The sequence below is a fragment of the Lujinxingia vulgaris genome (assembly GCF_007997005.1).
GTDB lineage: Bacteria > Myxococcota_A > Bradymonadia > Bradymonadales > Bradymonadaceae > Lujinxingia.
In genome coordinates, this window is record NZ_VOSL01000053.1 from 57,672 (window position 1) to 115,342 (window position 57,671).

The following is a 57,671-nucleotide window of genomic DNA, read 5'->3' on the forward strand; positions in this document are numbered from 1 at the left end:
GGTGCAGCTGCCCTCGACACACGAAGGGTTGAGCGCGTCGCAGCCGGCGTCAATGCCCCCGACGACGGTGTCAGCGCAGACCGCGCAGCTGCCCTGGCCGTCGCAGAAGCCCTCCTCCATCTCCGTCTCCCCGTAGAGACAGGCGATGCCCGCGTTTAAGGGCTCCTCCTCGCAGCCGCTCGTGGTGCAGATCGAGGTGACGCAGGGCCCGGAGGGCTCGCATTGCTCCTGGTTAAGCGACTCGGTGATGGCGCCGGTGGCCGGGTCACAGCTGCGCTCGACGCAGGTGATGGGCTCCAGGTCATCGAGTTTGGAGGGGCCGGGCACGCAGCCGTCAGCGTCGGCCTGCGCGTCGCGCGGAGAGCAGGATGGCGCGCGGGTGGCGCAGGCGTCGCCCCTGCCGCAGACGCTGGGCAGGGGGTAGTAGAGGCAACTTCCCTCAAAGCAGCCCTCGACGGTGCAGCTCGCCCCATCATCGCATTGTTCGCTGGTGGTGCAGCCGGTGCAGACCCCGGCATCACAGATCAGGCCCATGGGGCAGTCGGCGCTGTCTTCGCATTGCGCGCAGGCCCCATCCACACAGAAGGGCTCCCCGCCGGAGCAGCCCGAGTCGGCCGAACCCTCGGCGTCATCGATGCAGGGGATGCAGTCGCCCCCCTGGCAGACCATCGTGTCGTCCATGCAGAGGGTGCCGTCTTCGGCAGGCTCCGTGACGCAGCCCTCGACCGGGTCGCAGATGCTCACGGCGCAGGGCTCGTCGCTCTCGCAGCGTGCATCGTCACCCTGGTGCACGATCTGGTCGTTCTCCTCATCGCAGACGTCCAGGGTGCAGCTGACCCCGTCGGCCAGCACCGGAGGCTCCCCGGCCACACAGCCGCTCTCGGCGGCCTGCGGGTCTTCGGGGGCGCACATCTCGTAGCCGTTGCAGAAGAGCCCGTCGTCGCAGCGGGTGTGCGCGGTGCTCACGACGCATTCGCCGGCCTCGGTGTCGCAAACATCCTCGGTGCAGGCGATGCCATCATCGCAGTCGGCATTCACCTCGCAGGCCGGGCAGCCCTCGGGAGGGCAGGGGAGCACGGTGTCGCCGGGGCGCGGAATCTGTGTGGCGCCTTCGATGACGCGGGGCTCGCGCGTGCTTGGAAGCGTGACATCGCCGGCGTCATCGGCATCGAGCCCCACGTCCAGATCGGGGGTTTGGCGGTTGGCGGTGTCTTCTCCCGAGCAGGAGAGGACGCTGAGTGCCAGCAGCACGAGCAGGGCGATAAGGGCCGGGCGAAACGTCGCGCGTAGAGACGAGGGCAGCGGTGTCATAGGGGGGCTCTCAACGTGAAGGTCCGCACTGGCGAGGGGGAGGCGGCGTCAGGGGGGCGTCGGCAGGCGACGGTCACACGCGTGGGATGGCATCAGACCCCTGAAGTATCGTCGGTGAGCGGCAGCGCTGACAATTTGCCAATGGGTAACAGGCATTGCGAAGGGGCGCATAACATAAGGGGAATCCGGGCATGGGTTCGCGCGCGATCTCGCGCGAAGCGCAGATCACCGTGACTCGCGACGGTCGAATCTGCCGGGCGCTGTTCATCCGGGGGGGAAGTCTGCCATGATGATGTGTTCGTGACGCGCCGCGGCACGACGATCACAGGGCGGGGGGCAGACCAGCGAGGATGCGATGGATGATGCAGGGCAACGAGAGTCGGTGAGCGAGGAGATGGCCAGCGGGGAGGCGGCCAACGAGCGCCTCATCCTGAGCAAGAGCGCCGAGCTCGGGGGGCTGATCGATCAAGCCCGCGCGCTGCGCGCGCTGCTTGTCTCCCTGAGCGCGCAGGCGGCAAAAAGCGCCGCGCGCGCCCGCGCACTCCGCGAGGAGCGCGCCCGGCTGGAAGCAAGGCTCGACGCCATCTTCTGCGAGCTGGGCGCGCAGGTCTTTGATCTCTTTGATCAGGGGAGGGCGCTGGAAGTCGGGGAGGGGACAGGCTCCCTGGCGAGTTGTGAGGCCGACGCGACGACCGCGCGCGATTGCGACGCAGCGACCGACGCGAAGGTCGGCACGACACACCAGGGGCAGGTGTCTGAAGAGGTCAGCGACGAAGCTCGGCTTTCTGAAGCGACCTCATCCATGCGGCCTGAAGAGCCCGCGCGCAAACCTCCTGTGCTGCGGGTCGCGTCGAGCCTGTCCAGAACGATGAAGCTGCGGGCGGGGGCAAAGAGCCAGCCGGCCACCGGCGCTCGCCTCGTGGCGCATCTTTTGCCCGATATCCGCGACCAGCTCGGGGAGCCCCCGTTAAAGGTCGGCTCCTATGCGCAGGTGGTCGGAGAGCTTGGAAAGCTCAAGGCGGCCACCGACGACGATCGGCTGCGCGCCTGGGAGGAGCTTCCCGATGAGGTGCAGGTCGCTCTGGGGTGTATGATCACCGCGCGCTACCGGCACCTTCAGGACGAGACGCCGGCGGCCTGCCGCGGCGTGGTGCAGAACGATAAAGACGCCGTCAAAATACTGCATCGGCTGAGCAACCATTTTAGCATCACGCGCGCGGGTTTTGTGCACGGGCTGGCCCGCGATCATCACCCGGCCCACGGCGCGCGCTGGAGCGAGGACGCCGCCTACTACCACCGCGAGCTCGCGCGTCTTGCTCATGATCTTTATGGCGAGGAGGTCGAGGAGCAGAGCGCCCCGCAGAACCCGGAGCGGGCGCTGGGGCAGATTGAAGCGCTGATCGACAAAAGCCCGCCGGTCGACCGCATCCGCGCGCTGGTCGAAGACATCCTCTCGACCCCCGGCGGCTTAGGCGGCGACGATCCGCGGCTGGTACGCCTGATGCGGCCCTTTCGGGATCATTTGAGCGGCGCGGCGCTCTCGAAGCTTCGCCACGCCATCGACGCGGCCGAGGCCGAAAAAGACGCTGAGCCCGACTTCGTCGAGGAGCTTCTGCCCGAGGGGTGGCCCTGGCATGCGGTGCTTCAAAACTCGCGTGTGGTCATGGTCGGCGGCGATACGCGCAGCGAGGCGCAGGCCCGCATCGAGAACATCTTTCGGCCCGGCTCCTTTGAGTGGATTCCGGTGAAGAAGGGCGAAAACATGCGCCAGGTGCAGGCCCTCGCCGGCCGCATGCAAAAAGGGAGCGTGGATATCGTGATCCTGCTCACCGACTTCTTGAGCCATAAGGCCAGCGACCAGCTCACCGACGCCGCCGGCAAGTCGTCGGTGGAGCTTGTGTATTGCAACCGGGGCTACGGGGTGGCGCAGCTGCGCGAGGGCATTGAGAACTTTGTGAAGCTCGATCGGGCCGAGCGAAGCGAGGCGTAACACGAAAAAAGGAGGGTGTTGCACCCCCCTTGCGCTCGCCATCAAACATCAACTACAAGCTGCCGTCGGCTTGCATTCAAACGCGGTACTCGCCGCATCTCTTATATGATATGCCCTCGTGGGATGGATGGAGTTTTTGTCGCCTATGCTGAACCGACTGCTTCCTAACACTCTGCGCCTCAACGGATTGCGCCTGGAGTTTCGCCCCACCCCCTCCTTGAGCGCTGCCGAGGTTGAGAGGGTCTGCGCCTTTGCCAGCCGCTTTATGGAGGGCAGCCCCGAGGTCATTGAGGAGGGGTATCTGAGCAAACGCGACGTGATCCTTGTGCGCGAGCGCCCCGATGGGCCGCTGGTGGGCGTGGGCACGATGGATGTGCAGCGCTACGAGGTGGAGGGCCAGACGCGCATCGTGCTCTACCCGGGCAACGCGCTTTTGGAGCCCCGCTATCGCGGCAAGAACGTGCTGCAGACGGTGGTGATGGCCTATTTTCTGGAGGCCCGGCTTAAGCACCCGCGCACTCCGATCGATCTGGCGATGGCGGTGTTCAGCTACAAGAGTTATCTGCTGCTGCCGCGCACCTACCAGACCTTCTGGCCACGCCATGATCAGCCGACTCCTGCGGCCGAGCGCGAGCTCTGCCGCCAGATTGCCACCCGCTACAGCGACAACGTGCGCCCGGGCCCCGCTGGCGAGTGGATTGGCACGGTGCCCAAACACCTGCGCGCGGATGTGGCGCCCATCACCGAGCGCGAGCTCAGCGACCCACACGTCAGCTACTTCTATGCGCAGAACCCGGGCTTTGGTCTGGGGGATGTGCTGATCACGCTCACCCCGCTCGATCTTTCGAACTGGCGGGCGATGCTGCGCACCACGCTTAAGCGGCAGCTGCGGCGAGGACGGCGGAAGGTGGTGGGTGCAGCGTGAGCGGAAGTCCCCTCGCTCCACCCCGGCCCCCCGCTTGCCTCCGCAGCTCCGACGCATTAGAACTACAGCATCGCACCATCATCTGACCCCCCATATCTGAGGAGAACCCGATGTCGTATTACAAAGAGATCGATGGCAAGAAGTACGATCGTGAGCTGCTGGAGCTGGCCGAGAAGTTGACCAAAGGCCAGGGTGACGGGCGCCTCTCCAAGAGCGACGCCGACCGACTTCTGGAGGCGGTCAAGGATGGCAACAGCTACACCGATGTGGAGAAAGACACGGTGAAGTACATCCGCGAGAACTTTAGCTGGACCGATGCGGCCGATGAGTACTTCCGCACCGAGATTCGCAAGTGGGCGGCGACCAAATAAGGTGCCGCGCCCCGGCGCGACGACGCTGGAGATGATAAAAAAGCCCCGCGACCATATGGGTCGCGGGGCTTTTGTGTGGCGTCTCACCCGGGCGGCTTCAACCTGAGGGCTGAAGCTGCCGTGAGGGGGAGGTGTTAGAGGAGGCTGGGCTCACCGACGAAGGTGATGTTGTCGATCCAGCCCATATCCAGGCCATCGTCAGCGCTTCCGTCTTTTTCGAAGGTCCACTCAAAGGAGCGGGAGCCAGCGTCATCGATCGGGTACTGCACGGTCGCCCAGCTGGTGGAGCCACTGATTCGACCCAGGTTGCTGCCGCGCGCGCAGCTAAAGAGCGGGTCGGCGCAGTAGTAGAGGAAGTCGTAGCCGGACTCACTGCTGACTTTCCAGTCGAAGGCGAGGATGCCGGCCGAGGGGAAGTCGTAGGTGAGGGTGATCGTGCTGGTCTGGTTGTGGGTGATGTCGCCGCTTGCCAGAGAGAAGGTGCCCTGGCTGGCGTCGGCGTCGGTGCCAGACCAGTCGGCGTTGCCGCCCTGGATGAACTCAGCGGGGACGGTGCCGTCTTCAAAGTCGAAGAGCGAGACCGGGGCGCCGCCGGGGTTGGCGCGGAGCACCGAGATGCCTTCGAAGTTAAGGTAGTGCACCAGCAGGCGCACGTTGCCGGCGGCGTTGTCGAAGGCGTAGATGTTGGCGATATCCCCCTCGAAGAAGGCGGTGTCGACGCCGTCTTCGTAGGTCAGGATCGTGCCACCGGCGTCGATCTGGATCGCACCGACAGTCTCGTCGTATTCGGCGAAGGTGCCGACGTCGCCGGGGGCGACACCGGTGGCCAGAGGAGCAAGGCTTCCGGTGTCGGGGCCCGCGCTGACGTCGACCGTGCCGGCGATCTCGGCCATGTGCACGATGCGGGCGCGGAAGGTGCCTTCGCTGCTCGGCTCAGTGAGGTCATCTTCGATGAGGGTGAAGGCCAGTGATCCGCCGTCGTTATGGGCGATCAGGGAGTAGGCCGTGCTCGGCTCCAGGGTGTAGGTGTCGGTGGTGGCGACCACCGTCTCCTGGTCGAGCAGGTCGAAGGTGAACTCACCGGGGGTGAGGGTCAACGGGCCGGTCGCTTCGCCAAAGCCCAGGGTCGTGATGATGTCGAGGGTGCCCGAGGGGGCGACATCGACAAGTCCCGCGCCGGAGAAGACGTGCACCACGCTCAGCAGGCTCTCGAAGGGCTCGACCTCGGGAAGCGCGATCGTGATCACGTCGCTGCCGCACTGGCCGGCGGCCACCACGGTGATCTGCTGACCCTCGCCGAGCTCCTGCGGGGTGACCGTGAAGGTGCTGTTGGAGGTGAGCGCAGGTGCAAGCTCGCCACCGCCGACAAAGGCCAGGGAGAGGTTGGCGTCGTCGTTGGACTCCACGGTGATCGGGTCGCTTACCTGCCCTTCGTAGAGGGCCTGTTCAACGCCGGTAACACCGGTGATGGCGAAGGCTTCGTCGCAGAGGTCTTCGACCGCGTCGTTTTGGTTGCAGACGGTCTCGGAGGCGTCGACTTCGTCTTCATCGAGGACTTCGTCGCCGTTGGCGTCGATGCCCACCGAGACGGTCACGCCGCCGTTGGCGCAGACGTCGCCGGGCTCAACGCTCTCGGTGATGACGAGCGAGTTGAGACCCGCTTCGCCGTCGGTGCCGTCGGTGCCGTCGGTGCCGTCTTCGCCGTCGGTGCCGGGCTGCCCGTCTTCGCCGGGTTCGCCCTGTTCACCCACCGGGCCCCGGGGCCCCTGGGCGCCTTGCTCGGCTTCGGCGCCGCCACAGGCGAGTGCGCCGGTGGTCAGGGCCGCGCAGAGGAGCAGGCGGAGTTTATAGGATGGAGATGTGTTCATAGCGTCGGTACTCCAGAAATAGGTCTTCATCATCCCTTGATGCCGCGGCGTCTCGGTGAGACGCCGCGGCGGTCGTGATCGGTTGAGGCGATGCTCAACGGCGATCAGGGAAGGCCCGGGGTGAAGGTCAGGTTGTCGAGCCAGCCACGGTCCAGACCGGCGGAGACGCTGACATCCTTCTCGTAGACCCAGGCGAAGGTGTAGGTGCCCGCCGCTTCGATCTCGTAGGTGTAGTTGGCGAAGTCGGCCGGAGTGCCACCGATCTCGTCGTCGGAGACGTCGGAGTTGCAGTTCTCGGCGGCGTCGATGTCGGCGCAGAAGACCAGACCATCGTAGAAGTTGAAGCTGGCGCTCTCGGCGCTGACCTTCCAGTCGAAGGCGAAGACGCCGGGCTCGGTGACTTCGAAGGTCACTTCGATCCAGGAGCTTTCTTCGTCGGTGATGGTGCCGCTGCGGGCGGCGAAGTCGCCGGCGCTGACTTCTTCGTTGGTGACAAACCACTCGGCGTCACCGCCGGTGCGCACGGTGGCGTTGAGCACGTCGGCGCCGATGGAGACCGGCAGGGTCTCAAGGCCGGGGATGAGGATGGTGTTCATGCCGGCGTTGCTCAGCTGCTGGACGAAGATGTGGGGCTCTCCTTCGAGCATGAAGGCGAAGGCGTTGACGATGGCACCTTCGGGGAAGGCCATTGGCGAGAAGCCGATGTAATCGAAGAGGGTGCCGGCCGAGTCGATCTGCACGAACTCCACGCCGGTGGCGAGGTCGGTGGCGTCGGTGGCCGCGCCGAAGGCCAGGTCGGCGACGAGCTCGGCGGCGGAGGCTTCGTCGGCGCCGGCGTTGATGGCGACGTTGCCCACGCCGTCGGCGGCGTGGATGGCGCGCAGGCGGAAGTTGCCTTCGGCCACAGGGCTGACGACGTCATCTTCGAGGATGATGAAGTCCAGGGCGCCGGCGTTGCTGTAGGCGACCACGGTGTAGGACTCACCCAGCAGGAAGTCGGCCGGGTCGGTGGTGCCGGCGACGGTCTCATCGGCGATGATGTCGAAGCTGTAGTTGCCCGGGTCCACTTCGAGCGGGCCTTCGGCGGTGGCGAAGTCGATGGTGGCCAGGGCATCGGTGGTGCCGGTCAGCGCCACGTCGACTTCTTCGGCGCCGTCAAAGAGGTGGACCAGGCGGATGTTGGCCACCGGCGCTTCAACGTCATCCAGGGTGAAGTTGGCCACCGCGGTGCCGCACTCGCCATTGGCGACCAGCGCGAACTGAAGGCTCTCACCCTCTTCGACGATGTCTTCGGGGGTGATGGTGAAGGTGCCGTCGCCGGCGGAGGCGTCAAACTCCGCGCCGGTACCGATGATGCTGAGGTTGAGGTCGCCGTCGCCGTTGGTCTCCACGGTGATCGGGTCGCTGACATTGCCGGCGAAGAAGCGCTGGTCAAGGCCGGTGAAGCCGGTGATGGCCAGGGCTTCGTCGCAGAGGAGCGAGCCGTCGACGCCGTTGCAGACGTTTTCGGTGGAGGCGATCTCGTCTTCGTCGAGGACGCCGTCGGCGTTGGCGTCAACGCCGGTGGAGATGGCCACGCCGCCGTTGGCGCAGACATCGCCGGGCTCAATGGTTTCGGTGGCGATCAGGGAGTTGAGGCCGTCGGCGCCATCCTCACCGTCTTCGCCATCTTCGCCGTCCTCACCGTCGGCGCCCGGGGCGCCGTCTTCACCCGGCTCACCCTGGGGGCCTTGCTCCCCTGCGGGGCCTTCGGGGCCGGTGGCCCCCTGCTCAACTTCCCCACCACATGCGACCGCGCCGGCTGCGAACATCGCGCAGATCAGCAGACGAATTCCCTGCTTGCTACCAAACTTCATACGTCTGTGCCTCGGTTGATTTTGTCTTGCGACAACGCGCGTCAGCTGCCTCCTGCCACCACGGTCAGGGCGGCGTGCTGACGCCAGAATAAATGACGAGTTGGCGGTACCTTAGCACATTTTGAAGCAAAATGTAGTCGGATGTGTGCCTGCCTCTTTTCCCGGGGTGTTTTTCTCCGGTGGCCAGCGATTTAAACGCGCTGCGTCAGGCTTTATGACGCCGTGAGCTATCGTTGACGCCGCGTCTGCTGCGTTGAGAGCATCTCGGGCGGCGTTGCAAAGCCTCGCTAAAGCATCGCCTACGTTTTGCGCCTTGCCCGAGAAGCTCTCAACCTCGCAGCCATCGACGTCAACTTCTGCTCACGGCGTAGTAAGCGGTCGCCAGCTTGTCACTGTACAAACGCGGCGAGCTTGGCGAGGATGCGGGCCTGAGCAGGAGAGGTGATTTGAGCCCGGGCGCAGGTGATCGATAAGCGTGACGGAGCCAGGTTTGGGCGCGGCCTGACGCGCCGGATGATGTGGAGATGTGGATCATGACGATGAAGATGAAGACAACGATTCTGTTCGGGGTGCTGGCGAGTCTGGCGTGGAGCGGGTGCGGCGATGATGGTCCGCGGCGCGGGGAGGCCAGCGGCTGCGATGCGGCGGTGGAGGCGAACTGTCCGGGGCTTCCGGATAGCGGTGATGAGGAGGATACGGGCGATCCTCAGTTTGATGTCTCGGAGCCGGATGCTTCAGACCCCGAGCCGGATACCGACCCTGAGCCCGATCCCGATGGCACGCTCTACCCGCTGGGACCGGAGCTGGGGGTGGTGGACGGTCGTTTTGACGAGCGCCTGGAGGCGGCCTTTGACGGGCAGATCGATCAGGGGGTGGATGCGGCGGCGATCACGCCGATCTATGAAAACCTGGATGATGATCCTCTGCTCTATAAGGAGTTCCGCTGCGAGACGCGGCTGCGACGCCTGGAGGTGCACGCGCCCACAGATGGGTTCTTCATCTATGACGAGACGAACTTCCCCGCCGGCGGCAGCGGGACGGTGCAGGTGGTGGGGCGCCGCGCCGACAACACCCACTGGTATCGCGTGACCTCCAAGCCTTTTGATGCGGAGAGCTCGGAGGTGGTCTTTACCCCCGAGGAGCTGGGCAACGGGCGTGATTATGTGGCTTACGGCGTGACCTTCACCTCGGAATCGCCTCTGGTTGGCGAGGTGCAGGTGGCCGAGGTCAGCCTCTTTGGCTACTGCGCAAGCCCGGAGCACGAGATCGCCTGGGAGGCCACCGAGTGGCTCTGCACCGGGGTGGAGTGTGTGGAGGAGATCAATCCCGGAGGCGTGAGCACCCGCACGGTGACGTGTGCGCGCGACGCCGGTGGCTTTGCGCACCCCGACTTCTGTGAAGGGGAGGAGCCGGCGTCGCAGGGAGAGAGCTGCGAGCTGAGCTGCCCCTACACGCTGACCCATATTGGCCCGCGTCCCTTTGGCTACGCCAATGAGTCGGGGTGGTTGCATGAGGGCAACGCCGAGCGCCGCGCCGGTCCGCTGCCTTCCAATGTGGAACACGGCAGCACGGTGGAGGCGATTGAGGGCAAGCCCTGCTCGATCCTCACCGAGAATCCGCTGGCCTATTATGTGGGCATCTCCTGCACGGTGCCGGTGGAGGAGGGTGAAGAGAGGCTTTACTGTGCGTTCCGGTGTGAGTGATGTGTGCCGAGCGCCCCAGGACGACGCTGGCTGTGTCGCTGCGTCGTCGCGGTAGCGCTGCTACACGCTCCTCCTGGCTCCTTGCCAGGCCCCGCCCTGGATGCGCTCGGGGTTTTTATTTTTCGAGAAGTGCCGAGCGCCCCAGGACGACGCTGGCTGTGTCGCTGCGTCGTCGCGGTAGCGCTGCTACACGCTCCTCCTGGCTCCTTGTCAGGCCCCGCCCTGAATGCGCTCGGTGCCGAGCGCCCCAGGACGACGCTGGCTGTGTCGCTGCGTCGTCGCGGTAGCGCTGCCACAGCGTCGTCCTGGCTCCTTGTCAAGCCCCGCCCTGAATCCGCTCGGTGCCGAGCGCCCCAGGACGACGCTGGCTGTGTCGCTGCGTCGTCGCGGTAGCGCTGCTACTCGCTCCTCCTGGCTCCTTGCCAGCCCCGCCCTGGATGCGCTCGGGTTTTTTATTTTTCGAGAAGTGCCGAGCGCCCGCGCGCTCGAAAACAACCTCCGTCAGGATCGCGGCTGAGTGAATTGCGGGACGAAGAGGGCGATGATGATCTCCATCTCGCGGGGGTAGGCGTAAGGGGAGGGGCGGGTGCGGGAAGGGCCGCGGTCGCGGTACCCGGTGGTGAGGTGTTCGATGCGGGCGATGAGCGGCCAGCCGGCGTCGAGCAGGCGCGCGGGCATCTTGTTGAGGCGACGCGGGACGTAGCCGATACGGCGGTCGCCGGCGTAGAGCGCGATGGCGCGGTCGTCGTAGGGGTTGTCGGGCTCGCGGATCACGCGCAGGCGTTGGCCCAGATCCAGGGGAAAGGCGGCCAGCTCGAACTCGTGAAAGCGCAGGCCGGCCACCGGGGTGTGGATGAGCAGGGCGTGGTGTGGGGGCGGTGGTGGGGAGGTGCGGTGCTGGCGAGCGCGTTCGCTTCGGTGCATGGGGTGCCTCCGGGGGGCTGGCGAGCGGATGTGCTACGGGTGATGCTCCAAGAGTAGGTGCCGCTGCGGGGATGAGACAGGCTCTGGATTGGGGTAAGACGATCAATGATGGCGGTTTCTGGCGTTTTATGCGCTGTGAGGGGGCGGATGGCCGGTCGGTGGGGGAGGTGGTAAGGATGGGGGGTATGCGATGTGTGAGACGAGCGAGGTGGCCTGTGAGGACGACGATGTTGAAGCGTGTGATGGTGATGATGCTGGCGGCGGCGTGGGTGGCGGGATGTTCGACGGATGCGCCCGATGCGACGCCGCAGCCGGATAGCGGGGTGGAGCAGGACGCGGGGGACGATACAGACGACGCGGGTGAGGACGCGGCGCAGGGGGATGTTGAGGACGTTGGGGACGTGCAGGATGATGCCGACGCCGAGGGGGACGCCGATGCGGACGATGGCGGAGGGGAGGAGCGCGGGGTGGTGTTGAGCGCGGCACCCGCGAGCTATGCGTACCGGGCTGGCGAGGAGGCGGTGGGGGCCGGGGAGGTCTTTTTGAAGGTCGATGCCACGCTGGAGAATGTGGGCGTAACCTCGGAGGTGGGGATGGTGGTGGAGGGCTTTGCGCTGGAGATCACCACGACCGAGGGTGAGGCCCAGGTGGAGGCGCTTGTTGCGGGCGCTCTGCTTGAAGGCGGCTGCGCGGCGGAGACTGCCACCGACGTTGCGGCGATGGGGGAGACGGTGAGCTGCACGGCGCTCTTTGCGATCCCCAATGGCGCCACCGCCCTCTGGCTGCGTTATGAAGATCCGGCGACCTTTGAGGGGGCGCTCGCTGCGATCACGATGCCCGACGAGGCACCGGTGACGGAGGGGATGCTCGATGCGGCGCGCCAGACCTACGGGGAGGGTGTGGCTGCGGTGGTGCAAGCGAGCTGTGAGTGCGACAGCGAGCCTTTCTCGAGTGTGGAGGAGTGCGTGGAGGTGTTCGCGCACGATATGAGCGGCTGCGACGAGGTGGTGCTCGAGGATCGCGCGCAGATGCTGGAGGCGATCGCCTGTCTCAACGGGCTCCTGCCGCAGGAGGAGGCGTGTTACGCGAGCTGCGGCGGGGCGACGCAATGTGTGGCCGGGCTCGACTATGAGGGGTGCTGGGAGCTTTTGGAGGAGCCGCTTCGCTCGGAGCTGCGCGGCTGCTGAAGTTCTGCCGGGCCGGTCGTCTCACAGGAGTGACGACGTGCTTTGCCATGATGTTTGAGTGAAAAACGCCCCCCGACCTCAAGGTGTCGGGGGGCGTTTTTTTGGCTCAGGGCTCGGTGCTCAATGCGACGCGCTCGCGGTGTCGGGGCGCTCGTTGAGCTGAAGGTCGAGCTCCACGATGCGCATGCCAATGCCGCGGCTTGTCGTGGCGTCGGGCTCGACGTAGCGAAGATCGCGGATGAAGACGGTGTGGCCCTCGTCGTGGGATTGCACCTCGAAGACGGGGAAGCGCACCCAGTTGGCAAAGCCGCGCTGGGAGGGGGCGTTGAGCGCGGCCTCGGCGATGGGGTCGGGCGCTTCGATGGGGACGGGGGCGTAGCGGGAGGAGATGGAGGAGATGGAGGAGGCGCCGGGCCAGAGGCTTAGTTTGAGCGCGTGGTAGTGGGTGTTGGAGCGCGCGAGCACCTCGCGGGCGAAGGGGTTTGCGGCGGTGGGGCCGGTCATCACGACCTCGGCGTCGACGCCCTGGCCGGCCAGGTGCTCGGTGACGCGGGAGGAGGCCAGGGTGTTGCCCAGGCCCATCAGGCCCAGGTAGGTGCAGAAGGCCGCCAGGCAGGAAGCCGCCGCCAGGCGGCGTTTCTCAGGTGTGTAGCCCGAGGCGCGCATGGCGATGATGGCCAGAAGACCCACCCACCAGGCGACGCTCGCCGGGGTGGGGACCATGCTGGCAAAGGTGATGATCGCGCTCATTGCCGCGCCGAGCGCGATCCAGGCGCCGATGGCCAGGCGACGCTGGGAGTAGGTCAGCACGATGGTTGCGCCCATCAAGAGCCACATCCAGGGGTCGATGATGAAGAGGGTGTCGCCGTAGAACCAGCGCCCGTCGAAGGGCATGAGCAGGCGCACCCCGTAGGTGTTGAGCCAGTCGAGGGCGGGGTGGCTTAAGGTGCCCAGGTAGGCCAGGCCCAGGGTGGCGCGGGGGTCGACGGGGACTTTTTGAGGATCGCGTCGGCGTCGCCAGAGCCGGTCGTAGGCGAGCATCAGGGCGGTGAGGATCAGCGGCAGGAGGATCATCGCGAGCACCCCGTGGGTGTGGCCGCGGCGGTGCAGGAGCGAGGCGTCGTCGCCGAGTACGGAGACGATGACGTCGATGTCGGGGATGTTGGCGCCGAGGATCAGGGTGGCGGTCGCCAGCGGAGTGAGCTCTTTGAGACGAGTCTGGGCGAGTGTGGCGCCGGCCAGGGTGTGGGCGATGGGATCCATGGGGGAGACTGCCGGGGGGAGAAGAAGGTGAATGAACGACGAGGACGATGAGGGATCTGGGAAGACGCCGTGGATTGTGGGACTTCGGGCCGTCTCGGCAAGGGCGTTTAGCGTAAGTTTTGAGGATGCCTCAACGAAACGAGCGCCGCGCCCTCATGCGCTGAGGGGGCGGCGCTCGTCGTTTCCAATCAGCCCTACACGGTGGCCATGTCAGGGGCTGTGATCGACATCACCTGATTGAAAAACTGATTTAAAAATTGAAAGTTAGGCGGCGTTTTCGGGGTTTTCGGGGCTCTCCTCGCGGCCGTCGGCGTGGATGGCGAAGCGGCCTTTGTCGCGGGGGTGGACCGGGGCGTCGGCGTCAAAGGGCCAGCCGCCGAAGCCGGTGTTCTGGTAGTCGATCATGATCTGGCGGATGTCGCCCTGGTAGTTGCCCACAAAAGGTCCGTGCTGGACGACGGGCTCTCCGATGGGACGGCCCTGGAGCACCAGAACTTCGGCCAGGGTGGAGCCGGTGTTTTTCAGCGTGACCTCGGCGTCGCCTTCGACCTGGGCGCCGTGGCGGGGTTCCATGACGACATCTTCCAGGGTGAGGGCGTCGCCTTCGAAGAAGTAGAGCACGCGGCCGGTCTCGTCGTTGGCGGCCGGAAGTGTGAAGGAGGCGCCGGGCTGAAGTTTAAGCGTCCAGATGGCGATGTTGGACTCGTCGCGGGCCGCCCAGGAGCTCGGGGGCGGGGTGGGGGCGTTAAGCCCGTGCAGGGTGCCGGCGATGACCGCGACTTCGCCCACCACCTCGTCGCCCTCTTTGATGAGGTGGCGGGGGATGGTCTCGTTCCAGAACATCGTGAAGTAGGCGTCTTTCTTTTTGTCTTCCCGCGGGAGGTTCAGCCAGATCTGGAAGAGCTCGGTGGTGTTGGGGTTCTCGCGGTCCAGAAGCGGAAACGCTTCGGAGTGCACCACGCCCTTGCCGGCGGTCATCCATTGCACGTCGCCCTGGCCGAAGCGCGCCGAGGCGCCCATCGAGTCGCTGTGATCGATGAAGCCTTTGCGGGCAATCGTCACCGTCTCAAAGCCGGCGTGAGGGTGGCGCGGAAACCCGGGGACGGTGTCGCCGTGGTACATCGACCAGCCGTCTTTACCCGAAAAGTCGTTGCCGATGTTGCGGCCGGCCAGGGAGGCGTCGGGGCCCATCTTCTCGTTGGCCACCGGGTAGTGATCGTTATGGTGCACGCAGAAAAGAAAGGGATCGAGGGTGGGCCAGGGGGTGGAGGTGAGGGGGACAATGGCGCGGATCGCGTCTTTTTTGCTCATGGGGGGCTCCGTTGGGTCATCTGCAGCGTTATGATGACGGGATATTGGGCGCAGGGGTTGCGGGGGCAACTTCTGCGTTATCGTCGCAATAACGAGCGAGGTGGTCGGAGCAATCCCCCGCGGGGTGGACGGCGCTGGTGCGTGAGCGCAACGCGCCCCGGGTGGGATCAGGAGGAGGTGGGGGCGTCGTCGCGGGGGTGAATGAACACAAGCCCCTGGTCGCCGTCGACGGTGATCAGATCGCCGTTGTTGATGATCTCGGTGGCGCGGCGGGCGTTGACGACGGTGGGGATGCCGTACTCGCGGGCGACGATGCAGGAGTGGCTCAAGGGGCCGCCCAGGCTCATGACGACGCCGGCGGCGGTCAAAAAGAGCGGCGTCCAGCCGACGTCGGTGTAGGGTGCGACGAGGATGTCGCCGGGGCGGATGGAGGCGTCTTCGCTTGCCGGGTCGAGGATGACGCGGGCCGGCCCGGTGACGCGGCCGGGGCTTCCGCCCAGGCCGCTGAGGCGCCCGGTGGCCTGGCCGGGGTCGGGGGCGGGGGTGTGAAGATCGTCGTCGGCGATGATCTCGTGGCCGCGCAGCAAAAAGGTCGCCGGCGGGTCGGGCAGCCGCCGGTAATGTTCAAAGAGGGCGCGTCTGGCGAGCACGCGCAGCGCGAAGGTGGAGGCCAGGTGCGGGGCGCCCAGCCAGGCGCGTAGCTCGGGGGCGGTCAGGTAAAAGACCTCCTCGGGGCTCTGCAGGATGTTGTGTTCGGTGAGGCGGCGGCCGCACTCCAGAAAGAAGCGGCGGTAGACGTCGAGGGCGTCGACGACCCGGTCGCGCATGTATTCGCGCTGGCGGGCGTTTTTGCGCGTTAAGCCGATGACCGCCGAGAGGGCTTTTTTGAAGGGGCCGGGGAGCTCGGGGGTGGGGAGCTGCCGGGCGCGTTGGTGCTGGCGTACGCTCTCGGTGGAGCTGGGCAGGTGGGGGGCGTCGATGAAGCTCTGGAGGACCTCGAAGAGAAAGCTCATATCTTCGCGCCAGCGGGGCGTGGCGAGCTCGGCCTCGCGGGGGGCGCGGTGGCCGTAGTGTTTGCGGAAGGCGTCGAGCTCGACCAGGAACATCGCCACGTCGTCGTGCTGGGACTGGGCGTGCAGGGCTTCATGGACCTCGGCGGGGTCGTTTTCGGTGATGAGGCGGCGCAGGCGCAGGGAGCGGCGCGCGATGCGGCCGAGCTCTAAGAGCGCCAGACCGGGCTCGGCGCTCTTGACGTCCAGGCCGGCGATGAAGTCGCGGGGGGAGGAGGGGGCGTCGATCCCGGTAGCGCCCAGGAGCCGGAGCGCCTCGGAGGTCAGCGCGTAGCTCATCAAAAAGTTGGAGCTCACCGAGAGCATCACAAGGCCGGTGCGCTCAAAGAGCCCGTCGAGGTGATCGAGCTCCCCGAGAAGTTCGGTGGAGGAGAGCCTGGCGAGGTCACGGTCGAAGAACTCGTCGACCTTGCCGGTGAAGTAGCGGCCCCAGAGGGGCGCGACGAGCGGCATGGAGAGCTGAGCGCCGACGATTTTCGGGATGGTGGTGGGCAAGCGTTTGAAGAAGTCGCGCCTGGATCGACGCTCGTAGACATCGCGCACAAGCTCCACGCCGCCTCCGCCGGCCATCTCAAAGAGGCGCTCCGGGCTGAAGATGGGCAGCCCGCTGGCGATGCTCATAAAGCGGGTGAGGTTGAGGTAGATGCGGCCTTTGAAGGCGCGCACAAGCTCGGCGTCGTCGGGCACGCTTAAGCCCAGGGAGCCAAAAGCCTGCTCAAAGCCGCGGCGGCTGAAACGCTCTAAAATGCTCCAGGTCAGCGGGGTGGCCACCCCGGGCAGCGCTTCGCCCACGTTGGTGTTGGTCCAGACCTGGTCGGGGTGCGGCTCACCGGCGGCCGAGGAGGTGATCGGCCGGGCCTGCACGAAGAAGAGCTCGGCGCGGTGGGCGTCGGGGTGGGGGAAGGCGTAGGCCCACTCGACGTCGACGGGCATCCCGAAGGCGCTCTCGATGGTGGCGCCGGCGCCGGTGAGCTCCACGCGCTGCTCGGCGCTCAGGGTGGCGGGCTGCTCGGGGGAGGCGTCTTCGCCGCTGGCGGCGACGTGACGGCGCACATAGCCGGAGTGTTTGTCGAGGTAGAAGGTCTCGGAGTCCTGGCCCAGCACCACAGCGGTGCCGGCGCCCGGGGCGCAGCTGATCACAACTTCGTTGGTGTCGCCGCTCAAGGGGTTCTGGGAGAAGAGCACGCCGGCGCAGGCCGGTTTGAGCATCGCCTGCACGATCACGGCCATCGGCGCCGGGGTCAGGGTGATGGTGTCGTTGGCCTCATAGACCAGGCGCTCCAGGCGAAGGGCGCTGGCCCAGACCTGACGGATGGCGTCGGCGATAGCCTCGCTGTCTTGCACATCGAGCAGAGTGAGGCCCTGGCCGGCAAAGGAGCGCGCTTTGCCGTCTTCGCCGGTGGCCGAGGAGCGCACCGCCCAGGCCTCGGCGCCGCTTGAGGCCAGCCGGGCGTCGATCTCTTCGAGAAGCGTGCGGGGGAGCTCGGCCTCTACGATGGCCTCTCGGAGCTCGGTGAGGGAGGTGGCTTGAAGGGCCAGCGGGTAGAGGGCGGCCTCAAAGGCTTCGGTCGTGATGACGAAGGCCTCCGGCACGTTAAACCCGGCGCTGACCAGCTGCCAGAGCCCGTAGGCTTTGCCGCCGACGCGCTGGCGGCTGATCGCCGCGCTCTTGCCCGGGGCGCTCAACGAGAGCGTCCAACTCGACGGGGCGTCGGGTTGGCGGTGGGGACCGAATCGGACGATGGGATCAGTTGTGGGAGAGCGTTTCATGAACCCAACTGTGGTAGGCGGCGGCCACGCGGGCGCTGTCCAGGGCGATGTCTTCGGGCACGCTGTAGGGGTGCAACTCGGCCAGGCGAGCGGAGAGCTCGGGGTAGCGCTCCTCGGTGGTCTTGATGAGCAGGGTGTGCTCCTGATCTTCGCAGAGCTCACCCTCCCACATATAGAAGCTGGTCACCCCGGGGATGACGTTGACGCAGGCGGCCAGGCGCTCTTCGACAAGCTGGCGAGCAAGGCCGGGGGCGTCTTCGGGGGGACAGTTGCAGAGCACGACGCGGACCATGGTTTAGACCTCGGTGGGGGCGACGTTGTCGGACGTTTCGCTGCGCTCAAGCGGCTCCGGATGACCTGCGCGGGCAGGCTCCCCGATGGGCTCGATGGTGCCCGCTAAGAAGTGCATGATCAGGTGATCGACGATCGCGCGGGGCTCGGCGTCTTTGAGCGTGCCGTAGACGACGCGCTCCAGGATCACGCGCTCGACCATGCCGATGGTCATCGAGCCCAGGATCGTAAAGTCCATCGGGGCGATGAGCCCGCGCTGACACAGGATGCGGTTGAAGTCGGAGAGCATCGCCTGGAGCGTCTCGTAGAAATGGCGGATCAGCTCGTTGATCTCCGGGGCCACCGCCATCGCTTCGTTGAAGAAGATGGCCGTGGAGAGCTCGTTTCTCAAGAGCTCCTCGGTGAGCATCAGGCCGACCCGGGTGAGCTCTTCGCGCAGGTCCTCGCGGGAGTCGATCGCGCCGGGCTCCCAGCTGGCCACGGTGGTGACGACCATCTCCAGAAAGTCGCTGATGATCTCGGAGAAGAGCTGCTGCTTGCCTTCAAAGTAGAGGTAGAAGGTGCCCTGGGCGACGCCGACCTTTTTGACGATCTGAGAGACGCGCGCGGCGTGGTAGCCGTGCTCGTGAAAGACTTCGATGGCGGCCTGCTTGAGCTCTTCGCGGCGTTCATCGCGGCGGGCCTGTCGGCGTTGTCGCTGGGCACTCATCGGGGCTCCAAAAAAGGATACGTCGGGTTCGGAAACTGAGTTGAAAAAGGATGCAGTCGGCGATGACGTTCAGTCCGCCAGGATATGGCCGATGCGCGTGAGGTCGCCGTCGTGCTCGGCGGGCTCCAGCGCCAGAAGATGGGCCATCAGGGCGTAGAGGTCCACGATCTTGACCGTCTCACTGCGCAGGCCCTGCTTAAAGTCGGGACCAAATGCCGCGAAGAAGCCGTGCATCTCCTCAAACTCGGGGTCGTAGCCGTGGCCGCCTGCGTTGATGCCGATGTTATCCAGAATGTACTGGTTGGCGATGGAGTAGGGCGGATCGGCGACGACGAGGATCTCGGGGATGCGCTCGTTGTCGGAGTAATGCAGACGTTCGGGCAGATCCTCTTTGCGGTAGACGGTGTAGTTCTCTTCGGCAGCCTTTAGCGCCTGGTAGACCTCGTCGGCTTTGCCGGCGTCCGGGATGAGGCTGGCGATAGGCGTCCATTCCACCACAAAGACGTCGCGCTCGTCGATGATCTGATCGAGACGAATGACCTTGTCGTCGTCAAGCGCAGTCATGCCGTGATCGCTGACGATGAGGATGTTGACGTTAGGCCAGATGCCGGCGGCCTCCAGCTTGTCGATGAGGTAGCCCAGGTTGGCGTCGGCCTCCTGAAGCTCGTTAAAGAGCCGCGAGCCGCGGGGGCCCTGGGAGTGGCCCGCTGAGTCAAGATCGGAGAAATAAAGCGTGGCGAAGTCGACGGGCTCCTCGGCCGAGAGCCACGCCACAACCTGGTCGATGCGCTCGCGGGCCGGGTCCATGTAGTGGGTCGCAAAGGGCACCCAGTGGGTGGGGCGCTCTCCGCCGATCTCGGCCTCCGAGCCCACCCAGAAGTAGGTCCCGGCGCGCTTGCCCTGTTTCTCGGCCGTCACCCAGATGGGCTCACCGCCCCACCAGCGCGATTGGCCCTGAAGTTCGGCGTCGCTCATGCGCAGGCGGTCGCCGGTGGCCGGGTCGCGCACGGTGTTGCCCACAATGCCGTGGTTCTCGGCATAAAGACCGGTGACGATCGAGTAGAGGTTGACGAAGGTCTTGGTGGGAAAGACCGGCTCCAACGACTCGGCGACCACACCCTCGCGGATGAGACGGTCGAAGTTGGGTGTGGGGGCCAGCGTCAGGTAGTCGGGGCGAAAGCCGTCGAAGCCAATGAGGATCAGCGGCGTCTCACCGCTGACCGGATCGGGGGGCGTGTCGTCGCCGTCGGGCGCTTCGGTGCTGTCGGGCTCTTCGGTGACGTCGGGCTCGGCTGTATCAAAGCCCGGGGCGTCGGTGTCGTTTTCGGCGGGTGAGGAGGAGCAGGCCGGGGTGGCCAGGAGGAGGGCGGCCAGGAGGGCCAACGTCAGCGCGCGGGTGGGGGACGTCATCGGAGGGCTCGTGGGGAGGAGAGATCGGGGGGCGTCGCAGTCGGGCGCATAGTGGCGAAGTTGAGTTTTCTTCGCAAGGCGCCGGGGTTCGCGATGTTGGGCGATTCGTGCGTGCGTCTGGTGGTGTGCGTTTTGTGGTCAGGAGGTTGTGGGGTTAGGTGGTTGAGGGGCGCCGGGGTTCGCGAAGTTGGGCGATTTGTGCGCGCGATGGGGGGCTTGCGGGGGGGGCGACCGCATCAGGTCGGACGACGTTGAATCATTCACCCGCATACCTTTAAACCCGAGCGCATTCAGGGCGGTCGATGGCAAGGAGCAAGGAGGCGGGGATGAAGCTGTAGCAGCGCTACTGCGAATCCCTGTCGACGCCGCTGGCGTTGTCCCGGGGCGCTCGGATCAGGAGGTCCGCGAAAACCACGCCAGATATTCGACATTGCCGGCCGGGCCGTGGACGGGGCAGTCGATGCCTTTCACGAAGTGCATGCCGCTGGCGCGGGCCTGGTCGATGACCCGGTCGATGGCGTCCTGGCGAGCCCGGGTGTCGCGCACGACTCCGCCTTTGCCGACGTTGTCGGGGCCGACTTCGAACTGGGGTTTGATGAGCGTGATGAGGTCGGCGGTGGGGGAGAGGAAGGGGAGGGTGGCCGGCAGCACAAGATCGAGGGAGATGAACGAGCAGTCGATCACGGCCAGGTCGCAGGGGGCGTCGAGCGCGTCGGGAGCCAGGTGGCGGATGTTCTGGCGCTCCATATTGATGACGCGGGGGTCCTGGCGGAGCTTCCAGGCCAGCTGGCCGTAGCCGACGTCGACGGCAAAGACGTTGAGGGCGCCCTCCTGGAGGACGCAGTCGGTAAAACCGCCGGTGGAGGCGCCGACATCGATGACGATCTTGTCGGTGCAATCGTAGCCGAATGCGTCGAGGGCGGCTTTGAGTTTGAGGCCGCCGCGGGAGACGTAGGGGAGCTCGTCGCCCTTGAGCTCGATGGGGGCGTCGAGGGGAATGCGGGTGCCGGCTTTGTCGACGCGCTGGCCGTTGACGAAGACGTCACCGGCCATGATGCGGGCCTGGGCGCGGGAGCGGGTCTCGACGAGCTCGCGCTCGACCAGCAGGAGGTCGAGGCGTTGTTTGGTGGCCATAGGTGCGGCTCGGTGCTGCTTTGAAGTGAGTCGGGAGAGAGGTCGGGCTGTGTCAGCTCTCTTCGTCGTAGCCATACACATCGGCCAGGAAGTGGGGGCGGCCCTCATCGTCGACGCTCACGGTGTAGTACTCGATATGCACCGGCACCTGGTGGGTGAGGAAGATGGGCGTGTATTCGCCGCCTTCGAGGATGGCGTCGACGTTGGGGTTCTGTCCGTCGAGCTCCAGCAGGGCTTCGGCCATGGTCAGGGGCTGCTCCATGCGGATGCAGCCGTGGCTGTAGCCCCGCACCGGCTGGGAGAAGAGCGGCTTATGCGGGGTATCGTGCAGGTAGATGTCATGCAGGTTGGGGAAGATGATCTTCACAAAACCCAGGGCGTTGTCTTCGCCGGGGAGCATGCGCACGTACTCCCAGGTGCGGCCGGGGAAGGCGACTTCGTAGCGGTTCTCCTCGTACCAGGAGGGGATGTGGTCGGGGTTGGTGACCGAGACGTCGACGATGCCGGTGGCCGGGTCCAGGTAGGGGAACTGCGCCTTAAAGCGCGCCGCGCCCTCGTCACCGGGGAAGTGCACCGCGAGGATGCGTTGGAGGACGTCGGTTTTGAAGGCGCGGGTGCGGCCCATCTCGGTGGAGCGCATGGTGGTGATCGACTCCAGAAGATCGACGGGCTCGGGCGCGACGGGGACGGCGGGGCCATCGTCGGGATCGCCGGCGGCCGGGGCGCGGTCCGGTCGGTCCGCCGGAGCGTTGGCGGCCTGTGCGGAAGCGTTCTCCTGAGGGGGGCGGCCGACCATGCCGGCGGCGGGCTGCCCGCCACTCGGAGCGTCGTTGCTTGTCGGGGTAGCGCTGCCCAGGCCCAGGCCCGTCGAGACGGTGCGGCGAGTGGGCAGGTTGGAGGTCTTGTAGAGGTTGCTGAGACGCGCGGCGTAGCCGCCCATGACCTGCTTTTTGACCTCGGGGAGGATCGACTCCGCGCGGATGCGCGGGGTGACGTTCCAGTAGGGGTTGTAGATGACGCGGTCGATATAAGCGGAGACGGTGGGCGTCTGGTTGGCGCGTTCTGCTTCGCCGGTGAGGGGGTTGACCTCTTTGTTGTTATTGCCCACCACCACGGCAAAGCGAAGTTTGCGCTCCTGGCCTTTCCAGAGTTCGACGTTGAAGTCGGGGATGTTGATAAAGACGTAAGAATCGTCTTCGGCGTGGCGGGTGTTGGTGGAGCGCCAGCGCTCGATGTTGCGCGCGATTTGCGCCAGACGGCGCTCGGCGGGCACGTTGATCGAGTACCAGAAGACGTTGTGGGGCCGGCCGTTGGCGACCATCTGGTGGGTGTGCTGGTACTCGCGCACCGCCTCTTCCAGCGCCTCGTCGTAGTGCTCGTCGATGGGGGCGTCTTCGGGATAGAAGCCCTCGATGCGCAGGCGTTGCTTGAGGTGGGTGACGGCCTCGGAGCGCTGCCCGGGCTTAAGCGAGCGGGGCGTGGGGACCTCCTGCCAGCCGCCGGCCTCCACGATGTCGCGGTAGCGGCGGTAGGCGTTGACCAGCCCCATGTACTGCGGGTTCTGCGGGGGGATGGCGTCGATCACGCGCTGCGCGTCATCCAGGGACTCGGCGGCGATAAGCGCCCGCAGCGTGTCCTGGATCCCCTGATTGAAGAGCTCGTCTTTGCGGCGCCTGGCCATCTCGGTGGCCACGTGGGAGGCCTGCCGCCAGACCTGGCCGGCGCGGAAGGGGCCTTTGGCCTTGTCGGGGCGCGTGGAGCGGCTGTCGGGCTCGTTGTACTCATCCCAGTGACGCTCGTGCACAAAGATCTCTTTGAGGCGGAAGTAACGCTGCTCGCGGGCGTAGCGCGCAAGGCCCAGCGCCAGCAGGCGCTCGAGTTTGGCCTCAATGGCGATGACGTCGGCGGACTTCGTCTCGTAGGTTTTGAGCGCCTCATTGAGGCGCTGGCCCTCCGGTGCGTTGAGCAGGGCCTCGGTGAGCTGCGCGTGGCTCTCTTCGGTGAGCGCGAAGGTGGAGACGGGCTGCTCGGTGAGCCAGGCGGTGGCCGCGGCGACCTCGGCCTCGGTGGGCTTGAGCCCCTCGAAGTCGGCGTAGGCCTGCTTCTTCGCCTCGAGCTCTTCAAAGAGCCTGGCGAGCTCGTCGAGGCGGTAGGGCGCCGGGTCGAGCTGGTGATCGTCGACGACCTGAAGCGCGTTCCAGAGCGCTTCGCCGGCCGGGGTGAGCGTGGCGTTTTTGACCAGCGTCGGCTCGTACTCCCGCTCCCGGTAGATCTGATTGACCAGCGTCCCGAAGGGAGGCTCATTGCCTGCGGCGCGGGCCTCATCCCCCTTCTCGAAGGCCGCCTTGAGGGCCTGGCTTGCGGCCGCCGAGGCGCTCTTCTCGCGCAGCGCGTCCTCAAGGGTGGGGGCCCACTCGGCGGTGTAGCTCTGCGCGGCGGCCGGCTCGATGGTGGGCTCGGAGCAGGCGCTGATGGCGAGCAGAGACGAGGTCAGAAGTCCCATCGCCAGGAGACGCAGCGAGTGCGGGGCGCGGTGCGGTGTGTCGAAGTTCATGGATGTCGGGGCGCCCGAGAGGCGCGGCAAGAGGGCCGAAGAGGCAGCAAGAGCTCTTGGAAAGTATAGACCAGGGACGGCGAAAGATTAAGAAAAGCTGGTCCGCTTTTCTGTAAAGTAAAGCTGCGATCGCGACGGTAGAACGAAAAAATCCTCAACATCGACACGATCTTAGCTCGCCTGGCGGGGATCGGGGGGTAGGTTTCAGCGCACCCGTTGCCAGCGGGATCGAGGGATCTCGGAGGAGGCGGGTGGCGCGCCGTTGCCCAGGATGTAGATGGCACGGCGGTTGGCCTCCTCGGCGGTCTCGTCGGGGGTGGGTTTGGCCAGCACCGACTCGCCGAAGCCCTGGTAGAAGACGGGGATGTCCAGGCCCTGCGCGGCAAACCAGCGGCCGATGGCGCGCGCCCGGCGCTCCGAGAGCTCCTGGTTGCTCGACGCGTTCCCCACCGTGTCGGTGTACCCGGCGATGTAGAGCTGCATCTGCAGGCCCTTGTCGCGGTGGGCGCGCATGGCCTGCTGCACCCGCTCCAGAGTCTCGGTGAGCTTGGGAAGCTCGGTGTCCTGCCAGGTGTGCTCCCCGCTGTCGAAGACCACGCTCTGGTGGGGGATCTCCACCCAGAAAGGCTCCAGGATGAAGGACTCCCAGAACCCCTCGGTGTCGTGCACGGCCACGCGCAGCGCGGCCAGATCGCCTTCGGGGACCTCAAAACGAAGCTCGATGTCGCCGCTGGCCCCCCGATGCTGCGAGGTGTGCGTGCCCAGGGGGCGGTTGTTGGCGTCGAAGAACTCGATCTCAACTTTCTCTACCGGGCGGTTGACGTGAATGGGAAGACGCCCCTGGCCGAGCTCCACCTCGTCGGTGTCCACCTCCACCTTGAGCGCCTCGGTGTAGGCCACATCAAAGGTAAGCTCAAACTCCACCGGCTCCCCGTCGATGTCGGTTGCGCGCAGGGTGACGGTGTAATCAAAGGTTCCCGGGGGTTGCTCGATGATCACCTCTTTGACCTCACCGCGCTCCAGGCTCCCCAGCCGCCGGGTCGTGGTGTGGCCGTCGGAGCGCTTAAACGTCAGCTCGGCGTCCTTCAGCGCCGCTGGCGAGCGCAGCGTGAGCGAGGGCTGGCCCTGGCCGACCTGCACGCGGTTGTTGACGCGGTACTCAAAGTCCTGGGCGCTCACCGGAGATGCGCTCAGCGCGAGCATCAGCAGAGAGGCCCCGCTCCAGTGTGCGAGAGTGCGCAGGTTTCTTTTCGTGAGGGAGGGCAGAGTCAAACACTTCATCGTCGGGCGCCGGGGAAAAGGGGGGGGCCGATGGCCGGTGCGTCGTACTGTGGTATACGACGTGGCGAGGCGTCGATTCAATGCGAGTCGACGCCAGACGTCCAGGTGAAGCGAGGAGAAGCGCGATGGAGGAGGCAGTCAAGGTCCGCGATGCGGCCACGGTGATGCTGGTGCGCGAAGGCGCGCAGGGGCTTGAGGTGCTCCTGATGCGCCGCGCCAGCGGGCATGCGTTCATGGCCGATCGCTGGGTGTTTCCGGGCGGTCGGGTCGACGCGCGCGATGCCGATGCGGCGCTGGAGGGGGCGTTGTCTCAACCTTTTGAGGCGGCCGAGGGGCTGGCGGACGACGAAGATGCCGCGCGCGCCATCCTCATCGCCGCGCTGCGCGAGGTCTTTGAAGAGACGGGGATGATGCTGGCCACGCTCGCGGACGCCGCTGACGATGACGCGAGCCTCGCCGCGATCTTTGGGGCCGAGCCGGAGCGCTGGCAGCGGTGGCGTCGAAAGCTCGACACGGGGAGTGCCTCGATGGTGGCGTTTTTAAACGCGCTTGAAGAGGTTGCTGGCCAGCCCGTACGCCTGAACGCCGCCGGGCTTCATTATTACGCGCGCTGGATCACGCCGGACTTTGAGTCGCGGCGCTACGATACGCGTTTTTTCGTGGCCCGGGCGCCGGCTGGCCAGACGGTCCAGGTCGACGCGCGCGAGCTTGTGGAGAGCCGCTGGATTGGCCCCACCGAAGCCATCGAGGCGTACCGCAAGGGGGCGATCTTGCTCGCGCCGCCGACCCTCTGCGTGCTCGAAGATCTTCGGCGTTTTGAGGCCCCCGGCGACCTTGCGCGTCTCTTTGCAGATATCGAAAAAGCCTCGATCGACCCCGTCCTGCCTCAACTTCTCGATAAGGCACCCGAGGGCGATGAGGCCGTGCTGGTGCTCCCCGGTGACGCGGCCTACCGCGAGGAGCGGGTCGATGTGGAGGCGGCGCGCTGCCCCCCTGGCCGCACCCTGCAGGAGCGCAGCGGGGTGACCCGGGTGGTGCGCCGCGACGGTCAGTGGTGGACCGAGCGGCGCTGAGGCAACTCCCGGAGGGGAGGGTGGATATCAGGGGGAGGCCGTCGCGCCGGCCTTCGAGGCCTCCGGGGTGGGGAGCTGGCGCAGGGGCTGAAGCGCCTCGGTGGTGCGACTGATGTCGGCGCCGGAGGGGGCCTGAAACGCGCGCAGCCCGAAGCGGGGAAGCGACGCCAGGATATGATCAAACACATCGCCCTGGATGGCCTCGTATTCGGCCCACACCGTGGTGTTGGTAAAGACGTAGATCTGCAGCGGCAGCCCCTGGGGGGTGGGCTCGAGCTGGCGAACCATGAAGGTCATATCTTTATGAATGCCCGGATGTTCGCGCAGGTACAGGCCGATGTAGGCGCGCAGGGTGCCGATGTTGGTGAGCCGGCGTCGGTTGATGCCCTCAGTGGCGAACTCTTCGGAGAGCGCGCTCTCGTTATGCTCGCGGATCTCTTTGAGCTTCTGATCCAGGTAGGGGCGCAGCACCCGGATGGTGCGCAGGCCGGCGATGTCCTCGTCGCTCAAAAAACGCACCGAGCCCAGGTCCAGGTGAATCGCGCGCATGATGCGCCGGCCGCCGCTCAGCTGCATGCCGCGCCAGTTTTTAAAGGAGTGCTCCAGAAACTTATGGGTGGGGATGATCGTCAGCGTGCGGTCCCAGTTCTGCACCGTGACCACGTTGAGCGCGATGTCGGTGACGTCGCCGTCGGCGTTGAACTGGGGCATCTCGATCCAGTCGCCCACGCGTAGAAGATCGTTCTGGGTGAGCTGAATGCCCGCCACAAGGCTTAAGAGGCTGTCGCGGAAGACCAGCAAAATCACCGCCGTCATCGCCCCCAGACCGCTCAGGAGGATCAGCGGGGAGCGATCGAGCAAAAACGAGACGATCAGGATGCCCGCCACACAGTAGACGAGCACCTGCACCACCTGCAGGTACCCTTTGATGGGGCGGTCGCGGTTGACCGAGAAGCGCCGGTGCAGCTCGTTGAAGGTCGAGAGCAGCGCGCTGATGCTGCGGGCGATCGCCACGATCACAAGGCATAAGCAGATCAGCCGGATGGCCTCGCTCAAGCCCGCGGGAAGATGCGGCACCCAGGTGATGCCCAGCTGCAGGGTGAGCAGGGAGGGGAGCGCGGCCAGGCGGTGCAAGACCTTCTGCTCCACCAGGATGTCATCCCAGGCGATCGAGCTCTTGCTGGCAAAGCTGAGCAGCGCCGGCAGCGCGATGCGCCGCGTGATCAGCGTGACGATCGCCAGCGCCAGCAGAAGCGCGCCCAGCCCAAAACCCAGCGCGTAGAGCGCGGAAGGATCAAAGGCGGCAAGCCAGTCTTTGAAGGGGAGAACGTCCATACGAAGCTCCTGAAAGATGCAGGGGCCCCGGGCAGACGTGATGACAGGCGGACTAAAAGAGCCCGGAGCGCTTCACGATAACCAGGCCCGCGGTGGGGCCTTCGCGGATCTGAAAGCGGGTGAGGTGTTGGCCCTCACAGAGGCCTGTGTGGCACAGTCCGGAGCGCGGGTCAAAGCGAGCGCCGTGCATCGCGCAGACCACCGAGGCGTCACGTGGATCAAAGAGTCGGGAGGGATCCTCGCCAAGGGGCACGCCCCAGTGCGGGCAGTGATCGTCGAAGGCCACCAGGGTGTGGTCATCGACGCGCATCAGCACGCCGCGGCCGGCCCGGCCGGAGGTGTCGGTGTAGGCGAAGTGGCAGGCGTCGCCAGGCTCCTGGAGCGGCCGGCTGTCGACGATGGCCAGGGCGTCGGCTGGTGGGGTGGGCATGGTGAGGGTTTGGGGAAAAAAGTCGAGGAAGTTGGCTCAGGCTGCGGCGATCAGGCCTCTGCGATGGCCCGGCTCAGCGCCAGGGCCTGGGCCATGATCGTGACCTGGGGGTTGGCGCCCAGCGCGCTGGGAAAGAGCGAGGAGTCGACGATGTAGAGGCCCTCGTGGTCGTAGGTGCGACCATCCTGCACACGCGCCACGCAGAGCTCCGGGTCATCGCCGATGCGGCAGGTGCCCATCGGGTGGCTCGCGTAGAGCGAGAGATCGCCCGGGGTGTGATGGATGCGCACGTGATCGTGGGCCGCGTTCACGCTCTCAAAAAAGCGGCTCTTTCGCACCATCGGCATCACGCGTCGCGACCCGGCCTCAAAGAACATCTCCACCAGAGTGTGCAGCCCGGCGGTGAGCTTTTTCTGGTCCTCTCGCTCAAGCCTGTAGCGCACCTTTGCACGCTGATCCTTGCCCGGGCTGACCTGCCCCGAGGAGCTGTCGCGGATGAGCAGCCCGCAGGCGGCCATGTGGCGAAACTCTCTTAGAAACTCCGCGCTCACATCGACGCCGGCGCGCGCCGCCTGGCTCAAAAAGACGTCGGGGGAGGCCGAGAAGGTCTCCAGCAAGATCTCCGGGTCGTCGGGGTGGTGGGCATAGTACCCCTGGGTGGCGCCGGCCCACAGGCGGATGGGGGCGTCAAATTTTGCGAGCACGGCGACCGTGGGGTGCACGCGCAGGTTCAGACCGACCTGACCGCTGGAGTTGGCCAGCCCCTGATTCAGTAACAAAATCGGGGTGTTGACCGCGCCGGCAGCCAGCAGAGTGCGATCGGCCTCAATGGTGTGCTCCACGCGCACCTGGCGAGTCTCGGGATGACGCGTGTGGGCGATGAGCCCGGTGACGCGGCCCTGCGCGTTGAGCGTGAGACGTTCGCAGCGGGTGTCGGCAAAAAGCCGCGCGTTGTGGCGTAGCGCGCGGGGAAGCCAGGTGATGTCGGCGGTGGCTTTGCCGCCGGTGGGGCAGCCGGTCTGGCAGGTGCCGCAGCCCACACACCCCGGGGCGTTTCGGGGCATAAACGCATGCTCAAGGCCCAGCTGACTAAAACCGCGCTGCGCCACCCGGGCGTTCTCACCCGCAAGCGCGGCGGGGGTGGGTGCCGCGCCGATGACCTCCTCGACCTCCGAGAAGAGCCGATCGCGGCGCTCCGACCTAAAATGGGCAAGCCCCCACTGCTCGACCCACTCCTCAAGCACCGCGTCCGGCGCCCTGAAGCAAATCGCCGAGTTCACCAGCGTTCCCCCTCCCACCCCGCGCCCGCTGGCCAGGGGAATGAAGGCGTTTCCCTGCATCACGCGCGTGCCCTGCTCCTGCATCAGGTGTTTGGCCGCCCAGCTCTGTTTTCGCTTAAAGCTGTGGCGAGGCCAGAAGCGTCCTTCATCGACGATGAGCACGCTCAAGCCCGCTGCGGCCAGCGTCGCCGCACAGACCAGCCCGCCGGGCCCCGCGCCCACGATGGCCACGTCGACCTTATGATGTTGCTTCTGCGGCGCCTGCTGCGCCTCGAAGGTCGCGTAGGTCTGCAGCTGCGCTCCCACATGATCTTCGGCGGAGTAGTCCAGGATGGTCTCGCTCATCGTCGCGCTCGCTGGCCGGTGAGGTCGTGAAGGGTCATTCCCAGTCCCCGCAGGTGTAGTCGATGCCGGCCGCGCGAATCACCTCGGGGGCCTCGCAGTAGCCCATGGCAAAGATCATCTTCAGCGCCTTAAAGGCGTCCTGGCGCGCGCCAAAGCTGGAGGTGTCCCAGGCTCGCAAAATCGCCTGACGCTGGCGGCGGCTTCGCTCCGAAAAAGCCCGCGGTGGGAGCGTGGCCAGTCGTCCGAAGTCGTCGATGGCGTGAAGCAGAAGTCGCAACAGGTCGGCGGTGTCTTCGGGGATGGCGCTCAGATAATCATCGACGGCCTCGACCACCCCGACCTCATTGCCCGGGGGCATCCCCAGGTGGTCGCCCGGGTAGAGGGCGTCGCAGATGGCGCGGCAGATCTCGACCTCGCGCGCGCTCAGCGCGGCCGTCGACGGGGACGCCGGCTGGTCGTACCAGCTTAAGCCCACGCGAGCGGTGCCCCCTGCCAGCGCCAGCGCCGGAAGCGCCAGCGCGCTGACTTTCAAAAAGGTTCGCCGTCGCATGGGGTCCATCGTTTCTCGGCCTTCGCGTGTGCCCGTCGCCGGGAGAAAAAGCCCTGTGGAAACCATTGGAAAAGGGTGTGCACCACCCCGGCGCCAGAACGCGTAACGTCTCTCAGAGAAAGAGGATAACGCGTCGCGCCGTCAAAGCGTAGCAAAAACCGACCGGCGAGTTGGTTTTGGGTGAAACGCAACGCTGCGGGGGAGGATTCCCGGCGCCTTCAAAACACCGCGCTGGGAACATATTGAGCTGGCAAGAATGAAAACGCGGCGAGGGTGGCGAGGGCGCGATGGCTGGCAAGGTGAGGCGACGTTTCGATGTTTAGATCAGGATCGCGTGGTTGAGCACGCCGACGCCCACACCCAGCACGATCGCGTTGAGGGCGACCAGGCGATGGCTGACCCCGGCCTCGTGAAGCGCGGCCAGCACCAGAGTGCTGGCGAGCAGCTCGGAGAGCAGCCCGTTGCGAAGCAGCCCGGAGGTCTGCGGGTGCATCAGAAAGGCCGCCGGGGGCAAAAGGCTGAGCATGGCGACGAGGATCGCGCGAAGCTGCACGGGCAGAGTTTTGAAAAGATGCTGCTGGACTGTGCCCTGCCAGAAGAGGGCGGCCAGCGCCAGCCCCAGGCCCAGCATCAGGCCGAGTGTTGCGCTGTCGGTGAGCCAGGTCACCGGGCGAAAGCGCGCCGGGGTGTTGACAAAAGACATCACGCCCAGGATCAGCGGGACGATCAGCGCGGCGAAGAGCGGACGATATGCGGGCGGCAGCGCCGCATCGTCACGGGCCTGGCCCGGCTGCACGCCGCCAACCAGAAAAGCCAGTGCGGCGAGTGTGGCCGGGGCGAAGAACCAGGCGCCGGCGGCGACCTGCACTTGAGCGTTGGCCAGCGCCACAAGGGGCGGCGTCAGCAGTAGATGCGCGGCGGCCAGCCCGATCGAGGCCGCCAGCGCCAGGGGCAGGAGCAAGCGTGTGGGGGCGGGTGAAGTCTCAGTCATGGGGGGCCTGCTTTACCCGGAGGAAGTCGGGGGCATATTTGAGGGGTGGGGACGACAAGGGTCTTTGACGAGGTGCGATCATGATCAGCCCGAATTGGCTTGTCCAGTCCAGCGCGATCGGTGCCGTCGGTATCCTGGCGTTGGGCATGGGGATGTGGGGAGCAGGGATGTGGGAGAGTGGGGAGCAAGGGGGGCGGGAAGTCCGCTCACCAGGCTCCACGCAGGTGATCTGGGTGCACGGGGAGCGCGGCCTGCGAGCCGCCGGCACCATCCGCTACACCGAGGGCGTTGCCACTGAGTCGCGCGCCGAGCGCGCTCGCCGGCTGCTCGCTGAACGCCACGCCAAACAGGAAGCGGAGCGGCGCGCGAAGGTGGTCGCACAGCGCGCCTTTGAAGCCAGCCGCCAGGCCGCAAGACACGCAGCCTACCACGGCACGCACTCCGGCGGCGATGAGGAGCCCCTCGGCTGGGCCGAGCGCCGCGCGGCGCGCCAGGCCGAGCTGGCCGCGCGAGAGGCGCGTGCACAGAAGATGCGCACCCACCTCTTTGAGCTCTATGTCGGACCGCAATGCGTCGATGAGCGCTATGAGCCGGCTGAGCCGCCGGCGCATGACGAGCGCTCCGACGACGATCCCGACGCCTTCTTGCAGCCCGCGTCGCAGGAGGCCACCGAGGTCACCCGCCAGAAGGTCGAAGATAGCCTGGAGCGCGCCCTCGAGGAGATGCAGCGGGCGTTTACACCCTGAGACCCGCGCGCCGAGGGTCCGCCCTAAACAAAAACCCCCGCGGACCGGGGTCCGCGGGGGCTATGCATCAGGCGTGAGACTTAGCCCGCATCAGCCGACGATGCAGGAGCCAAACTCCGAGCCGGAGACTGGCGCGCACTGGCCGCTGCAGCAGTCCGCGTTGCTGGTGCAGGCCACGTTGGTCGGGAAGCAGCCGAAGCCGCAGGTGCCTTCGCTGCCGCAGACCAGGTTGCCGCAGCAGTCCGCATCGGACTCACAGCTGGAGCCGTTGATGGAGCATTCCGGGCATCCCTCGTCGGTGCGGCCGTCGCAGTTGTTGTCGACGCCGTCGCAGATCTCGGCTGAGCAGCTCTCGCACTCCAGCGGCTCACCGCAGGTCTGGTAGTAGATGTCGCACAGGCCGGTGGGCTGCTCGGGCACACAGGCGTTGGCGCAGCCCATCTTGATCTGCAGGTCGAGCGCCTCGGCGTCGATCGAGCGGACCTGCGAGCAGGCCGACTCCGAGAGGGTCAGCACGTTGTCGTTGCCGTTGTACGAGATGTCGGCCTGGGGCAGGTAGGTGCCGTTGACCGAGACCCAGATCTGGTTGGGATCGGGCGGGGTCTGGTCGAGGTTGTACGAGCAGCTCACCAGGATGTTGGAGATGTCGCGCACAGCGTTGGCCAGCTGGTTGGCGTCGCTGGCCAGGTAGGGCGAGCCGGTGCCGCCGGCCGTCGCGAAGCGCTGCAGGCTTGGCGAGTTGAAGGCGAAGCCGACGACGAAGGTGTAGACGCCGCGGTCGCGCAGATCTTCGATCACATCTTCGGCACCGTCGACACCGCCGCAGCCCGGCTCCCCGTCGGTGATCAGCAGCACGGACTTGACGCGCTGATCGTCGAGGCTGTCACCGGGATCGCTGACGCGGTCGTTGTTGAGCACGTTCTGCAGCGCGTAGTCCAGCGGGGTGCCGCCGTTGGGATCCAGGCTGTTGTAGGCGTTCTGGATGGTGGTGGCGTTGTGGTCGCCCATCGAGAGGCGGTTGGTCAGCGCGTTGGTGTTGCAACTGCCGGTGAAGGAGCCCACGCCAAAGCGGATCTCTCCGGCAAGCTCGTTGGTCACCGTGTTCATGCCGGCCACGGCGCGCTCCCAGCGGTTGGGGCGGCTGTGGTCGTTTTGCCCACCCACGCCCCAGTCCATCGAGCCAGAGAGGTCAAGCACGACGTAGACGTTGGGGTTGAGACGCTCAAACTCAGTGGTCTGCTCTTCGCAGATGGGAATCTGACCGGGCTCGGGCGCGCAGGCGTCACCGACCACAAGGCCGTTGGGGCCGGTGGGGTTGCCGGGGCTGGCGGTCTGGTCAACGTTGGCCGCAAAGGGGCAGTTGTCGCAGGCATCGCCGATGCTGTCGCCGTCGCTGTCGGCCTGGTCGGCGTTGGCCACGTTGGGGCAATTGTCCATGACGTCGGGGATGCCGTCGCTATCGCTGTCGGTGACGGTATCGACGTACTCCACGCCCGGGGCGCAGGCGTTGCCCATGATGATACCTCGCTCGTCGACCGGGTTGGACGCGTAGGCGGCCTGATCGGTGTTGGAGGTGTCCGGGCAGTTGTCGCAGGCATCACCGATGCCGTCGCCATCGCTGTCGAGCTGATCGGGGTTATGGACAAAGGGGCAGTTGTCGTACTGGTTGGGCACCCCGTCGCCGCTCTCATCTTCCCAGGGCTCCAGATCGTCACGCCCGTCGTGGGGGTGGTCCGCGTCGATGAGATCGCCGCCGCCGTCGGTGTCGTCGCCGGCGTCACCGGGGTCGCCGCCGTCGGGATCATTGGGGTTATCACCGCCGGGACGGCACTCCCCGCTGACGGGGTTGCGCTCCTGGCCTTCTGGGCAGTTGGTGACGTCAGTTTCATCAGAACAGGCCAGCGCGGTGAGCGCGATCAGCGCGGGAAGCGTCCATTTTATGAGCGTCGTTCGCATGGTTCGTACCCTGTGAGGTGAGGAGCGCGTTGCAGGGAAATCAGCGTGGCGCAAAAAGCCGTGGACCGGGAATAACCCAAACTCTGTCAGGTCGATGGTAGCAAAGACCGGCGAAGCTTTCGACAGAATTTCAGCCGCTTTGAGGGGCGAAGACTGTAAATCGTCGTAAAAGTCGGCAAGTTTTGGTGACGCGCAACGTCTCACTGCGTTTTGCCGCGCCGGGCGCAGCGGGCGAGGTCGATGACGGCGGACGCGGGGCTCAGAGCGTCCTAATCCATCTCGCGGCGGCGCAGCGTGAGCGCCACACCCCCGAGCAGCACCACCGTAAAGCCGCCGAGCGCGCCCAGATCAAGGAGCTGGCCGGCCTGGGCGTCCCCGAAGAAACGATCCAGGGGGTGAGGCATCAGCGGTATCGCCACGGGCAGCTCGGGGGTGATGATCGGGAGGTCCTCGAGCGCGATCTCATAGGCCAGGGCGCGATCTTCGGTGTGGATCATCGCCTCAAAGCCAAAGCGGCTAAAGGTCGTGGCGCTGAGCGCCCGGGTGAGCGTGTCCATTCGCTCCACCGGCATGATCGCCCCGCCCAGAATCACCTGGGGGATCAGCACAATCGGCACCAGCGCGATCGCCGCCTCGCTCGTGCGCACCGCTGCTGAGAGCAGGAGTCCGGTCGCCAGTCCGGCCAGCGCGCACAACCAGAGCGTGAGCAGGTGCATCAGCGGGTGCCCGTGAAATCCCAGCGGCCCGTAGGTCAGCGCGAGCAGCGCCACACACTGGATCAGGCAAAAGAAGCCCAGCACCCCGAACTTGCTCGCCACATAGGCCGGGATCGAGAGGTTGACCATGCGCTCTCGCCGATAAATGGCCTGCTCCCCCACGATCTCGCGCGCGGCGTTGGAGCCCCCGAACCAGATCGCCGAGATCACCAGCAAAAAGAGCGCCAGCGGGGTGTGCTCCATGCGGGTAAAGACCCCGCCTTCGTCCTGGAAAAAGACCAGGTTGAGCAGGAGCGCCACAATCGGGGCCTGCACCAACAGGATCAGCGTGCCGACGCGATCTTTGAGTTTGATGTTGAGGTAGCGGTGGGTGAGCGTACGCAGCTGGCGCAACTCAAAGGTCGGGGGCTTGCGGCGGGCGTCCGCGCTGAGATGAACCTCCTCGGAGGCCCGCCGGCGCGCGGCCACAAACTCCTCATAATACGCGCTCTGGCGGTAGCGCGCCGCAAAGGTCTCCATCGGCTCGCCGGCGCGCGCCGCCGCAACCAGCGGGCGCATGCAGCTTCCCGGATCGCTTAAGAGCTGCTCGGCGACCTCCGAGTCGGCTTCAACGTCCGGGTTAAAATAGAGCATCGAGTCGGGGAAGGCCGGCCCGTAGTAGACCTGCTCGCCATCGGCCAGATAGAGCGTGTTGTCCATCAGCCGGTAGGCTTTAAGCGAGGGCTGGTGGATGGTCAAAAGGATCGTCTTGCCGCGATCGGCCAGCCGCCGCAGCAGCTGCATCACGTTGAGCGCGTCCTCGCTGGCCAGCCCGCTGGTGGGCTCATCGAGGCAGAGCAGGCTGGGGTCGGTCAGAAGCTCCATCGCCAGGTTGACGCGTTTTCGCTGCCCGCCGCTGATGCCCTTCTGCTCCGGGGAGCCGATGCGCAAATCGGCGGTCTGCGCGATCTCCAGATCGTGGAGCACCTGCCAGATGCGCTGGTCGATTTCCTGGTCGGTGGTGTCCGGCGGCAGGCGCAACTTCGCCGTGTAATAGAGCGACTGATAGACGGTCAGCTCGCTGTGAATGATGTCTTCCTGAGGCACGTACCCGATGGCGCCGCGGTAGCGATCGTAATGCGCGAAGATCTCATCGCCGTTGAGCAGCGTGCGCCCGAAGGAGGGCCGGGTGTAGGCAATCAGCGCGTTGAGTAGTGTGGTTTTTCCGGCGCCGGAGGGGCCTAAAAGCCCAACGATCTCCGTGGGATAGACGGTGAACGAGACGCCGTCGAGCAGGCGCCGTGGCCCCTGCGGGGTGGGGACCTCCACGCGCAGGTTCTCGGCCTGCAGCAAAATGTCGCCGCGGTAGGACTTCTGCAGGCGCATCTTCTTGAGATCCAGGCGCAGCGCGAAGCTGCCCAGGCTGAAGATCTGATCGTGCTCAATCGGAGCGCGGCGGACGCGCCGGCCCCCCACAAAAGTGCCGTTGGCGCTGGAGAGATCTTCGAGAAAGAGCCCGCCGGACTCGCGCACCAGCCTGGCGTGATGGCGAGAGACCTGCGGTGATTGCAGCACAATATCATTGGTCGGGCCTCGCCCCAGCGTGATCACCGCCTTATCGGGTGGCAGGCTCAAGGGCCCGCCGGAGCGCGGGCTGGCGGCGCGGCGAGTGAACTCTTTGAGGCGGCTTAAGGGGAAGCGGTAGCTGCCTAAGAAGAGCACGTCGTCCTGGCTCACCTCGGCCTGGGTCAGGCGGCGGTGGCGGTCGCCCAGGTAGGTGCCGTTGGCTGTGCCCAGGTCGCGGGCCAGCCAGCGCTCGGGGCCCAGCGGGGTGAGGCTCACATGACGGCGCGAGATCTGCGGGGCGTCGAGCACAATATCGCAGCCGTGGTCGCGGCCGATCACCAGCGTGCGCACTGAGGTGCCGCTCGCGGTGTTGAGCGCCTGCAAGCGCACCCGCTGCTTGCCGACCTGCTCGCGTCGCGCGCGCAGCTGAGGGCTCTGAAGTTGAATCTCCGTGCGGGTGATCTCGGCGTCGAAGTCCTCAAACGCAGGCGCGCCGAGCTCGCGCGCGCCACACGCCGGGCAGAAGGGCGCGCCGGGCTCGATCGGGGCGTTGCATTGCGGGCAGCGCGGGCGCGTCATCGAAAGTTCCAACCGAGAGTGAGCGAGAGGTCGTGATCAGGGCACGTCTCCACAGGCTTGCCACGCCAATAGCGTTTTGACAATTCCGAGCGCGCTCACTTATAAGAGTGCAGATTCTCTCCGACCCTGATTGCGCGCGGCCGAGCGGGTGATGGCGCCCGCGACGGCTGACAGGTCTGTGGTAGGCCGGGCGCGTGTGGCTCAGGATGGAGAGCGAAGCGGAGACGTCGATGGCGCGACTGAAAGTAGGTATCGTAGGCGCGGGTAGCATCTCGGAGCTGCACGCCAGAGGATATCAAGAAGACCCGCGCGCGGAGATCGTGGCGGTGTGCGACCGCGATGAAGATCGCGCCATTCAACGCTCTCTGGATTGGGGCGCGCGCGCCTATTACACCAACTTCAGCGAGATGCTGGAGAATAAGGACATCGACGCCGTCGAGATCCTCACGCCGCATTACCTGCACGCAAGTCAGGTCATCGACGCGCTCCAGGCCGGCAAGCACGTCTCGGTGGAGCGCCCCCTGGCGCTTTCGATCGAGGAGGCCAACCAGGTCGTGCAGACCGCCCGCCAGGTCGGCAAGATCGTGCAGGTCTATGAGCCCTGCCTCTTCTACAAGCCCCTGCTCGACGCCCGTAACCTCATTGACGCTGGCGAGATCGGAAAGCCCACCGGCATCCGCGTGGCGATGACCGTGGCCAAAGGGCAGAGCGATGTGTGGGACTTTGCCTCCATCGAAGACGAAGCCTCCCTCTGGCGCTTCGACCCACAACTCTCCGGCGGCTCGCCGATGCTCTACGATGTGGGCTACCAGACCTTCTGCATCGCGCTCTTCTTGATCGGCAACGTCGAGAAGATCGAGGTGTGGCGCTCCGAGACCGCCATCCGCGAGGGCTTAAAGCTCGACGCGCCGACGGTGGCGATGTGGAAGCACTTCCAGCAGGACTGCTACGGGACGATGACGCTTAACTACGCGCCCGAGCGCAAGCTGCGCACCCCCTACCACCCCCTCGAAGCCACCATCGCGGTGGAGGGCACCCGCGGCACCATCGACATCATCCGCTCGTCGGACCCCACCCAGCTGGAGGCCCCGGTGGAGCTTCGCCGCGACAGCCGCAAGGTGGCCTACGGCCAGCGCAACACCGCGTTTGAAGACAGCTTCGTGCGCGCCACGCGCAACTTCATCGGCGCCTGCCTCGGCGAGGAAGATCCGCTGCTGGGTGCCAATGAGGCTCGTCAGCTTTTGCTGCTGACCCTGGCCTACCAGGAGAGCTCGCGTCGCGGACGCGCGGTCAACCTGCAGCACGGCTGAGCGGTGGCCGGTGGCCCGGCATCTCTCAATTCAGCGAACATGACAGGCGTTAAGAGGCTTCATGACCGAGCAGCATGACCTGGGGCGAATTCGTGTGATGGAGGCGCCGCGGCGCTATGCGGTGCTGCTCAATGCGCGCGCCAAAGCCTGGACTGGCGAGGTCCATGAGGCGGTGCAGCGCTTTGTGCCGGCGCGCGATCTCTACCTGACCGACGACTTCCGCCAGGCGCAGACCACCGTCGAGCGCATCCTGGCGCAGGACTATGACGTGGTGTTCACCGGCGGGGGCGACGGCACGATCATGTTCTTGATCAACGCCATTGAGGCCGCGGTCAAAGCCGGCAAAATCGCCCGCGAAGATGCGCCGCCGGTGGGCGTGCTGCGCCTGGGCACCGGCAACGCCGTGGCCTCGTACGTGGGCGCCGGCCCGATCATCGAGGATCTGCGCGCGCTGCACGCCGGCGCTCCGCTCAAAGTCCACGAGGTCAACATGGTCGAAGACGGAGAGCACCGCTTTCCCTTCGGCGGCTTTGGCTGGGACGCCGACATCCTCAACGACTACGACCGCTTCAAGGCCGCGGTGCGCGACACCGCGCTGGAGAACTTCGCCACGGGCCTGGGCGGCTACGCGCTCTCGATCGGCTCGCGCACCATCCCCAAGGCCACCATCCGCGGTTCGCGCAACGCGCGCTTTACCAACCTCGGAGAGGTCGCCTACGAGCTCGATGAGCACGGTCGCATTGTGCGCGAGATTGGCCCCGGCGAGCTCATCTATGACGGGCCGATGAAGATCACCAGCTCGGCCACGATCCCCTACTGGGGCTTCAAGATCCGCATGTTCCCCTACGCCAACTTAAAGCCGGGCTTCTTTGAGCTGCGCTCCTACCATGGCTCGATCTCCAGCATTTTGATGGATCTTCCGGCCTTCTGGAAGGGGGAGGTCCAGGAGGGCAAGCTCGGCGACTGGCTGGTGCAGCGGGTGGCTGTGGAGGTCGAAGAGGCGATGAGCTACCAGGTCGCCGGCGATGCGGCCGGCTACCGCACCCGGGTGGAGTGGTCGCTCTCGGATCATCCCAGCCTGCTGGCGGTGCCGCTGCAATAACATGCGGTGAGCGCGACGCGGTGGAAAGGTCCGCCGGCGTTGCTAAGCGCGCTTTACATCATGTCAACATCGGGGGGCTTGCACCGCGCTCGCGCTTTGAGGATGGTGGGTTGATGTAGGTTCGAATTCAACCTCGGCCCTCTGCTCGCGCGCTGAGATGCGTGGAAGAGGGCGCGGAGGTCGCTAACGCGCGCGGCGCGGGAGGAGATGCGATGATGTCGACAATGAAGTGGCTCTGCGGGGCGCTGGCGCTGACGGCAGCCGGCTTGATGGCGCCGGGCTGCGGCCCGAGTCAGACGATTGATCTTCGAAACGACGCCGGCTTTGAGCGCGACGCCGACGAGGAGGAGCGCGACACGGGCAACGACCCCGACACCGGCTTTGATGCGGATGTGGACGATGATCCGGACGCCACCGAGGATCCCGACGCCGACGTCGATCCGGATGGGGGCAACGACCCGGATGCCGATGAGGATCCCGACGCCGATGTGGATGACGAGCCTGATGCCGACGATCCCGGCCCGCTCACCGATGGGGAGGCTGCGGCCCGGGCGATGATTGCCGGCTTCTGCGATGCGGTCTGGAGCTGTCCGGATGGCTCTCAGCAGGTGGCCTTTTTGAGCCTGACGCTGGGGCGCTACCCCGACGCTCAGGCCTGCACCGACGCCTGGCGCGCCGGCGCAGGCTCAATGGACCTCTCCGAGCTTATTCGCAGCGTCGATGAGGGCCGCATCGTCGTGGACCGCGATCTTCTCGACGCCTGCACCGACGCCATCGCCGAGGCGGCCTGCAACGCCGAGGGCGATCAGACCGGTATGCAAATCCCCGAGGCTTGCCGCACCGCGATGGCCGGCCAGGCCAGCGCCGGCGACGCCTGCATCAACCTGCAGGACTGCGCCTCCGGGCTTCGTTGTGACTACAGCTACGAGCAGGACGCCCCCTGCTACGGCACCTGCGTGGACCCGGCGGTGGCCGACGCCTGCGGCAATGATGGCATCTGCGATGAGGCCACCTCCTACTGCGATCGCAGCGGCACCGAGCCCGAGTGCGTGGACTACGAAGTTGGCGATGAGTGCACCGAAGGCGGCGGCGAATGCGCCGAGGATTTTGTATGCGTGCGCGGCTACTGCCAGTTTGATTATGCGCCTGAGCCCATCAATCTGGCCGGAGAGGGAGAAACCTGCTCGCAATTTGACCAGACCTTCTGCCTGCCCGGGCTGACCTGCCAGACCTCCGCGGCCAATGGCAGCGTCAGCACCTGCGAGCGCCCGCGGGCCGCTGGCGAGGTCTGCATCCAGACCAGCGACTGCGAGGCCGGGCTACGCTGCGGTGAGCAAGACGGGGGCCCCTCGATCTGCGGGGCGCTCCTGCCCCTGGGCGAACCCTGCCAGGAGAGCGGGGAGTGTGAGAGCAGCTACTGCTTTTACGATTACGAGGTCACCGGTGAGCATGGCACCTGCGCTGAGCGCCAGATCTGCGAGCTGCCTTGAATCTTAGAAAGAAGCCTCAAGTCGTTGTCGCCCCATGTGGGGCGATAGTGTTGATGTGTGTTAAGTGGTTGATTTTGTTCATGAAACAAATAGCCCGAGGAGGCGATGATGAACGTCAAACAATGGACGATGCGCGCCCTGGCGCTTGCGATGGCCGCCACTCTGGTGGTGGGTTGCAGCGATGATCCCGATCCCGCGGTCGACGCCGGCGAAGACGTCGGCACCGACGCCGAGCTTGATCCCGATCCGGAGCCCGACACCGACGTGCAAGACGGCGGCGATGAGGATGTCGATCCCGACGCCGATGTCGATCCCGATGTCGATCCCGACCCCGATGTCGATCCCGACGCCGACGCCGACCCGGCCCCCGAGCTCACCGACGTGGAGCTCATCACCGAGGTGCTGGCCCGGGGCTTCTGTGAGGCGGCCTACACCTGCGCCGAGACGTCCAGTGAGGCGGCTTTTTTGAGCACGCAGCTCAGCCGCTTCGGCTCGCTGGAGGCCTGTGTGGCCGGTGGCGATCAGTGGCTCTCCCTGATCGGGTTTGTCGGCCCGATCGATGCGGTCGCCGACGGCCGCATCATCCTCGATCGCCAGGGCGCCGAGGCCTGCGCCCAGGCGCTGACCACGGCTTACTGCGAGGGCCCCCAGAGTGAGGGGCCGCCGCCGGAGTGCGAAGCCATCCTTGAGCCGACGCGCAACGAAGGCGAAGCCTGCGTCGACAACGAAGAGTGCACCGGCGATCTGGAGTGCATCCATGAAGGCTCGACCCAGTGCTACGGCACCTGCCTCGACCCCGCGCTCGCCAATGCCTGCGGCGATGAAGGCGTCTGCCAGCCCTGGGAAGACTGCGACGAGAGCGGTGAGAGCCCCACCTGCGTGCCCTACGCCGGTGCCGGCGACGAGTGCACCGTCGATGGCGATGAGTGCGCCGAGGGTGAGCGCTGCAACTACGGCTTCTGCGAGGAGCCCGTGGTCGTGGAGCTGACTCTGCTGGCCGATGGCGAGCCCTGCAGCCAGGGTTCGCTGTCGATCTGTGCTCCCGGCCTCGTCTGCGGGGCGGTCTTTGATGGGGAAGGTCAACTCGACGAAGAGGCCGGCACGGTGTGCGGCGCGCCGCGTGAAGCGGGCGTCTTCTGCGCGGATAGTAGCGAGTGCCTCTTCGGTCTGCGGTGCAACGACGAGGGCGTCTGCGCCGATCTTCTGGAGGACGGCGAGCGCTGCAACAGCGATCTGGACTGCGCCAGCGGCACCTGTGGTGGCGACGGCGTGGCGCCGGTCTGCGTCGCACCGCTGACCTGCGAGGTGCCCGCGCCCTGAGCGCCAGGGACACCTTCGGCGCTTCCGATGGTGGAGGCGCCGGCGCGCAAAAAAAAAGCCTGTTTTGATCCCGAGAGGATCAAAACAGGCTTTTTTCATGCGAAAACCGCGTGTATCGGGGGTTAAGTTAAAAAAGTAGAAAAAGTTAAAAAGTTAAAGGGCGTCGTAGTCGCGGCGCCAGCGCTGGGAGAGATCGACGTCGTGGAGGTAACGTGCGACCTGGGCGTCGATCTCCTCCTCGCTCCAGCCCAGCCTCTGGGCCATATGTTCGGCGATCTGACGAGCGGCCTGACGCCCCTGGTCGGCGGCCCGGTAGAAGATCTGGGTGCGCTGCACGAGCATGTCGGTGAGCGTGGCGGCGAGCTCGTGGGTGATGGCCCAGTCGATCTGCACAACGAGCTCCGGGCGGCCCTCGGTGATGGGTTTACCGAGCGTAGGGTCGGCCGCCACAAGCTCGCCAAGCGCCGGGGCGCGGGTGCCGTAGGTGTGGGCCAGGAAACGCGCCGAGAGCTCGCTGAGGTGGCCCTGGCTGGCTTCCAGGGTCTGTGTGGCGATGAGCTCAAAGGCCGCCTCGTCGCTCTCGGCCTCCGGCCAGTCGGCTGCGCCGGGTAGGGGGGAGGTGTCGGTGCGGGGGTTATGCACCGTCTCGGGGAGATGATCGCCCAGGCGCAGCATCTTCAGCGCCGTCTCCACCACCTCTGCGGACATGCGCCGGTAGGTGGTGAGCTTGCCGCCGGCGATGGTGATCAGGCCGTCTTCGCCGACCACGATCTGGTGCTCGCGGCTGACCTCGCTCTCGGAGATGTCGGCTCCGGAGCCGCTGCCCTGGGCCATCAGCGGGCGCAGCCCGGCCCAGGTGGCGATCACATCGTCGGCCGTGAGGGGATGCTCGGGGAAGTAGTCGTTGGCCGCGGTGAGCAGGTACTCCACGTCGCTGGCCTCGGCGTAGACCTGGCCCGGGTCGCCTTTATAGTCGGTGTCGGTGGTGCCGATGTAGGTCTGCTCGCCCCAGGGGATGGCAAAGAGCACGCGTTTGTCGTCGGGGTGAAAGCAGACCACGGCGTTGTTGACCGGCAGACGGTCGTGGTCGACGACGATGTGCACGCCCTTGGTGGGGCGTAGAAGGGTGGAGCCGGGCTCGGCGCTCAGCGCGCGGGTGCGGTCGGTCCAGGGGCCGGTGGCGTTGATGACGGCGTGGGCGCGGATCTCTTTGAGCCCCCCGTCGCCGAGCATATCTTTGACGACGGCGCCCTGGATGCGGCCGCTCTCCTCATCTTTGATGAACGAGAGGGCGCGGGTCCAGGTGGCGATGGTCGCCCCGTGAGCGGCGGCGTCGAGCGCGCTCTCCAGGGTCAGGCGGGCGTCGTCGGTGGAGCAGTCGTAGTAGAGGGGCGCGCCTTTGAGCTCCTCGCGCGTGAGCGCGGGCTCTTCTTTTGCGACGTCGCGCACCCCGAGCTTGCGGTGGCGTTTTGGCGAGCGAAAAAGCGAGAGCCCCTCATAGAGCCACATCCCCGCCTTAAGCGTGAGCAGGTTATGCGGGGAGTTGCGGTAGACCGGAAAGAGAAAGCCTAAGGGGCGCACAAGATGCGGGGCGATGTCGAGCAAAATGCGCCGCTCGCTGACCGCCTCAAAGACCAGGCTGAACTCGAACTGCTGGAGGTAGCGAAGCCCCCCGTGCACGAGCTTGGAGGAGCGGGAGCTTGTGCCGTAGGCCAGGTCGCGGGCCTCCACCAGCGCGACGTTGAGCCCGCGACGCGCAGCGTCGCGGGCGATGCCCGCCCCGTTGATCCCGCCGCCAATGATCAAAAGATCGACGGGCTCGCCAAGGGCGTCCCACATCGCCTGCCGTGAGGTGTTCTGGGTCATAAGTCTTTGATTTTTTTGTGGAATGTGAGGGGGTGTGTGCGCAGGTTTCTGCCGCCACCGAGGTGGCAACACTCAACTTAATGACGGGGTGCGTCAAAAGCAACGGCCGCTTCGATGCGACGGGTCCGAGCCGGCGATGAGGGCCCGTGGCGAGCTACTCAAGGCGTGGACGATGTTTAGCTTTTTATGAACTGAAACGTCTGAGGGGAGGGGGGATCGATGTGTGGACTTGCGGGGTTCTGGGATCGGCGCTGTGTGCGCTTTGAGCCGGCGATCTTTGCGATGACCAACGCCCTGCGTCACCGGGGGCCGGATGGGGCGGGGTACTGGTTTGATGGGCGCCACGGTCTGGCGCTGGGGCATCGACGCCTGGCGATCCTGGACTGCTCCGACCGCGGCCGCCAGCCGATGTTCTCGGCCGACGGGCGCTGGGCGCTGGTCTACAACGGGGAGGTTTATAACTTCGCCGAGCTCAAGGCCCGGGTGCTTGAGGTGACCCGCGGCAGCTACCCCTTTGTGGGGGGCTCGGACACCGAGGTGATCCTGGGGGCGGTGCAGACCTTTGGCCTCGAAGAGAGCTTGAGGCAGATGGTGGGGATGTTCGCCATGGCGCTCTGGGATCGGGAGCGCGCTGAGCTGCATCTGGTGCGCGATCGCGTCGGCATCAAACCTCTTTACTGGGCCTGGCACGGGCAGGTGCTGCTCTTTGGCTCGGAGCTCAAGGCGTTGCGCGGCTATCCGGGCTTTGATCCGCAGATCGATCGTCGGGCGCTGGCCGGATTTCTGGGGCGCTCGGCCGTCGGCGGCGCCCACACCATCTACGAGGGGGTCTACAAGGTGCGCCCGGGGGCGATGCTCACGATCCGCGATCCGGGAAACGCCCGGGTCGAGGAGCACCGCTGGTGGCGCGCCGAGGAGGTCGTCGCGCTGGGGGTGCGCTCGCCATTTATGGGCGACGAAGAGCAGGCCACCGATGAGCTGGAGCGCGAACTTCGCCGCGCGGTGGGCCAGCGCATGGTGGCCGATGTGCCCCTGGGGGCCTTCTTATCCGGGGGCATCGACTCCACCACGGTGGTGGCGCTGATGCAGGCGCAGTCCGGCCGCCCCATTCAGACCTTCTCCATCGGCAACGCCAGAGCCCGCTACAATGAGGCCGATGACGCCGCGCGGGTGGCGCGATTTCTGGGCACCGAGCACACCTCTCTGATCGTCGAGCCGGCCGACGCGCTGGCGGTCATCGACCGGCTGCCCACCCTCTACGATGAGCCTTTTGCCGACGCCTCGCAGATCCCCACCTTTCTGGTCAGCGAGCTTGCGCGCCAGAAGGTCACCGTGGCGTTGAGTGGCGACGGCGGCGATGAGGTTTTTGGAGGGTACAACCGCCATGTCTGGGGGCCACCGATCTGGGAGGGCATAAGTCGGGTGCCGGCGCCCTTGCGCGAGCAGGTGGGGCGCGCGCTCTTGTGGCTGAGCCCGGGGCAGTGGGAGGCGCTCTTTGCCAGCCTGGGGGAAGGGGCGCTCAGCCCCGGCATCAAGGCGCGCCGGCTGCTGGAGGGGCTGCGCGAGCGTGTGCCGGGCGCAACCTCAACAACCTCCTCGCCAGCTTCATCTTCGGCGGAGCCCCCCTTCACCCCCGGCCGACTTCGACTGATCGGCGACAAACTCCACAAACTCGCCGAGCTCTTAGACACCCCCGACGCCGAAGATCTCTACCGGCGCCTGCTCGCCAACTGGCCGGCCGGTCATCAGGCGGTGCGCGATCTTCAGGAGCCGCCCCGCACCTGGAGCTGGGAGCAGGAGCCCCAGGTCGCGAGCCTGGCCGAGCGCTGGATGTTCCGTGATCTGGTGGGTTATCTGCCCGATGACATCCTCACCAAGGTCGATCGCGCCTCGATGGGGGTGAGCCTGGAGGCCCGCGTGCCCCTGCTCGATCACCGCGTGGTGGCCTTTGCCTGGCGCCTGCCTTCAGGCATGAAGGTGCGGGGGCGCGAGGGCAAACATATCTTAAGGCGCGTGCTCTACCGCTATGTGCCCCGCGCGCTGGTGGAGCGCCCGAAGATGGGCTTTGGCGTGCCGCTGGATGCCTGGCTGCGCGCCGAGCTGCGCCCCTGGGCCGAGGAGCTCTTGCGCCCGGAGCGCCTGGAGCGCGAGGGCTTCTTGCACCCCGAGCCGGTGCGCGCCATCTGGCGCGAGCACTTAAGCGGGCGCCGCTCGCGGGCCTACGAGCTCTGGAACGTGCTGATGTTCCAGGCCTGGCTTGAGCGTCAGCATCCCACCCGCAGCCGCCGCGCCGCCGGCCACCCGCCCGGGCTTATGCGCCAGGACGCACCCTCGATGGTGGGCCGCCGATGAACGAGGTCTTCGCCTGCACCATCCTGATCTTCACCGGCATCTTTGCGCTCTTTGTGGGCCAGACCCGGCTCCCTGGCGAGGATCGCCGCTTTGTCTGGATGAGCTTCTGGGCGCACGTCATCGCGGCCTTTGTGCTGATCGTGCTCACCTACGAGTTCTTCGGCCGCGGCGATATGGAGGTCTACTACGGCTATGGCGAGGCGCTGGCCGACTACATCCGCGTCGACCCGCTGCGCTGGGGGCCGGAGGTCTTGAGGTTGATCTTCCAGCAGCCCGCCGAGATCCCCATTGAGGTCTTCGGGCAGGAGGGCACCTCCACCACCACGATGATCGGGATCACGGCCTTTTTGCTGATTTTGACCGGCTCCTCGATGTTTGGCTGTGGGCTGATCTTGAGCTTTGTGGCGTTCAGCGGGCAGCTGGCGATGTACCGCACCTTCAGCGCGCATTTCGGCCGCGAGCTGCGCCTGCAGGTGATGGTGGCCACGCTGCTGGTGCCCTCGGCGGTCTTCTGGACGAGCGGGGTGGTCAAAGAGGCGGTGGCCATGGGGGGCCTGGGCTGGATGATCTACGGGCTGCACCGCCTGCTGGGCCGCCGCGGCAAGGGCTGGGGTCTTCTGTGGCTGGCCGCCGGCGCGGTGGCCGTGGCCCTGGTCAAGAGCTACATCCTCTTTCCGATGGTGGCCGCCGCCGCGCTCTGGTGGTACTGGCGGCGCGCGATGGTCACGCACGGCACGGTTGCGATCGCCAAAAAACCTTTTCAGATCGCGATGTTAGGGGTCGTGGGTGTGGGCGCCATGATCGGCCTGGGACAGATCTTTCCGCAGTACTCGCTCGACTCGCTGGCCGAGGAGACCGCCAACCTGCAGTACCAGGGCGAACGCATTCAGGGGGGCTCCTCCTACAGCATGGGCGATGGCACCACCACCAGCCTGGGGGGGCAGCTGGCCTTTGCGCCGCTGGCGATCTCGGCCTCGCTCTTTCGGCCCTTTATCTTTGAGGCGCACAACGCGGTGGCGGCCATCAACGCGGTGGAGACCACGCTGGTGCTTTTGCTCTGGGTGCGCATCTTATGGGTACTGGGGGCGAGGGGGGCGTGGCGGGTGCTGCGCAGCTCACCGCCGCTGATCTTTTGCGTGGTCTTTGTGCTGCTCTTCGGCCTGGGCGTGGGGCTTGCGACCACCAACCTGGGCACCCTCTCGCGCTACCGGGTGCCGATGATGCCGATGTACCTGCTGGTGCTCCTGATCTTGAGCGCGCGCCCCTGGCGGCTGCGCGCCGGTCTGACAGGAGGCCGGGTGCCCGGGGGCACGCCGTCGGCCGGGTCCATACCGAAGGCACGCACGCGCACATTTGCCGACTTCACCGAAGATTTTCGCAGGGGGGCGAGATGGAGAGGCCGTTAGTCAGCGTTTATATCACCTGCCATAACTACGGGCGTTATCTGGAGCAGGCCGTCGAGAGTGTTCTGGTGCAGAGCCTGCAACACTGGGAGCTGATCATCGTCGATGATGCCTCCAGCGATGAGACCCCGGAGGTCTGCCAGCGTTATCTGCAACGCGATCCGCAGCGCATCCGCGTGCTGCGTCACGACGAGGCGCAGGGCCTGCAGCGCAACGCCAACCGCGTGCTGGAGATGGCCCGCGGCAAATACATCATGCGCCTGGACGCCGATGACTGGCTCGATGAGTCGGCGCTTCTGGTGATGAGCGAGCGCATGGAGCGCCGCCCGGAGGTGGCGCTGGTCTACCCCAACTACTTCTATGTCGACGCCGAGGGGCGTTTTCTGGGGGTGGAGCAGCGTAAGCTCCCCGGCAGCGAGGCGCGCCTGCTCGATCTTCCGGCGCACGGGGCCTGCACGATGGTCCGCCGCCGGGTGCTCAAGGCGCTGGGCGGCTACGATGAGCGCCACAACGCGCAGGATGGCTACGAGCTCTGGCTCAAGGTCTCCCGCCACTATGCGGTGGAGGGGGTGGCGACGCCGCTTTTTTATTACCGTCAGCACCCCGAGTCGCTCAGCCGCAATGAGGATCGCCTGCTCACGGCGCGTCGCCAGATCAAGCGCTCCCTGGCCGAGAAGCTCGAAGGGGCGGTCAAACCGCGGGTGGTGGGCCTGGTGCCCGCCAAAAACACCTACAAGAGCATGCCCGACGTGGTCTTGAGCGAGGTGGGGGGCCGCCCGCTGATTGACCACACCCTGGAGGCGGCGCGGGCCAGCGGGCGTTTTGACGCGATCTGGGTCACCACCGACTGCCCGCGGGTGGTCGAGCACTGCACCATGCGCGACATCCCGGCGATGCTGCGCCCCTCGGCGCTCTCGGAGGCGGATCGTAAGCTCTCCGAGGTTGTGCATGACGCCATCACGCGCCTGGAGACCGACCACGATCTTTACCCTGACGTGGTGGTGGTGCTCAGCGCCCACAGCCCGCTGCGCCGGGCCGATCATATCACCAAGGCGCTCGACACCCTGGTGCTCTACGACGCCGACAGCGTGATCAGCGTCTACGAAGATTTCGACATGCACTTTCAGCACGGCGCCGACGGCCTGGAGCCGCTCAACCCGGCGATGATGCGCAAGCTGCGCCTGGAGCGCGAGGGGCTCTACGTCTTTAACGGCGCCATCACCGCGGTCTGGCGCGACGCCATCCGCCCGGACGACTACCACGGCAAGAGCATCTCGCATGTGGTGATGCCCTGGCGGGAGAGCTTTCAGCTCAAGAGCGACTTCGACCGCTGGATGCTCGATCGTCTGCTGCGCCACGACAACGAAGACCGGCAGGAGCCGCCCACGGCTGCCGCCGAGTGATGGGTTAATAAAATCAACGACTTACGTGCTGCTTGTGCGGCGAGTTTAAGGAGGGGAAACCATGCTTTTTGTTGCCGAGATAGGACTCAATCACGAGGGAAACTTCGATCTGGCCTACGAGCTCATCCGCCAGGCGAAGCTCTCCGGGGCCGATGTGGCCAAGTTTCAGTTTGGCTGGCGCGACCAGCCCGGGGAGCTCAACCACATCAACCCCGATATGGCCATGCAGCTCAAGCGCTGGTGCGAGTGGTGGGAGATCGACTTCATGGCCTCGATCATCAACGAGGAGGCCCTGGAGCTGGCGCGCCCGCTTAACCCGAAGCGCTATAAGATCGCCTCGCGCACTGTGGTTGATAAGCCGGAGCTTGTGGAGCGGGTGCTGGAGCAGGGGCGCGAGACCTACATCTCGCTGGGCTGGTGGACTGGCGAGGAGCTGCCCTTTGGGCCGCCCACCGAGAAGCTGCGCTACATCTTCTGCCGCTCGCATTACCCCACCTACCCGGCGCATCTGGAGGGGCTGCCCGAGCGCTTTGAGCCCGGTGGCTACTACGGCTACAGCGACCATATGCACGGCATTGAGGGCTGCCTGCTGGCGATCGCCCGCGGCGCGCAATTTGTCGAAAAGCACTTCACCCTCGACAAGACCATCCGCGGGGTGCACCGCGACCATATCTTGAGCGCCACCCCCGCCGAGCTTCGACAGCTCGTGGATCTGGGCCGACCGCTCAGCCGGCTCGCCAGGGGCGTCAGCGGCGATCAACCCGCGGTGGGCGGTGTGCCGGGCTAAGAGGAGCGCGCCGGCCGCTGCGATCGGCGGCCGGCGCCAGGACTGGCACCGGCACATCGGCGGTGACATGAGGACTCGCAACGTATCATCAGGGGCGGAAGGGGAGAGGGGGCGACGATGAGTGAACGCGCAAAAGTGGTGGCAGTGGTTCAGGCGAGGATGAGCTCGGAGCGGCTCCCCGGGAAGGTGCTGATGCCCCTGGCCGGGCGACCGGCCCTCTGGCACATCATCGAGCGTCTCAAGCGGGTCTCACAGATCGATGAGATCATCATCGCCACCAGCGATCGCACAGACGACGACCCGATCGAAGCGCTCGTCAGCTGGCTGAACACCCCCGGGGTGCGCCTCTTTCGGGGCTCGCGCGATGATGTGCTCAGCCGCTTTTACCTGGCGCTTGCCCAGACCGAGGCTGAGGTCGTGGTGCGCATCACGGGCGACACGCCGCTGATCTGCGTGGAGCATCTTGAGCGCATGCTGACACATCTTCTGCAGAGTGACGCGATCGGCGTCGACGGGCATTTTGCCCGCACCGGCCTCACCTTAGGCTTTGGCAGTGAGGCGTACCGGGTGAGCGCGCTGGTCGATGCCCACCTTCTGGCGATGCGCCCCGAGGAGCGCGAGCACGTCACGCTCTTTATCAAGGAGCGGCCCCGGGTCTACCCGGTCGAGTACCTCAAGCCCGACCCGGCGCTCTGCTCGGAGTTTCGGCTTACGATGGACTACCCCGAAGACTATGCGCTTTTGCGCGAGATCTACGACGCGCTCTACCGCCCCGGCGACATCGTGGACTGCCGGCGGGTGTTGGAGTGGCTGCACCGCCGCCCGGACCTGGTGGAGCGCAACGCGCATTGCCTGCAGCGCAGCGCCCGCTGAGGTCGGGGCGCCGAGCGAGGGTTGGGACCGAAAGGGGAGGTGGCCCGACGCTTAAGTGTCGGAGGGCTGCGGCGTTGCTCCCGGCGTCGAGCCCACGGAGCGCAACACCGGGCGCGGTCCTCCGACCTCGGGCATCGTGGCGTTGAGGCTCAGGTAATGCTCGCGCAGCACCTCGCCAAGCTCGGCGTACCACTCCTGCGCCGGCGACGAGGCGCGCCACTGCAGGGTCAGCGTGCGTCCGGGCGGGGCGTCGCCAAAGCTGCGCGCGACCAGATCCTGGCCCGGGCGCACCTCCGCGCTCAGCGCGCTGGCCGGCAAGAGCGTGGCGCCCAGGCCGCTCTCCACCATCCGCACCAGCGTCGCGACGCTGGCAGCGGTCACCGTGGTCGCAGGCGGGCTTCCCGCCAGCCGACACACATCCATCGCCTGATCCCTCAAACAGTGCCCATCCTGCATCAAAATCAGACTCGCCCCGGCGATCTCGTCGGTGGCGATGCGCTCCGGCGCGCTCAGCGCGTGCCCCGCCGGCGCCACGAGCACGAAGGGCTCCACGATCAGGTCCGGGCCGCCTAACCCCTGGTCGTCAAAGGGGCGCGCGAGCAACCCCAGGTCGATCGAGCCCAGGCGCAGCTCCCGCAAAAGATCGTCGGTCTGCAGCTCCTCGATCGCAAAGGCGACGTCGGGGTAAAGACGACGAAATTTCGCCAGCAGACCGGGCAGCCCGTAGGGCGCAATCGTAGGGATCACCCCCAGGCGCACCGTGCCCTGGCGCGTGCCGGCATACGCTCGCGCCGCCCCCACCAGCTCCTTCGCCTCCAGCAACAACCTCCTCGCCCGCTTCACCACCTCCTCACCCGCGCCCGTCAGGAGCACCCGCGGGCGCGCCCGCTCGAAGAGCTCCACGCCCAGCAGCTCCTCCACCTCGCGGATCTGCTTGCTAAGTGCGGGCTGGCTGACCGAACATACGCGCGCTGCTTCCACAAATTGTCCGGTGTCGGCCAGAGCCACGATGTACTCGAGTTGGCGAAGGGTGGGCAGCATCTGATTAACCTGAGGTTATGGGAGGTATGTCTACAATATCTTTGTCTTATGCACGACGCGTGTTTAAAACAAGCCCCGTCAACGGGTCCGGGTGCAGCAGGCGTCTGCGACCCCCGCAAAACGTCATTCCATCATCCACATCAGGAGAGGCCATGTCCGAGAACGCGAAGGCGAATAAGTGTCCTGTGATGCACGGCTCCACCGGCCCCCGGCCGACCGGCTCGATTGCCAACAAGCACTGGTGGCCGAACCAGCTCAACCTGAAGATCCTGGTCCAGAACACCAAATCGGTGGACCCGATGGGCGAGGAGTTTGATTACGCCGCGGAGTTCAAGAGCGTGGATCTGGCGGCGGTGAAGGCCGATATCGAGAAGGTTTTGACCACCTCGCAGGATTGGTGGCCGGCCGACTACGGCCACTACGGTCCGTTCATGATCCGCATGGCCTGGCATAGCGCGGGCACTTACCGCATCAGCGACGGCCGCGGCGGCGCCACCTCGGGCACCCAGCGCTTTGCTCCGCTGAACAGCTGGCCGGACAACGCCAACCTCGACAAGGCTCGCCGACTGCTCTGGCCGGTGAAGCAAAAGTACGGCCGCAAGATCTCGTGGGCCGACCTGATGATCCTCACCGGCAACGTCGCGCTGGAGTCGATGGGCTTTAAGACCGCGGGCTTTGCCGGCGGTCGCGCCGACGTCTGGGAGCCGGAAGAAGACATCGACTGGGGCCCCGAGACCGAGTGGCTGGGCGACAAGCGCTACAGCGGCGACCGCGAGCTGGCCAACCCCCTGGCCGCCGTGCAGATGGGCCTGATCTACGTCAACCCCGAAGGCCCCAACGGCAAGCCCGACCCGGTTGCCGCGGCGCGCGACATCCGCGAGACCTTCGCCCGCATGGCCATGAACGACGAAGAGACCGTCGCGCTGATCGCCGGCGGCCACACCTTCGGTAAGACCCACGGTGCCGGCGACGCCTCCCACGTCGGACCGGAGCCCGAGGGCGCCGGCATCGAAGAGATGGGCCTGGGCTGGAAGAGCAGCTTCGGCAGCGGCAAAGGCGCCGACACCATCACCAGCGGCCTCGAAGGTGCCTGGACCCCCACCCCCACGAAGTGGGACAACAGCTTCTTCGAGACGCTCTTCGGCTATGAGTGGGAGCTCACCAAGAGCCCGGCCGGCGCCTACCAGTGGACCCCCAAAGATGGGGCGGGCAGCGACACCGTGCCCGACGCCCACGACCCCAACAAGCGCCACGCCCCGATGATGGCCACGACCGACCTCTCGCTCATTATGGATCCGGCCTACCGCGCCATCTCCGAGCGTTTCTACAAAAACCCCGACCAGCTCGCCGACGCGTTCGCCAAAGCCTGGTTCAAGCTCACCCACCGCGACATGGGTCCGACCTCGCTCTACCTGGGGCCAGAAGTTCCCAAGGAAGAGTACATCTGGCAGGACCCGGTCCCGGCGGTCGACCACACGCTTATCGACGCTGACGACATCAGCGCGCTCAAAGCGAAGATCCTCGAGTCCGGCCTGAGCATCCCGCAGCTGGTGAAGACGGCCTGGGGCTCCGCCACGACCTTCCGTAACAGCGACAAGCGCGGTGGCGCCAACGGCGCGCGCATTCGCCTGGCGCCCCAGAAAGACTGGGCCGTCAATGAGCCCACCGAGCTCGCCACGGTGCTCAAGGTGCTCGAAGAGGTGCAGACGGGCTTCAACAACGCGCAGTCCGACGACAAGCGCGTCTCGCTGGCCGACCTCATCGTGCTCGGCGGCTGCGCGGCGGTTGAAAAAGCCGCAAAAGACGCCGGCTACGACATCGAGGTGCCCTTCACCCCGGGTCGCACCGACGCCACCGAGGCTCAGACCGACGCCGACTCGTTCGCGCCGCTGGAGCCCAAAGCCGACGCCTTCCGCAACTTCTACACCGAAGGCCTCAAGCGCTCGGCCGAAGAGCTCCTGGTCGACCGCGCCCAGCTCATGACCCTCACCGTGCCTGAGATGACCGCGCTGGTCGGCGGCATGCGCGTGCTCGACGCCAACGCTGGCGGCGACAAAGCCGGCGTTTTCACCGACGCGCCGGGAACTCTGACCAACGACTTCTTCGTCAACCTCCTCGACCAGAACCTGGAGTGGCAGGCTTCTGACGATAAGGGCTACCGCTTCGAAGGTCGTGACCGCGGCACCGGCGAGGTGAAGTGGTCGGCCACCCGCGCCGACCTGATCTTCGGCAGCAACTCCCAGCTGCGTGCGATCGCCGAAGTCTACGCCTGCGACGACGCCGACGAGCAGTTTGTCAGCGACTTCGTGGCGGCCTGGAGCAAGGTCATGAACCTCGACCGCTTTGATGTCGCTTAAGTGCGACCGGGAGGGGTGATGCCCCTCTCAGCCGCATAAAATCAGGGCTTCGGGCCTGAACGACAAACCCCTCGCCGCGGATGCGGCGAGGGGTTTTGTTTAGAGGAGAAGGGTGAAAACAAGGAGGGGGGCGCCCAAACAGGCGTTGGAGGGATGAGTACAATCACGTGCTACGTGAAGGGCACTGGCTCTCTGCCAGAACGTCGCCACAAGTTTTTCGTCGAGGGCACCGACGTCCAAAATGTACGTGAAGGTATCGAAAGTAAACGTTGTGTTTCGTAGGAGAGGGAGGCTGGAGATGTTAGTCTCCCGCATACCTGTTTTGAGGTCTGACTCACTGGGAGTTGGCTGGATTTAGCATCCCATTCATAGGAGATGATTTATGTTGAGTTCGAAACGGCCGGTAGGAACCACGATTCTTAATCGCCTGGTCGGGGTGGCCCTTTTAGCGATGGTGGCCGGCTCGTTGGCCTGCAGTGATACCGCGGACGATGACCCTCCCGGAACGACGGACGAGAATGGAGAGAACGGAGACAACGGCGACGATAACGAGAACCCCGTAACCGGCACCTCGCGCTGTGAGCTGCTTCCCGGCGATGAAACCTCCGAAGAAGGCACGGTGGGCATCAACCAGCGCATCGACATCAACTCCGGCGCCGGTCTGGTCCGATATCAGAACGTCACGCAGATCAACGGGAATCTCTACATCTACCTGAACGAAGACGAGAGCGTGGACTGCGTCGAGTTCCCGAACCTGCGCGTGGTGACCGGTGTCATCAACATCATTGGCGCCGGTACCGCCGTGGAGACCGTGAACTTTCCCGTGCTTCAAAAAGCGGGCGGAGTTTCCATCGATGAGGTCGATGTGGCCTCGGAGGTCTCGGTGCTGCGCGAGGTTCATATGGAGAATCTGCTGATCACGGAGATGCCCATGGCCGGCGGCCCCCGGATTGGCGACATGCGCATCAGCAGCACCACCAGCCTGGAGACCTTCTCGGCGCCACTGCTCGAAACCACCGGTGACGTGTATGTCGGGGCCAACGACGCGTTGCAGTCCCTGGACCTGGCGAGCTTGAACGAGGCCTCTCGCCTCGCGTTCTTCCAGAACCCCGAGCTTTGTCTGAGCGCGATCAATGCACTCGTGGAACAGGTCGAAGAGGAGACGCCCTCGGTGAGCGTCGACGTTGACGCCAATAGCGGCAACGAGGGTTGCTGAGATCATGATGGAATCCTCGCCGCCGTATCGTCACATCGGCGGCGAGGATGTTGGTGACAGGCGCGCGGGGCGACGCGTTTACCGACGATGCGTGGATTCAGCCCGGGGATCTTGCTAAGCATGGGGCTTCTTTCACAGCGCTCGGAACCTGCGGACAGAGGCACGTCCTGATCCGCGGCGAGCAAACCCCTGGTGGCGAGACGGCCGATGAAACTCACATGCTCAAACATCGCGAAGCGCCGGAGGTTGCTCGTCCTGGTTCAGGCTCTCGTCTTACTCGGGATGGCGTCGTGCTACGACGGCCTACCGGACGACTACACCGCGACGGGGGAGGTGGAGTTCTATCCGAATGGCTCTGTGGTCACGCAGGAACTCTCCCAATGTGATGTGCGCTACCAGGGCGTCTACTTCACCTACGAGGAACCCTACGATCACTATGAGTTTCACGTCTCCTGCTTCGACACGGGCTCGGTGGGATGGCGGCCGCCGGCAACACAAAGCGAGCTCGACGCGATGATTCGCGAGGGCGAAACGATCGCCCTGGATGAAGCCTATGGCACGATCATCGAGTGCCGGGACGGCATCAGCCCCTGCGCCACCGCGTACCGGGAGTGCGTCTACGACAGCGCCGTCGACACCGAGGGCTACAGCCGCCTGACCCGCTATTTTGTTGAGCGCGAGAACATCATCGACCTCGACGCCGCATGGACCTTTCACGCCTCGCACGAGTTCCATATTCCGGGGTGCATGAAAGGGTATGTGGAGTTTAAGGTGAATGTTAAGTAGTGGCGGGTTGAACGTCGTATAAGAAGAACGAAGGTTCAGATATGCATACAGGGCTTATGTCTACCGAACTCTTTTGTTATCGTGCCCGTGCCTTCTGTAACCTGATCGAAAATACAAGTCATTACGGACATAAGGAGCTGCAACACCTCGTGTCCGCGTTAGCCCTTTTGTACTCCGAAGCGAACCGGCTTATTCTCTGCGACGTCGACGAAGTGGACGACGAACAACAACCACCTTCAGTAAAACAGACAGAGCGGGAAGTGATCGTCAACCGCATCACGGCGGCGTTACATCAAGAGTACTATCGAGTTGTCGATCCCCTCAATATTTATGAAAGCCCGGCACCTACCATGAGCCAGATTTCTGATGATTTGACGGACATCTGGCAAGAGTTAACGATTGGATTAAGGTTGTGGGACCGGGTCAATGCCAAAGATCGGAGGCTGGCCCAATGGCACTGGGCATTCTCATTTTCGTCTCATTGGGGTCTACATGCCGTAAACGCGATAACTTATATGCATCACACTTTGGCGAGAATGCGCTAATGAGTTCAAAAACAATAATAGAATCGCAATAGGTATAAGGGGCAGTGGGCTTATCCGCTATGCGCTGAATCGCTAGTGTTGGAAGTGGTTATCCAGATGTCTGAGCTTCGTGTCAGCGAGTGATGAACACTATCTGTATTCCGGCGAGGATTGTTTTGGGTACAGGGAAATGAAGTTTGAGCGGTGGGGCTCAAAACAGTGTTAAACCCAAACGTGGCCCTGCAAGATAGAGTGTTTTAGCCGGTTGCGTCTTGTTTTTCGTGCATGGAAGTCTAAGGCCTAACGCGTGGGAGGGCGTCTTTGTCAAAACAAACGTTTCGCAAATATGAGCGGCTGAAAGGGCGAATTCGTGAAATCCTGGTTACGTATTGGGATCCATTAGGTGTGAATAAATACCCTCATGTCTGGGATGAATATGATCCCTATCTGTTCCGGATCTTTAAGCGGATTGAGGACGGATCTACCGAGGAAGACATCGCCAATTATTTGGTCAGCCTCGAAGTCCATAGTATGGGACTGTCGCCTGCCGATGAAGTGCGCGCGTCAGAGGCCGCGGTCCGCCTGGTGGCCCTATTGGACTAACGTATGCTCGGACGAGTCATGGAGAGAACAATCCGAGAGTCTGGCTGCCTGGTGGCGCGATACACGGTCTGCTTCATCGCTTGCCTGGTGGTCTTCATACCCGGGAGTGCGTGGTCATTCACGTCACAAACCTCCAATGCCCTGTTGGAAGATAGTCGTTTAAATCTAGACATTCTCGCGAACTCTTCCTCGTCCTTCTCCATCTATTCTAGGCAGGACTCGGCAAGCACCGAATTCAGCGACGCAAATCAATGTGTCGCGGGTGACGATTCGAACGAACCAGGGTGCGGATTTAGTACCGGTGCAATTGAGGGGCTTCTCGGGTGCGCGGGGGCAGGCACGATCGCGTTTTACGGCATTCCTGGCGCAATTATCGCGATCCCGGAGTGGGGGCGCTTTATCAATGCCGGAGTGTTTTCGCTCTGGTCGCTCGCTCCAATCGTGAGTTTCGCTACTGCCATGATCGCGCCCGGGAGTCTCAGTCGTTTTAAGGTGCTCGCTGTGCACACTCCCGTTCTCTTGGGGAGCGCCGGGATGATCTATTACAACCTCGGCGTCGCTCAGAAACATCCGGTCTGGGCACGGTCTTTGGTTCAGCTGGGTGGCGCGCTTGGGATTGGAGTTGCATATATGTATGCGTGGTCCTCGGTCGTAGATCGTTGGGGAGGAACTCACGCAGAGGACTCGGGATTGAAGATTCACGCCAGTCCGGTGAGGGTGGATGTGATGTACCGTTGGTGAATGGTTGTTTTGATAGGTGATGC

General features: G+C 65.4%; 42 protein-coding genes and 1 pseudogene (1 of these 43 only partly in view). 21 read left to right on the forward strand and 22 right to left on the reverse strand.

Annotation, left to right across the window (positions count from 1 at the left end; genetic code table 11):
- Positions 1 to 1,311 carry the beginning of a hypothetical protein gene (locus tag FRC96_RS12230; RefSeq protein ID WP_146974770.1) on the reverse strand. The gene continues 3,330 nt to the left of window position 1, outside the view, so the window shows 1,311 of its 4,641 coding nt (coding positions 1-1,311); the start codon lies at positions 1,309 to 1,311; the stop codon falls past the left edge of the window.
- 355 nt (positions 1,312 to 1,666) lie between these two features.
- Between FRC96_RS12230 and FRC96_RS12235 the strand changes: the two genes are divergently transcribed.
- The 3 genes and pseudogenes from FRC96_RS12235 to FRC96_RS12245 all read left to right on the forward strand — a co-directional run.
- Positions 1,667 to 3,301, forward strand: coding sequence for a DUF2325 domain-containing protein (locus FRC96_RS12235; RefSeq protein ID WP_146974771.1), 1,635 nt, complete (start codon positions 1,667 to 1,669; stop codon positions 3,299 to 3,301).
- A gap of 145 nt (positions 3,302 to 3,446) precedes the next feature.
- Positions 3,447 to 4,226, forward strand: a complete 780-nt coding sequence (locus FRC96_RS12240) for a hypothetical protein (protein ID WP_146974772.1) — start codon at positions 3,447 to 3,449, stop codon at positions 4,224 to 4,226.
- A 110-nt stretch (positions 4,227 to 4,336) separates the two neighbouring features.
- Positions 4,337 to 4,594, forward strand: a pseudogene (locus FRC96_RS12245) (OmpA family protein); the annotation flags it as partial.
- 137 nt (positions 4,595 to 4,731) lie between these two features.
- On the opposite strand, the gene FRC96_RS12250 reads toward FRC96_RS12245, so the two are convergent.
- Together FRC96_RS12250 and FRC96_RS12255 are read right to left on the reverse strand one after the other, a co-directional pair.
- Positions 4,732 to 6,465, reverse strand: coding sequence for a DUF4397 domain-containing protein (locus FRC96_RS12250; RefSeq protein WP_146974774.1), 1,734 nt, complete (start codon positions 6,463 to 6,465; stop codon positions 4,732 to 4,734).
- A gap of 104 nt (positions 6,466 to 6,569) precedes the next feature.
- Positions 6,570 to 8,321: a DUF4397 domain-containing protein gene (locus FRC96_RS12255; protein ID WP_146974775.1), complete on the reverse strand. Its 1,752-nt coding sequence runs from the start codon at positions 8,319 to 8,321 to the stop codon at positions 6,570 to 6,572.
- Between the two features lie 539 nt (positions 8,322 to 8,860).
- Between FRC96_RS12255 and FRC96_RS12260 the strand changes: the two genes are divergently transcribed.
- Positions 8,861 to 10,024: a hypothetical protein gene (locus tag FRC96_RS12260; RefSeq protein WP_146974776.1), complete on the forward strand. Its 1,164-nt coding sequence runs from the start codon at positions 8,861 to 8,863 to the stop codon at positions 10,022 to 10,024.
- Between the two features lie 501 nt (positions 10,025 to 10,525).
- Here FRC96_RS12260 and FRC96_RS12265 read toward each other — a convergent pair.
- Complete coding sequence (locus FRC96_RS12265) at positions 10,526 to 10,948, reverse strand: HIRAN domain-containing protein (RefSeq protein ID WP_146974777.1); 423 nt, start codon at positions 10,946 to 10,948, stop codon at positions 10,526 to 10,528.
- 227 nt (positions 10,949 to 11,175) lie between these two features.
- Between FRC96_RS12265 and FRC96_RS12270 the strand changes: the two genes are divergently transcribed.
- Positions 11,176 to 12,135 carry a hypothetical protein gene (locus FRC96_RS12270; RefSeq protein ID WP_146974778.1) on the forward strand — a complete coding sequence of 320 codons (960 nt, stop codon included), beginning with the start codon at positions 11,176 to 11,178 and terminating at the stop codon, positions 12,133 to 12,135.
- A gap of 120 nt (positions 12,136 to 12,255) precedes the next feature.
- Here the strand turns inward: FRC96_RS12270 and FRC96_RS12275 are convergent, their stop codons facing one another.
- The 9 genes from FRC96_RS12275 to FRC96_RS12315 form a co-directional block, all read right to left on the reverse strand.
- Complete coding sequence (locus FRC96_RS12275; RefSeq protein WP_146974779.1) at positions 12,256 to 13,398, reverse strand: metal-dependent hydrolase; 1,143 nt, start codon at positions 13,396 to 13,398, stop codon at positions 12,256 to 12,258.
- A 264-nt stretch (positions 13,399 to 13,662) separates the two neighbouring features.
- On the reverse strand, positions 13,663 to 14,709 hold the full coding sequence (locus FRC96_RS12280; RefSeq protein ID WP_146974780.1) for a pirin family protein: 1,047 nt from the start codon (positions 14,707 to 14,709) through the stop codon (positions 13,663 to 13,665).
- 167 nt (positions 14,710 to 14,876) lie between these two features.
- Positions 14,877 to 17,549, reverse strand: a complete 2,673-nt coding sequence (locus FRC96_RS12285) for a PEP/pyruvate-binding domain-containing protein (protein WP_146974781.1) — start codon at positions 17,547 to 17,549, stop codon at positions 14,877 to 14,879.
- A complete protein-coding gene (gene cutA / locus FRC96_RS12290) occupies positions 17,527 to 17,841 on the reverse strand; it encodes a divalent-cation tolerance protein CutA (RefSeq protein ID WP_146974782.1) in 315 nt (104 codons plus the stop codon). Before cutA ends, FRC96_RS12285 begins: the two co-directional genes overlap by 23 nt.
- A gap of 3 nt (positions 17,842 to 17,844) precedes the next feature.
- On the reverse strand, positions 17,845 to 18,549 hold the full coding sequence (locus FRC96_RS12295; protein WP_146974783.1) for a TetR/AcrR family transcriptional regulator: 705 nt from the start codon (positions 18,547 to 18,549) through the stop codon (positions 17,845 to 17,847).
- Positions 18,550 to 18,618: 69 nt separating this feature from the next.
- The gene (locus FRC96_RS12300) at positions 18,619 to 19,959 is read right to left on the reverse strand and encodes an ectonucleotide pyrophosphatase/phosphodiesterase (protein ID WP_146974784.1); all 1,341 of its coding nucleotides are present in this window, start codon (positions 19,957 to 19,959) and stop codon (positions 18,619 to 18,621) included.
- 393 nt (positions 19,960 to 20,352) lie between these two features.
- A complete protein-coding gene (locus FRC96_RS12305; protein WP_146974785.1) occupies positions 20,353 to 21,093 on the reverse strand; it encodes a TlyA family RNA methyltransferase in 741 nt (246 codons plus the stop codon).
- Positions 21,094 to 21,145: 52 nt separating this feature from the next.
- Entirely contained in the window at positions 21,146 to 23,647 is a 2,502-nt protein-coding gene (locus tag FRC96_RS12310; RefSeq protein ID WP_146974786.1) for a L,D-transpeptidase family protein, read from the reverse strand.
- A gap of 204 nt (positions 23,648 to 23,851) precedes the next feature.
- Positions 23,852 to 24,928, reverse strand: coding sequence for an OmpA family protein (locus tag FRC96_RS12315; protein ID WP_146974787.1), 1,077 nt, complete (start codon positions 24,926 to 24,928; stop codon positions 23,852 to 23,854).
- Positions 24,929 to 25,053: 125 nt separating this feature from the next.
- Here FRC96_RS12315 and FRC96_RS12320 point away from each other — a divergent pair, with 125 nt between their 5' ends.
- Entirely contained in the window at positions 25,054 to 26,001 is a 948-nt protein-coding gene (locus tag FRC96_RS12320) for an NUDIX hydrolase (protein WP_230470188.1), read from the forward strand.
- A gap of 27 nt (positions 26,002 to 26,028) precedes the next feature.
- On the opposite strand, the gene FRC96_RS12325 is transcribed toward FRC96_RS12320, so the two are convergent.
- From FRC96_RS12325 to FRC96_RS12345, 5 genes are all read right to left on the reverse strand, one after another.
- Positions 26,029 to 27,336 (reverse strand): mechanosensitive ion channel family protein, encoded by a 1,308-nt coding sequence (locus FRC96_RS12325; protein ID WP_146974789.1) that lies wholly within the window; start codon positions 27,334 to 27,336, stop codon positions 26,029 to 26,031.
- 52 nt (positions 27,337 to 27,388) lie between these two features.
- A complete protein-coding gene (locus FRC96_RS12330) occupies positions 27,389 to 27,766 on the reverse strand; it encodes a Rieske (2Fe-2S) protein (protein ID WP_146974790.1) in 378 nt (125 codons plus the stop codon).
- Between the two features lie 50 nt (positions 27,767 to 27,816).
- Positions 27,817 to 29,391, reverse strand: coding sequence for an FAD-dependent oxidoreductase (locus tag FRC96_RS12335; protein ID WP_146974791.1), 1,575 nt, complete (start codon positions 29,389 to 29,391; stop codon positions 27,817 to 27,819).
- Between the two features lie 34 nt (positions 29,392 to 29,425).
- Positions 29,426 to 29,941: a gluconate 2-dehydrogenase subunit 3 family protein gene (locus tag FRC96_RS12340; RefSeq protein ID WP_230470189.1), complete on the reverse strand. Its 516-nt coding sequence runs from the start codon at positions 29,939 to 29,941 to the stop codon at positions 29,426 to 29,428.
- A gap of 319 nt (positions 29,942 to 30,260) precedes the next feature.
- Positions 30,261 to 30,932 carry a hypothetical protein gene (locus FRC96_RS12345; protein WP_146974793.1) on the reverse strand — a complete coding sequence of 224 codons (672 nt, stop codon included), beginning with the start codon at positions 30,930 to 30,932 and terminating at the stop codon, positions 30,261 to 30,263.
- A gap of 80 nt (positions 30,933 to 31,012) precedes the next feature.
- Between FRC96_RS12345 and FRC96_RS12350 the strand changes: the two genes are divergently transcribed.
- Positions 31,013 to 31,678 carry a hypothetical protein gene (locus tag FRC96_RS12350; RefSeq protein WP_146974794.1) on the forward strand — a complete coding sequence of 222 codons (666 nt, stop codon included), beginning with the start codon at positions 31,013 to 31,015 and terminating at the stop codon, positions 31,676 to 31,678.
- A 90-nt stretch (positions 31,679 to 31,768) separates the two neighbouring features.
- Here FRC96_RS12350 and FRC96_RS12355 read toward each other — a convergent pair whose 3' ends face one another.
- Together FRC96_RS12355 and FRC96_RS12360 are read right to left on the reverse strand one after the other, a co-directional pair.
- Positions 31,769 to 33,634 carry a VWA domain-containing protein gene (locus FRC96_RS12355; RefSeq protein ID WP_146974795.1) on the reverse strand — a complete coding sequence of 622 codons (1,866 nt, stop codon included), beginning with the start codon at positions 33,632 to 33,634 and terminating at the stop codon, positions 31,769 to 31,771.
- Positions 33,635 to 33,903: 269 nt separating this feature from the next.
- A complete protein-coding gene (locus tag FRC96_RS12360) occupies positions 33,904 to 36,474 on the reverse strand; it encodes an FHA domain-containing protein (protein ID WP_146974796.1) in 2,571 nt (856 codons plus the stop codon).
- Positions 36,475 to 36,704: 230 nt separating this feature from the next.
- Here FRC96_RS12360 and FRC96_RS12365 point away from each other — a divergent pair, with 230 nt between their 5' ends.
- The 4 genes from FRC96_RS12365 to FRC96_RS12380 all read left to right on the forward strand — a co-directional run bounded on the left by FRC96_RS12365 (position 36,705) and on the right by FRC96_RS12380 (position 41,696).
- Complete coding sequence (locus FRC96_RS12365) at positions 36,705 to 37,784, forward strand: Gfo/Idh/MocA family protein (protein WP_230470190.1); 1,080 nt, start codon at positions 36,705 to 36,707, stop codon at positions 37,782 to 37,784.
- A gap of 61 nt (positions 37,785 to 37,845) precedes the next feature.
- Positions 37,846 to 38,886 carry a diacylglycerol/lipid kinase family protein gene (locus FRC96_RS12370; RefSeq protein ID WP_146974798.1) on the forward strand — a complete coding sequence of 347 codons (1,041 nt, stop codon included), beginning with the start codon at positions 37,846 to 37,848 and terminating at the stop codon, positions 38,884 to 38,886.
- A gap of 215 nt (positions 38,887 to 39,101) precedes the next feature.
- Positions 39,102 to 40,376 carry a hypothetical protein gene (locus tag FRC96_RS12375; RefSeq protein ID WP_146974799.1) on the forward strand — a complete coding sequence of 425 codons (1,275 nt, stop codon included), beginning with the start codon at positions 39,102 to 39,104 and terminating at the stop codon, positions 40,374 to 40,376.
- 108 nt (positions 40,377 to 40,484) lie between these two features.
- Positions 40,485 to 41,696 carry a hypothetical protein gene (locus tag FRC96_RS12380; RefSeq protein WP_146974800.1) on the forward strand — a complete coding sequence of 404 codons (1,212 nt, stop codon included), beginning with the start codon at positions 40,485 to 40,487 and terminating at the stop codon, positions 41,694 to 41,696.
- Positions 41,697 to 41,849: 153 nt separating this feature from the next.
- Here FRC96_RS12380 and glpD read toward each other — a convergent pair whose 3' ends face one another.
- Entirely contained in the window at positions 41,850 to 43,562 is a 1,713-nt protein-coding gene (gene glpD, locus FRC96_RS12385; RefSeq protein ID WP_146974801.1) for a glycerol-3-phosphate dehydrogenase, read from the reverse strand.
- Positions 43,563 to 43,781: 219 nt separating this feature from the next.
- Between glpD and asnB the strand changes: the two genes are divergently transcribed.
- The 5 genes from asnB (at position 43,782) to FRC96_RS12405 (ending at position 50,380) form a co-directional block, all read left to right on the forward strand.
- Positions 43,782 to 45,914: an asparagine synthase (glutamine-hydrolyzing) gene (gene asnB / locus FRC96_RS12390; protein WP_146974802.1), complete on the forward strand. Its 2,133-nt coding sequence runs from the start codon at positions 43,782 to 43,784 to the stop codon at positions 45,912 to 45,914.
- The gene (locus FRC96_RS22145) at positions 45,911 to 47,320 is read left to right on the forward strand and encodes a hypothetical protein (protein ID WP_230470191.1); all 1,410 of its coding nucleotides are present in this window, start codon (positions 45,911 to 45,913) and stop codon (positions 47,318 to 47,320) included. Before asnB ends, FRC96_RS22145 begins: the two co-directional genes overlap by 4 nt.
- Complete coding sequence (locus FRC96_RS12395) at positions 47,305 to 48,720, forward strand: glycosyltransferase family 2 protein (RefSeq protein ID WP_230470192.1); 1,416 nt, start codon at positions 47,305 to 47,307, stop codon at positions 48,718 to 48,720. The genes FRC96_RS22145 and FRC96_RS12395 overlap by 16 nt, the downstream gene beginning before the upstream one ends.
- A 61-nt stretch (positions 48,721 to 48,781) precedes the next feature.
- The gene (locus tag FRC96_RS12400) at positions 48,782 to 49,507 is read left to right on the forward strand and encodes an N-acetylneuraminate synthase family protein (RefSeq protein WP_146974804.1); all 726 of its coding nucleotides are present in this window, start codon (positions 48,782 to 48,784) and stop codon (positions 49,505 to 49,507) included.
- A gap of 117 nt (positions 49,508 to 49,624) precedes the next feature.
- Positions 49,625 to 50,380: a cytidylyltransferase domain-containing protein gene (locus FRC96_RS12405; protein ID WP_146974805.1), complete on the forward strand. Its 756-nt coding sequence runs from the start codon at positions 49,625 to 49,627 to the stop codon at positions 50,378 to 50,380.
- Between the two features lie 51 nt (positions 50,381 to 50,431).
- On the opposite strand, the gene FRC96_RS12410 is transcribed toward FRC96_RS12405, so the two are convergent.
- Positions 50,432 to 51,421: a hydrogen peroxide-inducible genes activator gene (locus tag FRC96_RS12410; protein ID WP_146974806.1), complete on the reverse strand. Its 990-nt coding sequence runs from the start codon at positions 51,419 to 51,421 to the stop codon at positions 50,432 to 50,434.
- Positions 51,422 to 51,573: 152 nt separating this feature from the next.
- Between FRC96_RS12410 and katG the strand changes: the two genes are divergently transcribed.
- The 5 genes from katG to FRC96_RS12435 all read left to right on the forward strand — a co-directional run bounded on the left by katG (position 51,574) and on the right by FRC96_RS12435 (position 56,907).
- A complete protein-coding gene (katG, locus tag FRC96_RS12415) occupies positions 51,574 to 53,778 on the forward strand; it encodes a catalase/peroxidase HPI (protein WP_146974807.1) in 2,205 nt (734 codons plus the stop codon).
- Positions 53,779 to 54,160: 382 nt separating this feature from the next.
- Positions 54,161 to 54,994 (forward strand): hypothetical protein, encoded by an 834-nt coding sequence (locus tag FRC96_RS12420; protein WP_146974808.1) that lies wholly within the window; start codon positions 54,161 to 54,163, stop codon positions 54,992 to 54,994.
- A gap of 207 nt (positions 54,995 to 55,201) precedes the next feature.
- On the forward strand, positions 55,202 to 55,780 hold the full coding sequence (locus FRC96_RS12425) for a hypothetical protein (protein WP_146974809.1): 579 nt from the start codon (positions 55,202 to 55,204) through the stop codon (positions 55,778 to 55,780).
- 56 nt (positions 55,781 to 55,836) lie between these two features.
- Positions 55,837 to 56,325: a DUF5063 domain-containing protein gene (locus tag FRC96_RS12430; RefSeq protein WP_230470193.1), complete on the forward strand. Its 489-nt coding sequence runs from the start codon at positions 55,837 to 55,839 to the stop codon at positions 56,323 to 56,325.
- Between the two features lie 300 nt (positions 56,326 to 56,625).
- Positions 56,626 to 56,907: a hypothetical protein gene (locus FRC96_RS12435; protein WP_146974811.1), complete on the forward strand. Its 282-nt coding sequence runs from the start codon at positions 56,626 to 56,628 to the stop codon at positions 56,905 to 56,907.
- The last annotated feature ends 764 nt before the right edge of the window (positions 56,908 to 57,671 follow it).

Coding starts and splice junctions, on each gene's coding strand:
- FRC96_RS12235 (WP_146974771.1), top strand. CDS start 1,667: ATGGATGATGCAGGGCAACGAGAGTCGGTGAGCGAGGAGATGGCCAGC.
- FRC96_RS12240 (WP_146974772.1), top strand. CDS start 3,447: ATGCTGAACCGACTGCTTCCTAACACTCTGCGCCTCAACGGATTGCGC.
- FRC96_RS12250 (WP_146974774.1), bottom strand. CDS start 6,465: ATGAACACATCTCCATCCTATAAACTCCGCCTGCTCCTCTGCGCGGCC.
- FRC96_RS12255 (WP_146974775.1), bottom strand. CDS start 8,321: ATGAAGTTTGGTAGCAAGCAGGGAATTCGTCTGCTGATCTGCGCGATG.
- FRC96_RS12260 (WP_146974776.1), top strand. CDS start 8,861: ATGAAGATGAAGACAACGATTCTGTTCGGGGTGCTGGCGAGTCTGGCG.
- FRC96_RS12265 (WP_146974777.1), bottom strand. CDS start 10,948: ATGCACCGAAGCGAACGCGCTCGCCAGCACCGCACCTCCCCACCACCG.
- FRC96_RS12270 (WP_146974778.1), top strand. CDS start 11,176: ATGTTGAAGCGTGTGATGGTGATGATGCTGGCGGCGGCGTGGGTGGCG.
- FRC96_RS12275 (WP_146974779.1), bottom strand. CDS start 13,398: ATGGATCCCATCGCCCACACCCTGGCCGGCGCCACACTCGCCCAGACT.
- FRC96_RS12280 (WP_146974780.1), bottom strand. CDS start 14,709: ATGAGCAAAAAAGACGCGATCCGCGCCATTGTCCCCCTCACCTCCACC.
- FRC96_RS12285 (WP_146974781.1), bottom strand. CDS start 17,549: ATGAAACGCTCTCCCACAACTGATCCCATCGTCCGATTCGGTCCCCAC.
- cutA (WP_146974782.1), bottom strand. CDS start 17,841: ATGGTCCGCGTCGTGCTCTGCAACTGTCCCCCCGAAGACGCCCCCGGC.
- FRC96_RS12295 (WP_146974783.1), bottom strand. CDS start 18,549: ATGAGTGCCCAGCGACAACGCCGACAGGCCCGCCGCGATGAACGCCGC.
- FRC96_RS12300 (WP_146974784.1), bottom strand. CDS start 19,959: ATGACGTCCCCCACCCGCGCGCTGACGTTGGCCCTCCTGGCCGCCCTC.
- FRC96_RS12305 (WP_146974785.1), bottom strand. CDS start 21,093: ATGGCCACCAAACAACGCCTCGACCTCCTGCTGGTCGAGCGCGAGCTC.
- FRC96_RS12310 (WP_146974786.1), bottom strand. CDS start 23,647: ATGAACTTCGACACACCGCACCGCGCCCCGCACTCGCTGCGTCTCCTG.
- FRC96_RS12315 (WP_146974787.1), bottom strand. CDS start 24,928: ATGAAGTGTTTGACTCTGCCCTCCCTCACGAAAAGAAACCTGCGCACT.
- FRC96_RS12320 (WP_230470188.1), top strand. CDS start 25,054: ATGGAGGAGGCAGTCAAGGTCCGCGATGCGGCCACGGTGATGCTGGTG.
- FRC96_RS12325 (WP_146974789.1), bottom strand. CDS start 27,336: ATGGACGTTCTCCCCTTCAAAGACTGGCTTGCCGCCTTTGATCCTTCC.
- FRC96_RS12330 (WP_146974790.1), bottom strand. CDS start 27,766: ATGCCCACCCCACCAGCCGACGCCCTGGCCATCGTCGACAGCCGGCCG.
- FRC96_RS12335 (WP_146974791.1), bottom strand. CDS start 29,391: ATGAGCGAGACCATCCTGGACTACTCCGCCGAAGATCATGTGGGAGCG.
- FRC96_RS12340 (WP_230470189.1), bottom strand. CDS start 29,941: ATGCGACGGCGAACCTTTTTGAAAGTCAGCGCGCTGGCGCTTCCGGCG.
- FRC96_RS12345 (WP_146974793.1), bottom strand. CDS start 30,932: ATGACTGAGACTTCACCCGCCCCCACACGCTTGCTCCTGCCCCTGGCG.
- FRC96_RS12350 (WP_146974794.1), top strand. CDS start 31,013: ATGATCAGCCCGAATTGGCTTGTCCAGTCCAGCGCGATCGGTGCCGTC.
- FRC96_RS12355 (WP_146974795.1), bottom strand. CDS start 33,634: ATGCGAACGACGCTCATAAAATGGACGCTTCCCGCGCTGATCGCGCTC.
- FRC96_RS12360 (WP_146974796.1), bottom strand. CDS start 36,474: ATGACGCGCCCGCGCTGCCCGCAATGCAACGCCCCGATCGAGCCCGGC.
- FRC96_RS12365 (WP_230470190.1), top strand. CDS start 36,705: ATGGCGCGACTGAAAGTAGGTATCGTAGGCGCGGGTAGCATCTCGGAG.
- FRC96_RS12370 (WP_146974798.1), top strand. CDS start 37,846: ATGACCGAGCAGCATGACCTGGGGCGAATTCGTGTGATGGAGGCGCCG.
- FRC96_RS12375 (WP_146974799.1), top strand. CDS start 39,102: ATGTCGACAATGAAGTGGCTCTGCGGGGCGCTGGCGCTGACGGCAGCC.
- FRC96_RS12380 (WP_146974800.1), top strand. CDS start 40,485: ATGAACGTCAAACAATGGACGATGCGCGCCCTGGCGCTTGCGATGGCC.
- glpD (WP_146974801.1), bottom strand. CDS start 43,562: ATGACCCAGAACACCTCACGGCAGGCGATGTGGGACGCCCTTGGCGAG.
- asnB (WP_146974802.1), top strand. CDS start 43,782: ATGTGTGGACTTGCGGGGTTCTGGGATCGGCGCTGTGTGCGCTTTGAG.
- FRC96_RS22145 (WP_230470191.1), top strand. CDS start 45,911: ATGAACGAGGTCTTCGCCTGCACCATCCTGATCTTCACCGGCATCTTT.
- FRC96_RS12395 (WP_230470192.1), top strand. CDS start 47,305: ATGGAGAGGCCGTTAGTCAGCGTTTATATCACCTGCCATAACTACGGG.
- FRC96_RS12400 (WP_146974804.1), top strand. CDS start 48,782: ATGCTTTTTGTTGCCGAGATAGGACTCAATCACGAGGGAAACTTCGAT.
- FRC96_RS12405 (WP_146974805.1), top strand. CDS start 49,625: ATGAGTGAACGCGCAAAAGTGGTGGCAGTGGTTCAGGCGAGGATGAGC.
- FRC96_RS12410 (WP_146974806.1), bottom strand. CDS start 51,421: ATGCTGCCCACCCTTCGCCAACTCGAGTACATCGTGGCTCTGGCCGAC.
- katG (WP_146974807.1), top strand. CDS start 51,574: ATGTCCGAGAACGCGAAGGCGAATAAGTGTCCTGTGATGCACGGCTCC.
- FRC96_RS12420 (WP_146974808.1), top strand. CDS start 54,161: ATGTTGAGTTCGAAACGGCCGGTAGGAACCACGATTCTTAATCGCCTG.
- FRC96_RS12425 (WP_146974809.1), top strand. CDS start 55,202: ATGAAACTCACATGCTCAAACATCGCGAAGCGCCGGAGGTTGCTCGTC.
- FRC96_RS12430 (WP_230470193.1), top strand. CDS start 55,837: ATGTCTACCGAACTCTTTTGTTATCGTGCCCGTGCCTTCTGTAACCTG.